The 57,671-nt window shown below is 49.4% G+C and carries 45 protein-coding genes (1 of these 45 running past the window's edge); 20 read left to right on the top strand and 25 right to left on the bottom strand.

Features of this window, described 5'->3' with window-relative positions; translation table 11 throughout:
* Together IE064_RS15175 and IE064_RS15170 are read left to right on the top strand one after the other, a co-directional pair.
* A protein-coding gene (locus IE064_RS15175; protein ID WP_189618591.1) for a xanthine dehydrogenase family protein molybdopterin-binding subunit crosses the window boundary here: on the top strand, positions 1 to 1,839 show its 3' portion. It extends 465 nt beyond the left edge of the window; 1,839 of the gene's 2,304 nt are visible here — the last part of the coding sequence; its start codon lies beyond the left edge, outside the window; it ends in the stop codon at positions 1,837 to 1,839.
* Positions 1,840 to 1,941: 102 nt separating this feature from the next.
* Positions 1,942 to 2,997 (top strand): XdhC family protein, encoded by a 1,056-nt coding sequence (locus tag IE064_RS15170; protein ID WP_189618590.1) that lies wholly within the window; start codon positions 1,942 to 1,944, stop codon positions 2,995 to 2,997.
* A gap of 12 nt (positions 2,998 to 3,009) precedes the next feature.
* Here the strand turns inward: IE064_RS15170 and IE064_RS15165 are convergent, their stop codons facing one another.
* Positions 3,010 to 3,594 (bottom strand): nucleotidyltransferase family protein, encoded by a 585-nt coding sequence (locus IE064_RS15165; RefSeq protein ID WP_189618589.1) that lies wholly within the window; start codon positions 3,592 to 3,594, stop codon positions 3,010 to 3,012.
* A gap of 688 nt (positions 3,595 to 4,282) precedes the next feature.
* On the opposite strand from IE064_RS15165, the gene IE064_RS15160 reads away from it, so the two are divergent.
* The gene (locus tag IE064_RS15160) at positions 4,283 to 4,543 is read left to right on the top strand and encodes a hypothetical protein (RefSeq protein WP_189618610.1); all 261 of its coding nucleotides are present in this window, start codon (positions 4,283 to 4,285) and stop codon (positions 4,541 to 4,543) included.
* Between the two features lie 35 nt (positions 4,544 to 4,578).
* Here the strand turns inward: IE064_RS15160 and IE064_RS15155 are convergent, their stop codons facing one another.
* Positions 4,579 to 5,793 carry a M24 family metallopeptidase gene (locus IE064_RS15155; protein WP_189618588.1) on the bottom strand — a complete coding sequence of 405 codons (1,215 nt, stop codon included), beginning with the start codon at positions 5,791 to 5,793 and terminating at the stop codon, positions 4,579 to 4,581.
* A 70-nt stretch (positions 5,794 to 5,863) separates the two neighbouring features.
* Positions 5,864 to 8,212 (bottom strand): glycoside hydrolase family 127 protein, encoded by a 2,349-nt coding sequence (locus IE064_RS15150; RefSeq protein WP_189618587.1) that lies wholly within the window; start codon positions 8,210 to 8,212, stop codon positions 5,864 to 5,866.
* A 157-nt stretch (positions 8,213 to 8,369) separates the two neighbouring features.
* Between IE064_RS15150 and IE064_RS15145 the strand changes: the two genes are divergently transcribed.
* From IE064_RS15145 to IE064_RS15135, 3 genes are all read left to right on the top strand, one after another.
* Positions 8,370 to 10,127, top strand: a complete 1,758-nt coding sequence (locus tag IE064_RS15145; RefSeq protein ID WP_229800088.1) for a DUF885 domain-containing protein — start codon at positions 8,370 to 8,372, stop codon at positions 10,125 to 10,127.
* A 402-nt stretch (positions 10,128 to 10,529) separates the two neighbouring features.
* Positions 10,530 to 10,874, top strand: coding sequence for a hypothetical protein (locus IE064_RS15140; RefSeq protein ID WP_189618585.1), 345 nt, complete (start codon positions 10,530 to 10,532; stop codon positions 10,872 to 10,874).
* 357 nt (positions 10,875 to 11,231) lie between these two features.
* Complete coding sequence (locus IE064_RS15135; protein ID WP_189618584.1) at positions 11,232 to 13,553, top strand: NB-ARC domain-containing protein; 2,322 nt, start codon at positions 11,232 to 11,234, stop codon at positions 13,551 to 13,553.
* 190 nt (positions 13,554 to 13,743) lie between these two features.
* On the opposite strand, the gene IE064_RS15130 is transcribed toward IE064_RS15135, so the two are convergent.
* On the bottom strand, positions 13,744 to 15,027 hold the full coding sequence (locus IE064_RS15130; RefSeq protein WP_189618583.1) for a hypothetical protein: 1,284 nt from the start codon (positions 15,025 to 15,027) through the stop codon (positions 13,744 to 13,746).
* 591 nt (positions 15,028 to 15,618) lie between these two features.
* Between IE064_RS15130 and IE064_RS15125 the strand changes: the two genes are divergently transcribed.
* Positions 15,619 to 18,570 (top strand): TonB-dependent receptor domain-containing protein, encoded by a 2,952-nt coding sequence (locus IE064_RS15125; protein WP_189618582.1) that lies wholly within the window; start codon positions 15,619 to 15,621, stop codon positions 18,568 to 18,570.
* A gap of 80 nt (positions 18,571 to 18,650) precedes the next feature.
* Here the strand turns inward: IE064_RS15125 and fumC are convergent, their stop codons facing one another.
* Both fumC and IE064_RS15115 read right to left on the bottom strand, forming a co-directional pair.
* A complete protein-coding gene (fumC, locus tag IE064_RS15120; RefSeq protein WP_189618581.1) occupies positions 18,651 to 20,081 on the bottom strand; it encodes a class II fumarate hydratase in 1,431 nt (476 codons plus the stop codon).
* 140 nt (positions 20,082 to 20,221) lie between these two features.
* Positions 20,222 to 21,331, bottom strand: a complete 1,110-nt coding sequence (locus IE064_RS15115) for a glycerol dehydrogenase (protein ID WP_189618580.1) — start codon at positions 21,329 to 21,331, stop codon at positions 20,222 to 20,224.
* A gap of 194 nt (positions 21,332 to 21,525) precedes the next feature.
* Here IE064_RS15115 and IE064_RS15110 point away from each other — a divergent pair, with 194 nt between their 5' ends.
* Positions 21,526 to 22,353 (top strand): SDR family NAD(P)-dependent oxidoreductase, encoded by an 828-nt coding sequence (locus tag IE064_RS15110; RefSeq protein WP_229800084.1) that lies wholly within the window; start codon positions 21,526 to 21,528, stop codon positions 22,351 to 22,353.
* Here the strand turns inward: IE064_RS15110 and IE064_RS15105 are convergent.
* Complete coding sequence (locus IE064_RS15105; protein ID WP_133037434.1) at positions 22,350 to 22,994, bottom strand: MarC family protein; 645 nt, start codon at positions 22,992 to 22,994, stop codon at positions 22,350 to 22,352. The two genes, IE064_RS15110 and IE064_RS15105, sit on opposite strands and share 4 nt — an antisense overlap.
* 235 nt (positions 22,995 to 23,229) lie before the next feature.
* Between IE064_RS15105 and IE064_RS15100 the strand changes: the two genes are divergently transcribed.
* Positions 23,230 to 24,882: a LytS/YhcK type 5TM receptor domain-containing protein gene (locus IE064_RS15100; RefSeq protein WP_308427329.1), complete on the top strand. Its 1,653-nt coding sequence runs from the start codon at positions 23,230 to 23,232 to the stop codon at positions 24,880 to 24,882.
* A 7-nt stretch (positions 24,883 to 24,889) separates the two neighbouring features.
* Entirely contained in the window at positions 24,890 to 25,624 is a 735-nt protein-coding gene (locus IE064_RS15095) for a LytR/AlgR family response regulator transcription factor (protein ID WP_189618579.1), read from the top strand.
* Between the two features lie 66 nt (positions 25,625 to 25,690).
* On the opposite strand, the gene IE064_RS15090 is transcribed toward IE064_RS15095, so the two are convergent.
* Together IE064_RS15090 and IE064_RS15085 are read right to left on the bottom strand one after the other, a co-directional pair.
* Positions 25,691 to 26,869: an MFS transporter gene (locus IE064_RS15090; RefSeq protein ID WP_189618607.1), complete on the bottom strand. Its 1,179-nt coding sequence runs from the start codon at positions 26,867 to 26,869 to the stop codon at positions 25,691 to 25,693.
* Positions 26,870 to 27,189: 320 nt separating this feature from the next.
* Positions 27,190 to 27,633, bottom strand: a complete 444-nt coding sequence (locus IE064_RS15085; RefSeq protein ID WP_189618578.1) for an energy transducer TonB — start codon at positions 27,631 to 27,633, stop codon at positions 27,190 to 27,192.
* 212 nt (positions 27,634 to 27,845) lie between these two features.
* On the opposite strand from IE064_RS15085, the gene rstA reads away from it, so the two are divergent.
* Genes rstA through IE064_RS15070 form a run of 3 tightly spaced genes read left to right on the top strand, consistent with a single transcriptional unit; the run spans position 27,846 to position 30,194 of the window.
* A complete protein-coding gene (rstA, locus tag IE064_RS15080) occupies positions 27,846 to 28,550 on the top strand; it encodes a two-component system response regulator RstA (protein ID WP_189618577.1) in 705 nt (234 codons plus the stop codon).
* 3 nt (positions 28,551 to 28,553) lie between these two features.
* Positions 28,554 to 29,882, top strand: a complete 1,329-nt coding sequence (rstB, locus tag IE064_RS15075) for a two-component system sensor histidine kinase RstB (RefSeq protein ID WP_189618576.1) — start codon at positions 28,554 to 28,556, stop codon at positions 29,880 to 29,882.
* A 51-nt stretch (positions 29,883 to 29,933) separates the two neighbouring features.
* Positions 29,934 to 30,194, top strand: coding sequence for an acid-shock protein (locus IE064_RS15070; RefSeq protein ID WP_133037440.1), 261 nt, complete (start codon positions 29,934 to 29,936; stop codon positions 30,192 to 30,194).
* 43 nt (positions 30,195 to 30,237) lie between these two features.
* On the opposite strand, the gene IE064_RS15065 is transcribed toward IE064_RS15070, so the two are convergent.
* From IE064_RS15065 to nhaC, 8 genes are all read right to left on the bottom strand, one after another.
* The gene (locus tag IE064_RS15065) at positions 30,238 to 31,071 is read right to left on the bottom strand and encodes a transporter substrate-binding domain-containing protein (protein ID WP_189618575.1); all 834 of its coding nucleotides are present in this window, start codon (positions 31,069 to 31,071) and stop codon (positions 30,238 to 30,240) included.
* 339 nt (positions 31,072 to 31,410) lie between these two features.
* On the bottom strand, positions 31,411 to 34,557 hold the full coding sequence (gene lacZ, locus IE064_RS15060) for a beta-galactosidase, LacZ type (RefSeq protein WP_189618574.1): 3,147 nt from the start codon (positions 34,555 to 34,557) through the stop codon (positions 31,411 to 31,413).
* Between the two features lie 66 nt (positions 34,558 to 34,623).
* A complete protein-coding gene (locus tag IE064_RS15055) occupies positions 34,624 to 36,060 on the bottom strand; it encodes an aldehyde dehydrogenase family protein (protein ID WP_189618573.1) in 1,437 nt (478 codons plus the stop codon).
* Positions 36,061 to 36,086: 26 nt separating this feature from the next.
* Entirely contained in the window at positions 36,087 to 37,085 is a 999-nt protein-coding gene (locus IE064_RS15050) for a 4-hydroxyproline epimerase (RefSeq protein ID WP_189618572.1), read from the bottom strand.
* A 17-nt stretch (positions 37,086 to 37,102) separates the two neighbouring features.
* Positions 37,103 to 38,008, bottom strand: a complete 906-nt coding sequence (locus tag IE064_RS15045; RefSeq protein ID WP_207904236.1) for a dihydrodipicolinate synthase family protein — start codon at positions 38,006 to 38,008, stop codon at positions 37,103 to 37,105.
* A gap of 120 nt (positions 38,009 to 38,128) precedes the next feature.
* A complete protein-coding gene (locus IE064_RS15040) occupies positions 38,129 to 39,379 on the bottom strand; it encodes an NAD(P)/FAD-dependent oxidoreductase (protein ID WP_189618571.1) in 1,251 nt (416 codons plus the stop codon).
* A 246-nt stretch (positions 39,380 to 39,625) separates the two neighbouring features.
* The gene (locus tag IE064_RS15035) at positions 39,626 to 40,267 is read right to left on the bottom strand and encodes a GntR family transcriptional regulator (protein ID WP_133037446.1); all 642 of its coding nucleotides are present in this window, start codon (positions 40,265 to 40,267) and stop codon (positions 39,626 to 39,628) included.
* 264 nt (positions 40,268 to 40,531) lie between these two features.
* Complete coding sequence (gene nhaC, locus IE064_RS15030; RefSeq protein WP_189618570.1) at positions 40,532 to 41,983, bottom strand: Na+/H+ antiporter NhaC; 1,452 nt, start codon at positions 41,981 to 41,983, stop codon at positions 40,532 to 40,534.
* Between the two features lie 582 nt (positions 41,984 to 42,565).
* On the opposite strand from nhaC, the gene ric reads away from it, so the two are divergent.
* Positions 42,566 to 43,267: an iron-sulfur cluster repair di-iron protein gene (gene ric, locus IE064_RS15025; RefSeq protein ID WP_189618569.1), complete on the top strand. Its 702-nt coding sequence runs from the start codon at positions 42,566 to 42,568 to the stop codon at positions 43,265 to 43,267.
* Positions 43,268 to 43,281: 14 nt separating this feature from the next.
* On the opposite strand, the gene IE064_RS15020 is transcribed toward ric, so the two are convergent.
* The 7 genes from IE064_RS15020 to lptM form a co-directional block, all read right to left on the bottom strand.
* Positions 43,282 to 43,881, bottom strand: a complete 600-nt coding sequence (locus IE064_RS15020) for a HupE/UreJ family protein (RefSeq protein ID WP_189618568.1) — start codon at positions 43,879 to 43,881, stop codon at positions 43,282 to 43,284.
* A gap of 143 nt (positions 43,882 to 44,024) precedes the next feature.
* Entirely contained in the window at positions 44,025 to 44,741 is a 717-nt protein-coding gene (locus IE064_RS15015; RefSeq protein ID WP_189618567.1) for an HAD-IA family hydrolase, read from the bottom strand.
* Positions 44,742 to 44,753: 12 nt separating this feature from the next.
* The gene (xerC, locus tag IE064_RS15010; RefSeq protein ID WP_278250743.1) at positions 44,754 to 45,653 is read right to left on the bottom strand and encodes a tyrosine recombinase XerC; all 900 of its coding nucleotides are present in this window, start codon (positions 45,651 to 45,653) and stop codon (positions 44,754 to 44,756) included.
* Positions 45,653 to 46,309 (bottom strand): DUF484 family protein, encoded by a 657-nt coding sequence (locus tag IE064_RS15005; protein ID WP_133037451.1) that lies wholly within the window; start codon positions 46,307 to 46,309, stop codon positions 45,653 to 45,655. Before IE064_RS15005 ends, xerC begins: the two co-directional genes overlap by 1 nt.
* Positions 46,306 to 47,133, bottom strand: coding sequence for a diaminopimelate epimerase (gene dapF / locus IE064_RS15000; protein ID WP_133037452.1), 828 nt, complete (start codon positions 47,131 to 47,133; stop codon positions 46,306 to 46,308). The genes IE064_RS15005 and dapF overlap by 4 nt, the downstream gene beginning before the upstream one ends.
* Positions 47,134 to 47,181: 48 nt before the next feature.
* Positions 47,182 to 48,426, bottom strand: coding sequence for a diaminopimelate decarboxylase (lysA, locus tag IE064_RS14995; RefSeq protein ID WP_189618566.1), 1,245 nt, complete (start codon positions 48,424 to 48,426; stop codon positions 47,182 to 47,184).
* Positions 48,427 to 48,432: 6 nt separating this feature from the next.
* Positions 48,433 to 48,573: an LPS translocon maturation chaperone LptM gene (lptM, locus tag IE064_RS14990; RefSeq protein WP_133037454.1), complete on the bottom strand. Its 141-nt coding sequence runs from the start codon at positions 48,571 to 48,573 to the stop codon at positions 48,433 to 48,435.
* Between the two features lie 80 nt (positions 48,574 to 48,653).
* On the opposite strand from lptM, the gene cyaY reads away from it, so the two are divergent.
* Positions 48,654 to 48,983 carry an iron donor protein CyaY gene (gene cyaY / locus IE064_RS14985; protein WP_133037455.1) on the top strand — a complete coding sequence of 110 codons (330 nt, stop codon included), beginning with the start codon at positions 48,654 to 48,656 and terminating at the stop codon, positions 48,981 to 48,983.
* 23 nt (positions 48,984 to 49,006) lie between these two features.
* Here the strand turns inward: cyaY and IE064_RS14980 are convergent, their stop codons facing one another.
* Entirely contained in the window at positions 49,007 to 51,436 is a 2,430-nt protein-coding gene (locus IE064_RS14980) for a class I adenylate cyclase (RefSeq protein ID WP_189618605.1), read from the bottom strand.
* 201 nt (positions 51,437 to 51,637) lie between these two features.
* On the opposite strand from IE064_RS14980, the gene hemC reads away from it, so the two are divergent.
* From hemC to IE064_RS14955, 5 genes are all read left to right on the top strand, one after another.
* On the top strand, positions 51,638 to 52,570 hold the full coding sequence (hemC, locus tag IE064_RS14975) for a hydroxymethylbilane synthase (RefSeq protein WP_189618565.1): 933 nt from the start codon (positions 51,638 to 51,640) through the stop codon (positions 52,568 to 52,570).
* 8 nt (positions 52,571 to 52,578) lie between these two features.
* The gene (locus IE064_RS14970) at positions 52,579 to 53,301 is read left to right on the top strand and encodes a uroporphyrinogen-III synthase (protein ID WP_133037457.1); all 723 of its coding nucleotides are present in this window, start codon (positions 52,579 to 52,581) and stop codon (positions 53,299 to 53,301) included.
* Positions 53,302 to 53,340: 39 nt separating this feature from the next.
* Positions 53,341 to 54,480 (top strand): uroporphyrinogen-III C-methyltransferase, encoded by a 1,140-nt coding sequence (locus IE064_RS14965; protein ID WP_189618564.1) that lies wholly within the window; start codon positions 53,341 to 53,343, stop codon positions 54,478 to 54,480.
* On the top strand, positions 54,477 to 55,646 hold the full coding sequence (locus IE064_RS14960; protein WP_189618563.1) for a heme biosynthesis HemY N-terminal domain-containing protein: 1,170 nt from the start codon (positions 54,477 to 54,479) through the stop codon (positions 55,644 to 55,646). The genes IE064_RS14965 and IE064_RS14960 overlap by 4 nt, the downstream gene beginning before the upstream one ends.
* Before the next feature lie 377 nt (positions 55,647 to 56,023).
* The coding region (locus IE064_RS14955) for a retention module-containing protein (protein ID WP_189618562.1) at positions 56,024 to 57,671 on the top strand (1,648 nt) is incomplete at its 3' end.

Here is a 57,671-nt window from a genome sequence, read left to right as displayed (position 1 = left end):
GCTTGTGAGGCGCACGCCGGTAAGGTGATCTCCGGTAATCGTGAAATCAGCTATGGCGAATTAGTCGCTATGGGGCTGACCCGCCAGTTTACTGAAAATGAACTAAAAGCACTGCCGCTGAAACCTAATGATGATCTGCAGTTGGTGGGGAAAGCGGTGACGTCGCTAGACATTGCCAACAAAACTAACGGTAAAGCCATTTTTGGTATTGATGCCAAAGTCGATGGGATGGTCTACGCCGCCCCGCTGCTGCCACCCACCCGTTATGGCGCCAAAGTCACCCAGATGGATGACAGCGCCGCCAAAAGCGTGAAAGGTTACCAGCAAACGTTGGTGCTGGACGATCCTAGCGGTACGGTTCCTGGTTGGGTGATGGTGATTGCTGACAGCTTCACGGCAGCACAGAAAGCCGCGGCAAAAGTGAAAGTCAGTTGGCAGGCCGGTGCCGCAGCTAAGGTATCAGAAGCCGATATTATCAATCATGGCCGTGAGCTGCTAAAAGACAGCAGCAAGGGTGCCATTCTCGATACCGGTGATACCAATACCGATGCTGTGTTTGCCAAGGCCGGCGACACTATCGAACACGAATATCTGACGGCCACTGTGCTGCATGCGCAGATGGAACCGCTGAACGCACTGGTATTTCGTAATCAAGATGGCATTTGGGAAATCCATTCCGGTTGTCAGTGGCAATCACTGACAACGCCGGTGTTGGCTAAAGCCCTTGGGGTCAGTGAAGATGAAATTACCATTCGGGCTTATCTGCTAGGTGGCGGTTTTGGCCGCCGTCTGAACGGCGATTACACAGTGCCAGCAGCGTTAGCATCCAAAGCGCTGGGCGGTAAGCCAGTCAAGATGCTGATGATGCGCCCGCAGGATCTGGCGTTTGACAGCCCACGCTCGGCCTCGGTACAGCAACTGAAAATGGCCTTTGATGAAAACAAAGGTGTAGTTGCCATGGAGCACCACGCCACTGCTGGCTGGCCAACAGAGGTGATGATCCCGGTATTTATGCCTAAAGGCATCAATGGGCAGCCGTATGACCCCTTCTCTATTGCGGGAGCCGATCACTGGTACAGCGTAGGAGCCCAAAAGGTTCGTGCCGTATCTAACGACCTGGCGAATGATTCCTTCCGTCCCGGTTGGTTACGTTCCGTTAGCCCGGGCTGGACCGGTTGGGCAGTAGAAAGCTTTATGGATGAAGCGGCACATCATGCAGGCAAAGATCCGCTGGAGTTCCGTCTGCAATTGTTGACCGCCGAAGGCCGTAACGCCGGGGCAGGTCCAATTGCCGCTGGGGGCGCCAGCCGTCAGGCCGCAGTATTGAAAAAAGCCGCGGCCATGATCGGTTGGGGCTCACCACAACCAGAAGGCACGGGGCTGGGGATTGCATCCACCTTTGGTCAGGAACGCGATATGCCGACTTGGGTCGCCGTTGCTGCACAAGTGCATGTAGATAAAGCCACCGGGCTGGTGGATGTGCAGAAGCTCTATGTCGCGGTGGATGCGGGGATTATTGTTGATCCTAATGGTGCGGAAGCTCAATGTCAGGGCGCGGCACTGTGGGGTTTGTCAATGGCGTTATATGAAGGAACCGAGTTGGTAAACGGTAAGTTCAAAGACGGCAACTTCGACACCTACACCCCGCTGCGTATTGGCCAAACGCCTGAGGTTAAAATTGAGTTTATGCCCAGCAAGATGGCACCTTCTGGCTTAGGGGAACCAGCGGTAACGCCAGTTGCCCCAGCGATCGCCAATGCTATCTATAACGCGGTAGGGGTGCGACTCAGAAAAATCCCGATGACACCGGATGATGTCAAAAACGCGCTGAAGGCATAAGTCTTAGACAGCAAAGCCCGATGCTGGTATCGGGCTTTATTTATTTCATCAATCGTTATGGTAAGCGGTTATTGTCGCTTATCCGCTGACAGGAACCGATGTATGTCGCAAACTTCCCAACCACTCGACGCTAAAGTCCTACAACAGGCCGTAGATTGGGCCAGAGATGAAGCCATCTGGTTATGCACTGTGTTGCACACTTGGGGTTCATCGCCACGGTCACCCGGTTCGTTGCTGGTCGCCCGCCATGATGGTCGGCATTGTGGCTCGTTGTCTGGCGGTTGTGTTGAAGAGCATTTTCTGAAACAGATCGCCGCTGGCCGCTGGCGCGAAGCCAGTCAGGTGGTACGTTATGGTGACGGTGAACTGGCCCCGGAAGTACGGCTGCCCTGCGGAGGTATTTTGGAGGTACTGGTCGAATACTTACCTGCCGGAACCACAACCGTCGACTATCTGCAGCAACAACTGCAAGCGGTCCAAGGCTATCAGTCCAGTGCCAAAAAACTCACGTTGCCCCACGCCTGTCACAGTATTGAACCGAGTAATTATGCCGGTAATACCGCTATCAGTTGCCAGTATCCAGATATTGACATTCGTATAGCGGCGGCCCCGTGTCTGCTGCTGGCAGGTTATTCACCTGTAGCTCATTACTGCGCTGAATTTGGGTATGCACTGGGTTTTGAAGTGTTATTGTGTGAGCCTCGCGCTGAACAGTTGCAAACGCTGGCAACCGAGTTGCCAAAAGGCACGCGACTAGTACCGACATTTCCGGCGAAATATCTGGAACAAAACGGCTGTCACGTTAACACCGCCATTGTGGCACTGACCCACGACCCACGCTTGGATGATCTGACTATGATGGAAGCGGTGAATACGCCAGCATTTTATATTGGTGCTATGGGTTCGGCCCGCAATTCCGGTAAACGCCGAGAGCGGCTAGTGCGCATCGGCGAACTGAGTGAAACAGAACTGGCACGCATCCATGCGCCCATTGGGCTGGCACTCGGCAGTAAAACACCCGCCGAAATTGCCCTGGCGATTATGGCCGATATTGTGCGGGTAAAAAATCTTGGTCAGCAAACATCAGCGCCCGTCGTACAAGGGACGCTGGATACACTGGAGAGCATCAGCGAAGATGCCGCTAGTTGCGCCATTTAATTTCTGCAGCGTTTAAGGATGTGGTAAATCCGCGTCCTTAATCACTCCTGCATGCCCCGGCAAGCGTTGCAACTGTTGCGGCGACAGTAATTGCCGTGCGCCCTGATCTCCATTTAGTGCCGATAATCCATCAAAATAGGCACGGCCAAATCCCACCGGATGACCGGGGATCTCCTGCCACATCAGACGCGCCTGAGCCGCGTCATCCACCAGCGCATTGGCAACTTTCAAGTAGTCAGCAGTGGTTAGCCACGCCATATCACCCGGCACAATTAGCCAACCACGCCAGTTGGCAGTGGCCCGCACGCCTGCCGCGATAGAATCACCACTACCATCACTGTCCAGCAGCGTTACAGTGGCCCCGTAGGTTTGCGCAAGGTCGATAATTGCCGACTCCTGTGGCCGGGTGACCAGATGCAGCGGTAACCCAGTGGCAGTTGCTGCTGCCAGAGTCAACGCCAATAAAGGCCTGTATTGTCCATTAGCGTCGGCATAGGGTGCCAGCAATTTATTGCCTTGGCCCCCGGCCGCTTGGAATCGTTGCCCTTTACCGGCCGCTAGCAGCAAAATGCCTGCGGTGTGTCGCTTATCTGTCATCTTGATGTCTCTTGGCGAGTCGCAAATCGTTGGATAGCGCCCGGCTATTTTTCTTCTGTCTCGGGGATAATACTAACGCTAACAGCTTTAGCTTGCAGCGATGGCGTGCGCCGTTTCAGTAAACGGGACACCAGTTGCCCACAGCTTGACAGCAACTCGGGGCTTGCGGGTAAGTCATATTCTTAGGTTTGTATCTTGGGCGCTTACGCCAGATGACGGTTATCTTCCGCAGCAATGTCATACATCAACAGCCCAATAATACGGGACTAAAATATCATCTGGGTGATTTTGCCTAGCGCTAGTCTGCGTATCAACGGGGTACGCCCCAACAAATCGGTCAATAATTATGCGATACCAGCACTTTAGAGCACTCAAAAGCACTCTATAGCACTTTGAATAGAGATTATTGTAGTGCACATCCAAAGCGTAACCCGCCGCTAACAGCTGCTGTCAAAGGGTTTCAGCGTTATTAAGGCAACATGTGCAGCCGTTTACCGTATCCATAGTGGCAGCTGCAATAAACTGCACCATCAAGCAGCTGATTACAGTGCGTTCGCCCAATTACCACACTGGTGCCATCTCGAAGAAAATGTTTCGCATCACAAAACCAAAGAAATTGGCAGCGCAAAAAGTCAAAAGTTATTGCATAATTGATAATAGTTATCATTTGCATAATAAGGAAGCCAACATGTCTAGAACCATCAACGTTGCCATCAGTGAGGCCAAGTTGGCAGAACTGATGTTAGCCGGGCATCTGTGTGCGGCTGAATTACAGTGTCTGGATCGGCAATCCAAACAGGCGTTGTGGCAGTTATGTCTGTGGAGTTGTGGCAAGCGCAGTCAGTGCGCGCAATGCCATAAAAATTGCGGGATGGCGGCAAAACTGCCGGATTTTGCCAATGAACTGGCAACGGCCATCGTTGCGCCAATAGCTAACAAAGGAAAATAACAGGCCAGCGTCCAGCCAGCCTGTCATGCGTTGACTTAACGGATACCGAACGGATCGTCGATGCTAACACTCGGCTGCGTAAACCACTCGGGGCCTTGCTCGCTCATATAAAAGTGATCTTCCAGACGTACACCAAATTCCCCAGGCACCACTATCATAGGTTCGTTAGAAAACACCATACCAGGTTCCAGCGGGATTGGATTGCCGCGCACCAGATAAGGTTGTTCATGAATATCCAGCCCCAGTCCGTGACCAGTACGATGGGGCAGCCCTGGCAGACAATAATCTGGCCCTAAACCATCCTGTTGCAGCGACGCCCGTGCCGCGTCATCGACGGCACCACATGGCAATCCCAGCTTGGCGGCAGCAAATGCGGCCAATTGTGCATTCTGCTCTGCCTGCCAAATCTGCCGTTGCCGCGCAGTTGCTTCGCCAAACACATAACTGCGGGTAATATCGGAATGGTAACCCTGTAACCGACAGCCGGTATCGATCAACACCATATCGCCAGTTTTGAGGATCTGCGGGTCTTTGACGCCATGGGGGAATGACGTCGCTTTGCCAAACAGCACAATGCAGAAATAGGAACCGGAAGCGCCTACTTTGCGATGCGCGGCCTCAATAAACTGCTCCACCTCAGTGGTGCTAATGCCTTCATGCAAAATACTGGCGGCGGCTTTGTGTACTTCCAGCGTCATTGCCATTGCCTGTTTGATCAAGGCGATCTCTGCCGCAGATTTGTGCATACGGCAGTGCGCAGTCACCACGCCACCGTTGACCAAACTCAGACCACCGGCAACTTTAGCAATGCCATCTGCCATAAAGAACGCGGTGGACTCATCCAAGGCCAGCTTACCAGAAACAATCCCCTGTTTTGCCAACACTCGCACCAGCAATTCATAAGGACTTTCATGCTCTTCCCAGCCATAAATGTCCCCCGCAAAAACCTGACGCTCACGGATGGTATCGATTTCAAAGGCGGGTGCCAGATAAATTAAGTCACCATTGGCGGGCAAAATTGCCCCCATCAGCCGTTCACTGGTGCCCCACTCCAGCGCAGTAAAATAGCGCAGGTTAGTACCAGCATTAAGATATAAGGCTTCAATCCCATGCTGCTGCATATATAGCTGCGCTTTATGCATCCGCGTTTGATACTCATCACGGCTGATCGCCACTGCCTCGGTGGTCATATTGTTGAGCGCTGCCAATGCCTGTTCGCGGGTCTTGCCGCCAATGCCATTGTCTGACATGAATTCTCCTTGCCTGAACACAGGCCTTAATAGCAAAGGCGGTCGCCGGAATTGCCGGGCAACCGCCAACTTATATTTCACTGGATTTAGGTTTCAACAACAGTACACCAAATACTGGACCAGCGGTATTCCCCGGCGCTGGTTCGAAACGTACGGTGATCTGCGATTTTCCCTGCGTTAGTCTTTGCGGAATAGCGTATTCCACCTCAAAAAACTCACCGGGTTTATCAAAGTTCAACTGCTGATTGGCAATGCGTTCGCCGTCCACCAAGATGTAAAACAAGCGTTTACGCTCTTCACCCCAATAACGGGCCTGCAGTTTCAGTGGGCCTTTGGCGGTTTTCATTTGAAATGAGAAAAAACCGCCAGTGCGGGCATCACGGCCATTACGACCGCGATAGACCACTGGATAACTGATCTCTGCGTCCAACTGATGATCACGCTCCGCCTGCATTTCACCAAGGTGCATAACATCCACGGAACGCTCAGCCAAGTCTTTGAGACGCGTCTGTTCCGCCGCATACGCCACTTCTTCCGCCGTCCACTGTGCATCGGTAAAGCGCTTGAAGTACACGGCGCTGCGACGATGATGATTGGCGTAAAAAGCTGAAAAGCTCATATCAGTTGGTTTGCCAATACCTTGGGTCTTATAGGTTGCCGGAGCACCAGGCAGCGGCACAAATCCCGCCAACAGATCATTGCCTGCTAATGCCGGAGCACTGCCGTCAAATAGCACCTCACTGGCGCCCAGGTCCGCCGCCAGCACCATCGGGCCACGCAATACTGCCACCACTTGTTCATTACCGGGCGTAGCTTCCAGTCGCAACGTCATTGGCAGCAGCAGTTGTAATTTATCGCCCGCTTGCCAACGGCGTGATAGGTAGGCATAGCCCTTGTCTTGCTCGGCGCTAACCGATTTACCATTGAGCAGGAGTTGCCAATCATCCCCGGCCCAACCAGGAATACGCAGTGCCAGGGTAAACGCACTTTCGGCCCGGTCGATGTTGATGCTAATGGCGCCGTCATAGGGATACTGCGTATCCAGCGTCAAAGCCGCTTGCTGTTGCTGCCAGTTGGCCGTTGAGGGAATATAAAGGTTAACAAACAAGGTGTCTTCGCTGTGCCACCAGATAGAATCGCCGTGTTTGGCATGACTCTCCATGCCGGAACCGTTACAACACCAGAAACTGTCAAACGGAGTCGAATACTCACGGGCGGCACCCGACATCAAGGGTGTCATATAAGTGACCATGCCAGATTCGGGGTCAAGCTGCGCCAGAATATGATTCAAATGCGCCCGCTCATAATAGTCAAAATACGCCGCATTGACGCCCCAACTGTATAAATGACGGGTCAATTTCAGCATGTTGTAGGTATTACAGGCTTCGCAGGTTTGCTCGGTAATATGGTTGGCGATGGCATCGGCATCGAAGAAATATTCACGGTCGGCATTGCCCCCAATCACATAAGAATGATGTTGAGTTACCGTTTCCCAGAAAAAACTTGCAGCGGTCTGGTCGCTAGCATTTCCCGTCAGTTCGTGCAGTCGTGCTAGGCCAATCAGTTTGGGGATCTGGGTATTGGCGTGGATATTCGGTAAATCGTCCTGGCGCTGGCTCAGCGGTGTCAGCACTTTTTTGTGGTACAGACGCTGAGCCAGTTTCAGCCAGCGCGGATCCTGAGTACGCGCATATAACTCGGCAAAACTCTCGTTAATGCCCCCATGTTCGCAATCTAATACTCGCTGCACTTGCTGCTCATCTAGGGCCGCAAATACGTCCTCAATATAACCACCCAGCTTCACGGCTATGGTCAATGCTTGGTCAATGCCGCAATATTGTTGCGCATCAAACAAACCGGCATACAGCTTGTGCCAGTTGTAAAAAGGCACCCAGCAACCGTTCAAATCAAATCCCGCTGACCGAATATCTCCGGCTTTGATTTCGGCAAAAATCTCTTTACCATCAACGATGGTTCTGTCTTTACGTTTACGGGAAAAACCTGCAACGTAGCCATCACCTTCGGCATTCTGCACTTCGGTCAACTCAGCCACAATATATTGCAGTCGCTGCTTAGCTTCAGGATTGCCAGTCTGCGCGTGCAATAATGCCAGTGCTGACATGTAGTGCCCTAATGTATGACCGGCTATGGTGTCACTTTCCCAGCCGCCGTATATTTCACCTTTGGGTTTGAGGCCGGCAAACAAACGGAAGTTATGTAGCAGACGATCAGGCTCCAATAACATGAGATAGCGGGTATTAGCCTCTAGCGCACGGTTGAAATCAGAAGGCAGCAATCGCACTGCCTGTAAAGGCAAAGGCTGTGCGGTAAGGGGCAGTGGGCGCTCAGGCAATGTCGTTTTTTGCGAGCTGGCGCAACCAGTTAGCGGAATGGCAGATAACGCAGCCAACGCTGACATACCTTGTAAAACCCGGCGTCTACTGGCTGATAAACACAGGTGGCACATATTGTTCTCCTGGATAGCAAATTCGCCCACAATGAACAAAGGCTTTTAATTTTCTTTTTTATAATGTATACGATATATGTATTTTTTAATCAACCCAAGGAGAAGGAACGTGGCAAAATTTGCAGTGGGCTCCCGTGCAGTGCTGCTGGCAGCCTGTGCATTGTTGCAGCCGGCATACAGCGCCGTGGCCGCCGATAGCAATCAACAATTTGAAAAAATCTATTCCAGCGAATGGCAATGGCGGCAAAGCCAAAACAGTGTTGATGAAGACAGCGATCTGGATGCCGTACCTTCTTCTTTGCCAGATGTCAGCCTTAAAACACAACAAGCACAACTCAAATACTGGCAAGATGTTGAGCAACAGCTTGATAAACTGGATAGCAAGCAGTTATCTGCCGCCAACAAAATCAATCTGGCAGTGTATAAGGAACAGATTGGCTCCTTGATGTCTGACATCATTAATAAAGTGTATGAACGGCCGCTATCTGGTGACACCTCGTTCTGGGGCGATCTCACCTATATGCCAGATCAGACCTTTCACACCGAGCAGGACTATCGTCACTATTTGCAGTGGCTGGCAGAGATGCCGCGCTACTTTCAGCAAAATATCGACAACATGCGTGCCGGCTTAAAACGTGGTTTTACCCTGCCGCAGATCACCCTGCAAGGGCGTGATGCTACGGCGGCATCAGTGGCCAATGCCGCCCCTGCGGACAATGTGTTCTTCAAACCCTTTACGAAAATGCCGGACACCATTCCGGCATCCGTCCAGGCTGAACTAAAGGCCGCTGGCCTCAAGGCCATGAGTGACTATGTTATCCCGGCGCATCAGCAGGTGCTGACCTTCCTGCGGCAAGAATATATTCCCGGTGCCGTCAAATCGCTTGCCGCCTATGACTTACCTAACGGCAAAGCTTTTTATAAGTCACAGATTGAGAAGTACACCACGCTGGATCTGAGCGCCGAGCAAATCCACCAAATTGGGCTCGATGAAGTTGCTAAAATTCGTGAGCGGATGCATCAGATCATGCAGCAAGTGGGCTTTAAAGGTGACTTAAAAGCTTTTCTGGATTTCCTGCGCACCGATCCGCAGTTCTACGTGAAAACCCCGCAAGCACTACTGGACCGCGCCGCTTGGATCGCCAAAGAGTTTGATGCGGTGGCTGGCGACTGGTTTGGCCGCCTGCCGCGTCGCCGCTTTGCCATTGTGCCAGTGCCTGATGACCTAGCTCCCTTCTACACTGGTGGCCGTGGCGGCCCAGGCATCTATTTGGTCAATACCTACAATCTGCCATCGCGGCCTTTGTACTCATTACCCGCGCTGACACTGCACGAATCTGCACCTGGGCACGCCTTCCAGATGCCGTTGGCCGCCGAGAACAAAGAGCTGCCAGAATTTCGCCGTAACTATTACATCTCCGCCTACGGCGAAGGCTGGGCGCTTTACTGCGAAAAACTTGGTGAAGATATGGGCATCTACCACACCCCTTACGAAATCTTCGGCATGTTGAGCTACCAGATGTGGCGCGCGGCAAGGTTGGTAGTAGACACCGGCATCCACGCCAAAGGCTGGAGCCGCAAACAAGCGCAGGACTTTATGCTGGATAACACCGCGCTGTCGGTGCATGAAGTGACCACAGAAGTAGACCGCTATATCGCTTGGCCGGGTCAGGCACTGTCCTACTATCTGGGCGAAATGGATATTGAGAAAAATCGCGCCAAAGCAGAAAAGGCCCTCGGTAGCAAGTTTGATATCCGCAATTTCCACGACACGGTACTGCAACTTGGTTCTGTGCCAATGAAAGTGCTGGATGCGCGTATCGAGCAATTCATCAAAGATGGTGGCCCGTCACCTTATCAGGACTAGGTAGCCAGCCGTTGACGGGTAACTCAATGCGGTAGGACATGGATGTCTCACCCTAGTTTTCCACGATTTACATTGCTTAATGCATAGTGTTAACGGTCTTCACAAATAATGTCACTCAGCGGTGCAGCTCGTGCGCTATCTCGCTGTTGTGAGCATTCATTTCCATATCAAGCCGTGAATGAGTGTACTCAAGTGGGCAAAGGAGGTGTTCGCCCATGGCGTCAGAATACCCCACCGCGCTATAAAATGTCGCAACCGGAAGCTGCACATTTGGCTAGACGCACCAACAAACCTTTTATAAAACAGATAAGCTCGCCAACACTTGAACGCAACAATTGACCCAATTTGGGTATTGAGACAAAGTACCTACACAGCACTGGAACCTTATCAACGGATAAATTCATGTCGATTGCAGCATGTGAATGTATGCAGCCAACTCTGTGGGATTGTGAACGTAAAGGCGTCTTTTTAGGTGTCGATATGACAAATAGTCGTTACGGCGATGTCTGGTTTTATCAATGCCCCATCTGCGCCAAAAACTGGCTGTTTTACCGAGTTGAATATCCTTCCTTTACGGGGTCTGGTCGTTGGTTTAGAACCATTATCCCCACTGAAAATAGTGAGCATATAAAGCCAGAGCAAGCGGAAGCACTCATGAATGCATCCTATTATCGCGTTGTAGGCGGCAGTTTTTACCAATCACCGGGAATAATCATCACAGCAAAAACAGAGTTACCCTTTGACTGAGTTTTGCCCCATTACGATTCAGCAGTGTGATTTTGGGTTAACTCTGAAACACAATGATTGACCATACTTTGGTAATGGAGCAAAGTTTATGCAAAATGAGTATGTTGCTTTCAGGCACACCTGAAATGTTAGCGTCGCTAGTGAAGCGAGCTTGCACGCAGCCACCGTAAGCCAACTGCAAGTGATGAACAAATTGGCGGAATACGGAGAGTTCAGATACAAGGAAGTCAAGTAGCCCATCATCATGCGCACCTTCTATGTAATCTGTCACTCACAAAACAAGCCAATACAACGGACACGGAAAATTGCGCAGTTGCGTTATGATCGTTAGCTGTGGCAAGGAATAGAGAGAGTAGAATGGCATTTAATCTTACAAGAATGACAATTTATGCACTTATTGCAGCGTTAGAAGAAGATCTACGCTTATTGGTGAAAGAGCATATAGACGATGAAGATCTCATAGATTCTGCTTTGATTTCTAGGGCTAAAAGTCGAATTGAAAAGGATATAGGTAGTCTATTTGGTGATTTAGATCTAAATGAAATTATTGACTATTTTGATCTTGGGGATACTTTTCAAACTATTAACACCAATAGGACCCACTTCCCTGAGCATATTTCAAGACTAATTAAAACATTAACCAAGAGTTTTGAAGATATAGTTTCTATTAGAAATAGAGTTATGCACATTCGCCCTCTAAATTTTGACGACTTACCTATAGTAAGTGAATTCTGTAAAAGACTGTTAGATTCCGAAACATCAGTCTCATGGGGTAGAGTTAGAGAAACTATTAATAAGCTTGATAATGACCCAAGCTTTGTGCTTTCTCTAGATATCGTTAATTACGACGACATCCAATCAATTAATCACAATCTACCAATACCTGATTTCGATGAAACTGGACTAATTGGTCGTGATAAGGAAGTAGAACACGTTAAACAGCTATGTTTAGGTGGATTTCCAGTTATATCTATTCTAGGTGAAGGTGGGGTTGGAAAATCGGCTCTGGCACTAAAAGTTGCGTATGAATTAATTGATAGTGACTCTCCCTTCGATGCTGTTGTTTGGGTTACATCGAAAACGACACAAATAACATTAAACGAAATAAAGGAAATTAAAGGAGCCATAGATAATTCTATTGGTGTAATTCAAGAAATTGGAAAGAATGTTGTTGGGAATAATTTTGACAGTAACAATCTTGAGGAAGTAATAGAATACTTATCAACGTTCAAAATAGCTCTATTCATTGATAATCTCGAAACCATTTTGGATGAGAACATTCGTCAATTCGTGGGGGCCCTGCCACAAGGTAGCAAAATTATAATCACATCTAGAATCGGGCTTGGAGCTTACGAATACCCTATAAAGCTGCATGGTATTGAAGAATCATATGCTTCTCAACTATTACGAACGGTTGCAAAAATTCGAGGTGTTAATACTCTGTCAAAGCTGCAGGAAAATGTTCTTCGTGGTTTTGTTAATCGAATGCACAGAAATCCAAGCTATATCAAATGGTTTGTAAGTTCAGTCCATACTGGTTTAAGCCCTGAAGCAGTGCTTCAAAATTCTGATGATTTCCTTGATTTTTGTATGTCCAACGTTTATGAGTATCTATCTTCTGATGCGCAAAAACTAACCCGTTCAATGCAGTGTGCACAAGGGTTAAAAGATATTCCAGAACTATCATATTTAAATGACTTTGAAGCTTTACAGACGCAAAAAGCTATTCAAGAGCTTATGGCTACAAATATGTTATCGCAATCATCCGTAGTAAAAGGGGCTAGTGTCAAAACAACATACCAATTGTCTGAGCTTGCTCGTGCTTATCTAGGAAAGCACCATAAACCATCACAAGCTTTTCAGAAGGAAATTAGAGAAAAAAGGAATAAGCTTAACTCTATTTTTGAAGATCAGATGAGTCGAAGAGCGGCCAATAAATACTCAACAAAAAATATTAAATTTAGAGATAAGTCTGACAGGGTTATTGCTAGAAAACTCTATGATGCTCAAAATCATATTATGAATTCCGAGCACCATCAAGCCTTTGAGGTTTTACAAGAGGCTCAGCGCTTGGCTCCTGATTATTTTGAAGTGGCTAGATTTATGGCATATTTTTATCAAATAAGTGGGAATTTTTCAGAGGCTAGAGAGCAATATGAGCTTGCGATTCTTCTCGCACCAAACACTTCTCAGCTGCATTATTGGTTCGGTAAATTCCTTCTTCACTCCGAAGAAAACGTCGAAGAGGCTGTTGAGCAATTCGAAAAAGCCCACAAGTTGGACGTGAATTCTACTGAGGTCTCACTAGCATTGGCTAGGGGATACTTATTTCAGCATGAATTTGATAAAACTCAAGAAATTCTAACGGAGATTTCTGAGGTTATTGGTGCAGCAGATGATCATCTTATTAAAATGTACGTTGATACTGAGGTTCAAGTTCTATATAGGCGGGCTGATGATTTCTCGAGGTCTGGTGACTTTGTGCATTCGATAGGTTTCCTGGAAAAAATGCAGTCAAAGTTCCAAAGCTTAGATGATAAGCATAAAGATAGGCACTTACGGAAGAAACTGACTAAGTGTAATTATACGCTTAGTAAAATACTAAAATCAGATAACGATGATTTAAAATCAAGAGCTTTTAAAGTACAGAGCTGGATTGATGAGGAATGCCTCAGCTAATCGGGTAGCTGGATGTATCTAGCCTCCCCACACACACCACCCTGTATGCGGCTCCGCACAGGGTGGTTCATCTAGAACTGCAGTGGTCAAGTAAAACTGGCCACAGGTTTCGAGCTTTTCCATACTTTTGGTAATCAGAAATGCTTTCATTAGTGCGAAACTCCTAACGCGAAAATGTCCCAATTGCAACTCAGCCAAATAACAGTGCGTTGACGCCACCAGCGGCGAGCCACATGGCTAACATATAGCGCCAGTTTTGCCGCAAAATAGTGCGGCTACTGGCGTTATAGCGACTCACCATCGACAAACCAACGCCTGACAATGGACTTACTGCGGTGGCGGTACCCCATACGGAGAGATACAAAAATGCCAGTTGGTTCATGTTACTCACTAACGGCATCAGTAAAGGCGCCACCAGCGACACGCTGACCACCGGATGCACCCCTATGAGTCCAGCGAGGATCATGATGGCGCTGATCCCCCAAAATAGTGTTGGTGTCAGATGCGTTGCTGAGAAACTAAATAGGGATGGATAACAGGCAATCATGGCTGCTACCCCGGTCGAAAATACACCCGCCGCCAAGAAGAGTGAAAACTGGCTGGCAACACCTGCCAGACGCTGCTCGACATAGTTCACCAGCACTTTGCGCCTGGGTCTGCCACGTAAAAATAGTAATGCTCCCAACGGCGCAATAACGCTAATAATGGTTAGAATATTGGTCTGTTCATACATGCTGTGCAGCGTCAGCACCACGATTGCCAGCAACCCGGGAATAACCAGACTATCGCGTTTCAGCGGGTAACCGCGAAACGCCTGCAGGTTGCCACGGCTAGCTTCGAAGTAAGTCAGCGCAAACATCAGCCCTGCCATTATCAGACCCGGCAGAAATGTGGACGTCCACTGTGCGCCGGGGGCATAGGTCATTGCTACCCCAAAAGCCACAAAGAAAGGCGACCAATAAGCTCCGGCACAAAAACCGCGCATCAGCACTCGAATTTGCTCATCGGTCAGCGGATTTTTGCGCGTCAAGCGATCTCCCACCACGAAGATAATCGACAGGTTAATCGCAGCACCTAAAAGATGGCATGAAAGAATGGTTGACCAGAAGCCCTTACGGCCCGTTGGTTGTGACTGATCTTCCTGTTCTGGATTGGTCAACGCCAAAAACGATACTGCTACAAACATGGATAACAGCGGCAGGTTACGGGTCGCGGCATTATAGAAATCCAGCCCAACGCCATGCAGCACGCCCCACGCCAACATCAACACGCCCAAGCCAAACAAAATAGCGGATTGCTTACGGGCTGAACGGCTGAGCGCACTCCAGCAATAACCGATTGCCAACCAGGATGCCAACGCAGGCAGATAAGGCGGCCAACCCAATGCCAACACCAACAGATACAAGCCCCAGGTGGCTAGTACCAACCACCCAGCCAATTGGCTATGGGACAAATGAGACGATAGCGCTGACATAGACCTTCCCGAACCCGGACAACTCTGGTCTGGTCACGCTACCAGCCAGGTACAAAACTGCTGCATTGTAACAGGTTTAATCCGCTGAATAACCGACGGAGATACAACAAATATGACGAATACACGCTTGATTGGCAGCAACATGTACTGTGGGAGAACAACATCAGTCAACACTGCTGTTTTGTTAAAAAACCTCATTTATTGCAGCGCAATTACTTCCACCATTCGCTAACGCTACTGAATAGTATTTTTTAATACGATAAAAATGTAACCGTCGACTCACGCCAAGCCTAATCAACTTACCCAGCGACATCGGATGACAACCGCCAGTCACAATCAAAAACACAAAAATAAACAAATACAATTAGTTACATTTAAAAATTTCAATAAGTCATCGCACTTTACTACCAAAAATATAGGTCATTACAACATCGCCCTTATCTCCGCATTTACAAAATTATATATCGAATATCGTATAATATATTTGACATACCATTTTGATTGTGTGTTTATTATACATGTTAGTAAAACGTGAATTAACTAACACCACAGAACAACAAGACCCATACAGATGAAGTGAAGAGGAAAGCCATGAAGAGCGATGCAGCAATTGGACGGAGGGCTCTGGCAGTGTGTTTACTGCTGACCACCACACCGCCATTTCTGAGCTATGCCGATGAAGCTGACGATGCCAACGGCGACAGCACTCAGAAAGAGAAAAAAATGGAAACCGTGACGGTGACGGGCACCCGTATTCAGCGGGCAGAATTTGCCACTAACAGTCCTATTTCTACGGTGGATGAGAAAGATATCAAGTTCCAAGGGGCGACGACTGTGGAAGGTGTCCTCAATAAGATGCCGCAGTTTACTCCCGACGCTAACGAGAACGTCTCCAACGGTGCTGATGGTACAGCGCAGATCAACTTGCGTAATCTAGGTTCAAACCGTGTGCTGACGCTAGTCAATGGACAACGTATATTGCCCACCATGGCCATGGACATGAACTTCATCCCCTCGGCGCTGGTAAAACGCATTGATGTGGTCACTGGCGGTGCTTCTGCCGTTTATGGTTCCGATGCTATTTCCGGGGTGGTTAACTTTATTCTGCAGGATGACCTTAACGGCATCGTATTTGACACTCAAGCCAGTACCTATCAGCACAATAACAATGATGATGGTTTACGAGACTTGGTGAGTAGCTATGGCTATGAAACGGCACCAAGTTCAGTCACTGATGGTGAAAAATATGACTTCAACTTAGCCGCAGGTACTGACTTTGCTGACGACAAAGGCAATATAACGTTTTATGCCGGTTACCGCCGTACTGAACCAGTAGTACAAAGTGAACGTGACTACTCTGCCTGCTCTATCAGTGCCAACAGTACGCTTAATGGCTATGCTTGCGGCGGCTCCGGCAACAACCCTTGGGGGCGTTTCACCGTGCTGAGTGGCCCCAATACTGGTGGTTCTTATAACAACACCAAAGATGGTCAGAAAGTCTGGGATCAATACAGTGATGACTATCTGTATAACTTCAGTCCGCTCAACTACATCCAGCGTATGGACCGCCGTTACACTGCCGGGATGATGACTCACTATAATGTTTCCGACACCACGCAGGTGTACGGCAGCTTTATGTTTATGGATGATCACAGCTTCTCCCAAGTCGCTCCTTCAGCGTTATGGTTTGGTAGCGATTTCGCCATCAACTGCGATAACCCACTGATGAGCGATCAACAACGTTCAGCGTTGTGCGGCTCTGCGGCGGGAACCAGTGAAGTGATTGACACTTATGTGGGCTATCGGCTCGACGGTACCAATGCCCGTCCGCGCCGCGATGATCTGCGCCATACCGACTATCGCTTTAACTTTGGTCTGAAAGGTGACATTACCGATGGTATCAGTTATGACGTGAGTTACCTGCGTACGGTGGCGCTATACCAAGAACGTTACATGAACGATGTTGATCAGTTCAAAGCGGCCAACGCGCTACTGGCGGTTACAGATGATGCCGGGAATGTGGTGTGCCAATCCGTCGTAAGCGGTACAGACAGTGACTGTGTGCCGATTGATGTGTTTGCCTACAGTGGTATTTCAGATGCGGGGCTGGACTATATTCTCACCACCAGCTCCACTGACAGCACTCAGACCTTGGACGTACTCAGTGGCTTTAGTCAGATTGATCTCGATTATTACGGCATTAAGCTACCTTGGGCAGATATGGGGCCAGCATTGGTGATTGGTGGCGAACATCGTCGCGAAGTCTATGAATTCAATGCGGATGCCATCGCCAAAGCCAATGGTTCTGATGATGCCTACGGCGAAATTAAAGTGAGTGAAGGCTATACCGAGCTGGATCTGCCCATTATTGAAAATGCGCCAGGGGCAAAATATCTTGGTGTTACTGGCGGTTATCGTTACTCAAAATACGATAATAACGACGACCAAGGTAATGACACCAGCTACAGTGCTAATACCTATAAAGTAGAGCTCACTTACTCTCCGAACGATGACCTGCGTTTGCGTGGCAGTTACAACCATGCGATCCGCGCACCGAATGTCAACGAACTGTTCTCTTCGCAGGGCCTATCCAACTACTCAGGCAGCGATCCTTGTGCTGGCAGCAACCCATCGGCTACCTTCGAAGATTGCGCTCGTACTGGCGTAACAGAAGCACAATATGGTCATATTGTGGAATGCCCCGCAGATCAGTGCGTCTATCAGTTTGGCGGTAATCCCTACCTAAAACCGGAACAAGCCGATACCTACACTTACGGAATCGTGCTCACCCCTACAGCAATACCGGATCTGTCGGTATCTCTGGATTATTACACCATCAAGGTCAAAGACTATATCGGCACTATCGATCCAACTTTGATTATCAACCAGTGTCTCAGCACCGGTAACAGTTACTATTGTGACCTGTTCCACCGCAGCGGTGCGGGTTCGCTGTTTGGGACCGAAGGTTATGTAGTCTCCACCACACTCAACACCGGCTATTTGCAAACCTCCGGTATCGATATCAATGCCGCTTACCAGTATGAACTGGGCAAATGGGGGGCGTTGAACTTCCAATTGGTGGGAACTTGGTTAAAAGAGATGGTGACTGAACCACAACCTGGTCTTGGCACCTACGATTGTAAAGGTCTGTTTGGCCCAACATGTGGTCAGCCAGCCCCGACTTGGCGCCATAATGCCCGCATGACTTGGGCAACACCTTGGTACGATGCCCAAGTATCATTGCTGTGGCGTTATCTGGGAAGCGTGGATCTTTCATCCAACACCGACAATGAATTCCTGGCAGGAAGTGATCATTACTACGTTAACGACCATATTGGTGCCTACAACTACTTTGATCTGTCCGGTAGCATGACCTTGACTGACAACATTCAGTTGCGGGCAGGGATCAATAACCTACTGGACAAGGATCCACCGGTGATTGTCTCTAACGTGTTGAGTTCCTTTGGCAACGGCAACACCTTCCCAGGCAGCTATGATCCGCTAGGACGTCAGTTATTCATTGGCCTCACCGCCAAATTCTGATCGATTCCGAGTTTTACAGGGTTACTCCCTTACCCTCCCTGTAAGCCAAGCCCCTGCAAAGGGGCTTTTTTTGCGATAAATCAGTCATTAGGCGCTAACATCTGCTCTGGTCTAACCGTCTGATTAAACGCTTCTTTGTTTAAAAAACCTAATTGCTCTGCCGCCTGTTGCAAACTGATATTGTCTTTCAGCGCCTTCTTCGCGACCTGAGCGGCCTTATCGTAGCCAATTACCGGATTCAAGGCAGTCACCAGCATCAGGCTATGCTCAAGGTTATGTGTTAATTGCTGATGATTGGCCATCAAGCCCTGCAGACAATGTTCGTTAAAACTCGCGAGTGCATCACTAAGTAACTGAACACTTTGCAAGACATTGTGAATGATCAAGGGCTTAAACACATTGAGTTGCAGCTGACCCTGCATGCCGCCAGCAGTCACTGCCGCGTCATTGCCAATGACCTGGCAGCACACCATGGATAACGCTTCACACTGCGTTGGATTGACTTTGCCCGGCATAATGCTGGAGCCAGGCTCGTTGGCGGGTAACAACAACTCATTTAAGCCACAGCGCGGGCCACTGCCCAGTAACCGAATATCATTAGCCAACTTCATCGCGGCAACGGCGGTGGTTTTCAAGGCACCTGATAGCTGCACCAGTGGCTCATGGGCGGCTACCCCAAAAAACTTGTTATCCATTTCGCGGAATGGTTGTGCCAATTCATCGGAGGCATATTTCACCACTAATGCCGGAAAGTCCTTGTGGCTGTTAAGACCGGTACCGACTGCTGTGCCCCCGATAGGCAATGCCAATACACCGTTAAGTGATTGTTTTAGTCCGGTTCTGACAAACTGAAACTGTGTGGCAAAGGCGCTAAATTCCTGCCCTAAGGTCAAAGGTGTCGCATCTTGCAGATGTGTTCGACCAATTTTGATCAGCGCCTGCCACTCTACTGCCTTGTGCTGCAACGCAGCAATGATGTTGTCCAGCACAGGTAGCAACTGCCGCACTAGGGCATCACTGGCGGCCAGATGCATCGCGGTAGGGAAAGTATCGTTACTGCTTTGGCCTTTATTGACATGATCGTTGGGATGCACCGGTGTCTTACCACCGCGTTTGCCCGTCAGTAGTTCATTGGCACGGCCCGCCAGCACCTCGTTGAGATTCATATTGGTCTGAGTGCCGCTGCCCGTCTGCCACACAACTAACGGAAAATTGTCTTGGAGTTGTCCAGCAATCACTTCATCGGCAGCTGCCACAATCGCCTGCGCCACGCTACGATCTAGTAGCCCGAGTTGCAAGTTAGCAAGCGCCGCACTTTTTTTCAGAATGGCATAAGCCCGGATAAACGTTGGTGAAAAGTTGAAGCGTTGAGCGCCGCCGATGCGAAAATTTTCACTACTGCGTTGCGTCTGTGCGCCCCAGTAACGGTCTGCGGGTACCTGGATTGAACCCATGCTGTCCTCTTCACTACGGTACGCGATGGTGCCGTGTTGAACTGTGTTATTTGCCATAACAAGGTCCTTTTCTGATTGCAGGTATGCTTAACTCTATGCCTATGCCAGCTAGCTGGCTACACCAAACTGTCGGTTAGGTATAACAACAAAAATCCCCGTATTAAACGGGGATTTTTTAAGCGGTCACTGCGTAAAAACTACGCTTGTGCTTTATAACGTTCGGCCATGGCGTTGGCGGCAATCATCGCTTGATAGACATCATCTTCGGTCAGTTCCATGGTCATATTGCCCATGGTGTCACCTTCCGCACAGGCGATTTTGGCCACATTGCGCCACTCCGCTTCGACAAAGGTTTTCAGTCCCATATCGGCCAGAGTGAGCGGCAAGCCGACAACTTTGATGATACGGATAACTTCATCAATTTCAGACTTAGGCGCATTTTCCAGCACCAGTTGGGTCAACAGCCCAAATACCACTTTTTCACCGTGTTGCGCCCGATGTAGATCAGCTACTGCAGACATGCCGTTATTGACCGCATGCGCACACGCCAAGCCACCCGCTTCGGCACCCACACCGCTCAGATAAATAGTGGCTTCGATGGTCTGCTCCAATGCTGAGGTCACAATTTTGTTTTTGACTGCATCCATGGCGGCTTCGACGTTTTCACTCAGTAATTCAAAGCACAGTTTTGCCAAACCCAAGCCAGTACGTGAAGGCTTTTTCAGTACCAGATTCACGCCATCAGCGGCATAACAGGTACGCGCCTCAAAGTAAGTTGCCAACGCATCGCCCACACCGGCGGCGAAGAAGCGCGCTGGTGCCGCACATAGAATGGAGGTATCGGCAATCACCGCATCAGGATTCTGTGGCAGGAACAGGTAACGTTCAAATTCGCCTGTTTCAGTGTAGATAACCGCCAGCGCGGTACAAGGCGCATCGGTGGACGCAATTGTCGGGTAAAGTACCACTGGTAACTTATGGTAGTAAGCAACCGCTTTAGCGGAGTCGAGGGTTTTACCGCCACCCACGCCCACAATCACGTTAGCGCGTTGCTGTTCGGCCAAAGCCCCGAGACGCTTGATCTCTGTCTCACTACATTCGTAATTAAATTTTTCGACAGCGGCTTTAATGCCTGCATCAGTCAAGCTACTAACGGCTTCATCCTTGACCCGATTCAGAATAAATTCATCGCTGATAATGAAAGCGTTATCACCAAAATCCTTAACATAGTCATGCATTTGACCCAGCAAGCCTTTGCCGATGATGAATTTTTTAGGTGAGGTTACAGTGCGTGGTGTGATAGTCATAACTCCTCCGAGTTTCATGTTGCGTCCCTTAATTCTGTGACACACATCATACTCCAATTAATTAACCACAGCTGAATTTCATGCTGCATACCCCTGAAAATAGTATGGCAATACAACTTGCCAAAGACGCGATCTATTAGCGTTAAACTGTTGTATCAGATAGCATCAATCACAGCTCAAATGGAATGGAGAAGATGATGACCGATCTCAGACAACGGACAGTACTGATCACCGGCGGTGCCTCAGGGATTGGGCTGCTTATGGCACAACATTTTGCTAAAGAAGGCGCAGCCAAGGTGGTGCTGTGGGATATTAATGCCGCCTTACTGCAACAAGCGGTCAGCTCACTGCAACACCATTTTGGTCTTGAACGGATCTGTGGCTGGCAGGTGGATATCTGTCAACTATCACAGATGCATGAAGCACTGCAGCAGATGCATGTCGCTGGCATTAACGTTGATATTCTGGTGAACAATGCTGGCATTATCGTGGGTAAGCAATTCAGCGAACATTCGGCCGAAGAAATTGACCGTACTATGGCCGTCAACGCCATTGCCCCGATGCAACTATGTCTGGCGTTACTCCCCAGTATGCGTGGCAATGGCCTAGGCCATATCGTCAATATTGCTTCCGCTGCGGCTTTGGTGGCTAATTCCAATATGTCTGTCTATTGCGCCAGTAAATGGGCGGCTGTGGGCTGGTCGGATTCACTCAGGTTGGAAATGATGCAGCAACGTACTGGGGTGAAAGTCACCACCGTGATGCCTTATTACATCAACACCGGGATGTTTGCTGGCGTGCAATCGCGGATATTGCCAATACTTAAGCCAGAAAAGGTTGCCAAGCGCATTGTAAACGCAGTGAAACAGGATGCGATCATCCTGAAAATGCCGCGTCTGCTATATCTGCTGCCGCTATTGCAAGGGCTGCTGCCGCAACGCTGGTTTGACAAAGTGGTGGGCGAGTGGCTGGGAATTTACCACACGATGGATACCTTCCACGGCCGTAATAATAAAGATTAACTGCCCCCCAACGCGAAGGCATTTTTAATGCCTTCAATCACCATACCGGTACCAATCACCGCCACAATCAACCCCATTAGCCGGGTAATTACGCCCATAGCCGCACGGCCGATATAACGGATGAAACGCTCGCCAAAAATAAATACCACATAAGTGATCACACATAACAACGCAAAGGCGAGAATGATAAAACTGATGTTGATCAAGCCACCGTCTGCAGACAGGTTCATTGCCGTAGTAATAGTGCCTGGGCCAGCCAACATCGGCATTGCCAGCGGAAAGGTTGCCGGATCATCATCGCTGCTGTCACTGGCAAGTGAATCATCCAAACTATGGGGGTGATGCATACGCGAATGTTTACCCTGTAACATGTTGATACCTATAAGGAATACCAAACATCCACCAGTTATTCTAAAGGCATCCATATTCAGGCCAAACAGTCCGAAAATCATTTTACCCGCCACCGCAAACGCCAGCACGATGATAAACGCTTGGATTACCGCCCGCCGGGCGATAGCCACCCGATGCTGTGAGCTCATGCCTTCGGTAAGTCCGAGAAAAACCGGGGTATTGGCAATCGGATTCATGATGGCGAAAAACGCCATAAATGCGGTGGCAAAGTGCAGAAATAATGCATCCATCAGTGGTCAGTATCCTTAGCGGCCGGAGTTGTTATGGTAGCAAGCTGTCCAAGGCATTTCAGCAGTTATTACCCTTAAAAATACTGATATCAGTCACTTCTTCTGCCATTACAGCAACGCCGTCCGCAACTGAAGCGGAATAGCGGGTTATTGCCATATTTTTGTATGTCGGCACATGCTAATCTAGTCCCTCATTACCGCCAGATATTGCCTGTATCGGCGCATGGGAGGAAAGGTGTATTCCGAGCAGTTGATGATGCTACTGGCCGTACTGGAACGGGCAGCGCTGATGCTGATGGCGCTGTTTTTGCTCACCAGAAGTCAGCGTTTTCAGCAGATTTTTCAGAAGAAAGATCGCCATCCTTGGGAACTGATATTGGTCTCCCTGCTGTTTGTCTGTTTTGCAGTGTTCAGTACCTACACTGGCATCCATGTAGAAGGCTCGCTAGTTAACGTGCGCATTATTGCGATCATGTCGGGTGGCTTGCTGTTTGGGCCAGCGGTAGGGATCCCGGCCGGAATTATCTCTGGTATTCACCGTTATCTGATTGATATTGACGGCCCGACCTCGATTCCCTGCCTGATCAGCAGCATCACAGCGGGCTTGTTGTCCACTTGGATGTATTTCCGCTGTAAACGTGAACAACTCTGGCTGTGGGGCATTATCGGCGGCATGTTGTGTGAAGGCTTAACCATGCTGCTGATTGTGACACTGGCACCACAACCGCAAGTAGGCTGGAATATTGTCAGCGTGATTGCTTTCCCGATGATCTGCGGCACTATTTGTATCGGACTAATCGTACAGTTAGTGCAAAATCTGGATGATGAGAAAGAGCGTATTGCCGGGCAACATGCCAAACTCGCGCTGGATATTGCTAATCGCACCCTACCCTATTTTCGTGAGAATAACCGCAGCGGCCTGCGTCAGGTTTGCAGCATTATCCGCGAACACATCAGTGCTGACGCGGTGGCCATGACCAATACTGACGATGTGCTGGCCTATGTGGGCCATGCCGAGGCCGATTATTGGCAGCATTACCACGGCATGAGCAGTGTTACCCGCAAGGCGCTGGATTCAGGCAAAGTGATTATTAACAACGGCATTGATTATGCCGATTTTCACTCGCTGATGATTGTGCCGTTAACCGAAAATAACCAAGTGACCGGCACGCTGAAAATCTACTATTGTCACGAAGGCCGCATCACTGACTCACTGAAAGAGATGGCAATTGGCTTGTCACATGTGATTTCCACACAAATTGAAGCCGCCCGCAGTGATCAACTGAAACAGATGGCGGCCAAGGCAGAGTTTTCAGCGCTACAAAACAAGATTAATCCCCACTTTCTGTTTAACAGCCTCAACGCCATCTCCTCATTGATCCGCCTGCGCCCAGAAGAAGCGAGGCAACTGATCTCCAATTTGGCAGATTTTCTGCGCTATAACCTCAAGCGCAATGAGGAACTGATCGATATTCAGGAAGAGCTGGAGCAGGTACGCGATTATGTTGCCATCGAAAAAGCCCGTTTTGGCAAGAAACTAACCGTTACTTTTGATGTGGACGACGTGCACCAGAAAGTCCCGGGGCTGTTACTGCAACCTTTGGTAGAAAACGCCATTTTGCACGGTATTCAGCCCGTACGCGGTAATGGCGAAGTTACCATTGCGGTAAAGCAGCATACAGATCAGTTGCTGGTCACCGTGCGCGATACCGGCAAAGGTATTGATGAAGCGATTATTGAGGGCCTGTATCATGGAAAAGTACCGAGTGACCATATCGGACTGATGAATGTGCATGAACGGGTGAAACTGCTGTACGGTCACGGATTGACGATTCGCCGCTGCGAACCCGGCACCGAAGTGTCTTTTAGCATTGCTCAACGAAAATGAAACCAATATGAAAGCGATTATTGTGGAAGACGAACCGCTAGCGATGGAAGAACTGCAGTACATCATCCAAAAACATAGTCAGCTAGAGGTGGTAGCGACCTTTGAAGACGGATTGGATGCTTTTAAATATCTGCAACAACAGCAAGTGGATGTTGCCTTCTTAGATATCAATGTGCCCTCAATTGACGGCATGTTACTGGCACGGAATATTCACCAGTTTGCCAAGAAGCCCTTCATCATATTTACCACCGCTCATAAGGATTTCGCCGCCGAAGCATTCGAGATAGAAGCCTTTGATTATATTCTTAAACCTTTTAACGAAAACCGCATTCAAGGCGTACTACAAAAACTGGAGGCCAGTGCTGAAGCGGCAACCGCCCCACCGTCGTTGATGACCGCCTCGCCATCACGCAGCAGTACGGTAAACCTTTATAAAGGCGAGCGTATCTGTGTCGCAGACGTCAGTAGCATCTTATATGTGGAAGCAGCCGAGAAGTTGACCAAAGTGTTCACGGCCAACGACGACTTTGTGGTACCGATAACCATCAGCGAATTCTTTGAGAAGTTACCGCCGGAGCAATTTTTCCGCTGCCACCGTTCATTCGGCATCAATCTGACCAAAGTGCAGGAAATCACCCCTTGGTATAACAGCACCTATCTGGTGAAACTCCAGGGGAGTGAACATCAGTTGCCGGTCAGTCGCAGCCACATCCGCGAGTTTCGCGAACTGATGGGGCTTTAGGTAAAAAAATGCCCCATATAAAATGGGGCCAAGAATGGTGCCTATCAAGCAATTAAACTACCGCAGTTACACTAACGAGGGCACGCGGTTAGGTGCCTTAACTAGCAATGACAGCAACAACGACAACGCCAATAACCCAAAAATCACGCTGAAAGTGGCGCTAAAACCGCCTAACAACGCCGCCACCATCGAGCCACATAAACTGCCTATACCAAAGCCCAGATAAATTGCGCCGTAATTCTTGGTGAGATTATTCAACCCGAAGAAATCACTGACCAGCGACGGGTACACAGTGATGGTGCCGCCGAAACTAAAAGCGATACATCCTAGGGCCAAATAGAAGTTCATTATTGTCATGTGACCAAATAACAGAATCGTCATCCCCAGCAGACTTGATGACAGTGCCAGTGATATTACCCGCATACGCGGCATCTTGTCGGATAGCACTCCCAATACCAAGCGCCCGCCAAGGTTCGCCATGGCAATCACTGCCACAGCGTTGGCAGCAATAGAGAAACTCAGCCCGGCATACTGTTCACCAATATCTTTGGCTACGCCAATCACATATAAACCACTCATACATACCGTCAAGAAAATCAACGCCAGCATCCAGAACTGTGGCCGCATCATCGCTTCTGCTAAGGTGAAATCATTGGTTTGTCGCTGACCGCCCGCGGCCTGTTTTGGTGCATCGCTCATCAACAGACCACCGATAACCACCATGACTGTAGCTATCGCCCCCCAATACAGGAAGGTGTTATTCAGTCCCACATGTTCCAACAACGCTAAATTGATGTACTTGAAGCCGAGGCTCCCTAAACCGTAAGCACCGATGGACAAGGCTGAAATAGCACCTTTGCGCTCTGGAAACCAGCGCACGCAGTTTGAGAGCGTCAGTAAGTATCCAGTACCGTCAGCAAATCCCAACAGCAAACCCGCGCAAAGATACAGCATGGCAACACTGCTGGCATGGGCCGTAAGCAGCAACCCGGCCCCCATCATTAAGCCAGCAGCAATAGTGACTTTTGTCACCCCAAAACGCTCCTGCATCTTGCCGGAAATAGACGATGCCAGCGCCAGCGACAAACCGAGAATACCGAAGGAAAAAGCCACGTTGTCCACCGGGACGTTAAGCTTTTCGGCCAATCCCGCATTAAACAGACTCCAGGTATATACCGAACCCAAGGCAAACTGGGCAATGATAGTACCGATGAGAGTCAGCACTCTGATGCGACTGACTGACATGACGCGTTGTTGCTGACCGGAATAGTTTTCCAGGGTAATCGTTTGATTGACGCTCATAACATACTCCTCGCAAGCGGGTTTATCCGCTGAAGTTCGCTGTTGATGAGGTCAATAAACGCCTTCTGCTATACCACCACAATAGCCGCGGCCAAAGATAAAATGAGTTGCCTCCAGGCCGGAATGAAATGCAAATTATCGGTATGAATTGCAGTTCAGGAATTGCTTAAATTTACAACGCACTATCTGTAGGACAGAAAGAGAAGAAACTAAACTGGCAACAAACGGCTAGAATAGGCAGTCATTGACTGCCCTGGCATCCGTTAACTGGCAGTACCACAATGTTGCTGCCATTGCTTAAGATTGCGCGAACCGCTGGTCTTGAATGATAAGTCAACGATAGTCAACACTGGCTGGTGTTGCGGATTGCTACTGGCAGCCGTCCAACGCCACTTACCTACAGCTTCGGCTGAAGCAAAATCAAATACGTCTTGTGGATAAGATTGCAAGAGTTTGACGTAATCAACTTTTCCATCGGCGTTAATTGCCAGCAGCAGTTTTACACATCCTGCTTCGAAATTTTTCGCCATTTCAACCGGATATCGTGGTTCCTCACGATGCTTAAGCACCCAATAGCTCGCCATCTCTTGGGATGATGCCTGGGTTAAGTCAACATACTGAGTGGCCGCGGCATTGGTTTGCGGTGAGGTAGATTGGCAACCGCTAATAGCAAACGCAAATGCACACAATATCAACGCTAATTTCATGAAAACTCCTTGGCTATGCCCGAAAAACTTACGAGGAAAGCAACCATGCCCCCTGATAATCGCCGACAAAATCTACTACAAATCCCTTTTAATCGACAGAGTTAATTAAGGCAGCAACGTTTATCCAGCATGGCGTGGCTGGAAATATTTACAGTGCCCCATTTTCTTCCCCAACCGCTGCGTTATGCTGATGCTACTTAGCAGGAGAGTATATGCACCGTATTTTACTCGTAGAAGACGAACCAGAAATTGGTCAGTTGATTAGCGACTGGCTGGCAAAACATGATATGCAGGTAGTGGTGGAAAATCGTGGCGACCTTGCATTACAGCGGGTACAGGAAGAAAAGCCCGAGCTCATTCTGCTGGATATCATGTTACCGGGTATGGATGGTCTGTCGCTGTGCCGCAAACTGCGCCAGAGTTTTCACGGACCGATTGTGATGTTGACGTCGCTCGACAGCGATATGAATCAAGTGCTGGCACTGGAACTCGGCGCGAATGATTACATTCTGAAGACCACACCGCCTAACGTGTTGGTTGCGCGGTTGCGGGTACAACTGCGGCAGCTTGCCAGTATCACCCCGCAGCAACCGCCAAAAATGTCTGGCCGCCTGCAGTTGGGGACATTAATCATCGACTATAACAGCCGCGACGTCAGGTTACAGGGACAAGCGGTAGCACTGTCCACCAGTGATTTTGAACTGCTGTGGCAATTGGCGAGTCATAGCGGCCAGATCCTCAGCCGTGAAACGCTGTTCAAACAACTCAAGGGTCGCGAATATGATGGGATAGATCGCAGCATGGATGTGGCGATATCCAGGCTCAGGCAGAAACTGGGAGATAACGCTGAACTGCCCACTCGGATCAAAACTATTCGTAACAAGGGCTATCTGTTAGTTGCGGATGAGTGGTCATAAACGATGCGTCATCTATTTACCCAATTCTACCTGCTGGTATTTGGTTGTTTTCTGGTGGCGGCATTGCTGATGGGAGGCATCTACCAATTTACCGAAGAGCGCACCGGCAACCGCTATCTGGAAGGCTTGGTACAGGATTTTCTGGACCGCCTTACGCAGGAATTAGCTACCGTGCCACAGCCGCAGTGGCCTGCCAAAGTCGATGATTTCAGCCAACGGCTGCATCTGGCATTACACACGGCACCACTGGATACCCAACCGCTGGCCCGAGAAGATATCGCTTTTCTACAAGCTGGCAATATCGTGATAGTTGAGGACGACGCCACGTTTCGCCAGCGCATCCCCAATAGTAATATGGTACTGATTATCGGTCCGGTGCCTTATTTGTCGTTCCGACACGAACAGCACTGGCTGGTATTGGGTTTTATTGTGTTGCTAGGGCTATCGCTGGCAATCCCTATTCTGTTGTGGATGCGACCACATTGGCGCGATATGCAGCAGTTAGAAGCCGCCGCCAAGCGCTTAGGTAACGGTGAACTCAACGCCAGAGCCGCACTGGACAATAGCAGTAGTCTGGCAACCTTAGGTCATACTTTTGACCAGATGGCACAACGGTTACAGGAACTTATCAGTGGCCGTAAACAGCTTACCGATGCCATTGCCCATGAACTGCGTACGCCCTTGGTACGTTTGCGTTACCGCCTGGCGTTACTGGAACCGGCACCAAGTCAGGCTGACAGTGCGGCATTGGAACATGACATTGAGGCCTTGGAGTTTCTGATCGAAGAGATGTTGACCTACAGCCGACTCAATCAACCAGAACTACCGTTACAGTTGAGTGATATGGAGTTGGGACAATGGGCCAGAGAACGCTTGGCCGACTGGCAGGCACAAGGCGCGGCACACCGGGTGACGCTCAGTTGTCCTATGGCACCGATATATTGGCGCGGTGATGTGCGCTTGTTAGCGCGGGCGATGGATAATCTAGTGGGCAATGCAGTGCGTCATGGTCACAGTGAGGTGCAGATCCGGCTGACACAGGACACCCCCCAATGGATTTGCCTGTCAGTGCAGGATGATGGCCCAGGAGTCGCAACAAAAGAAGCCCAGCGCATCTTTGAGCCTTTTGTCAGGCTTGATGAAAGCCGCGACCGACGCACCGGTGGCATTGGCTTAGGCTTGGCAATTGTCCGCAGTATTGCCCAGTTACATGGCGGAGAAATCAGCTTACAACCCAGCAACCAAGGGGCGCTTTTTTGCTTAAAGTTGCCTGTACATTTGGATACAAACGGTTACCAGAGCAGCACAGACCCGCAGCATCCAGCTGCCTAATATAACTAGCAAAGGAGCACCGGGCTCCCGAGTCTATCCGAGGTCTGAATTATGAAAAAAATGCTGCCACTGGCCATTGCCGCTGTTTTTGCCCTGAATACCGCCGCTGTTATGGCTGCTGAACCTACTACTAGCACTGAAACTGCACCACAGGTTGCTACCCAACACAGCACTAATCCTCAAGTTAAACAGGTGAAAAAACAGCATCACAAGAAAGCTGAAAAGAAAGTTGTGAAAAAACAGGCTAAGAAAGCAGAGAAAAAAGCCCCAGCAACTGAAGCTCAGCCTCAAGCTGCCAAAACTGCAGAATAATCTCATTGCAGTACAGTCGAAGCCTCGCAATAGCGGGGCTTTGTTATTTGTTGATTGGCGCTAGAGGGGATGGCTGCAAATTGATGTTGTAGCGCTGATATTGTGGATCCAATGTTTTAATAAAGGGATTGTCTAACCGAATAATCCGCCGCTGCTGTAATCGATTAATGGACGGTTCAAAATAACGGTTCCATAAACGGATAAAACTGCCATCTTCATAAGCCCGCACCAGCCCAAGATAAACACGTTGTGCATTTTGTGCGTTATTTTTATCGGTAACGAAAAAACGTGGCAATGGGTAATACAGCGCCAGACAAGGTTCCACCTGCAACATGCCGTAATCATGAACGGCGTTTTGTCGCTCAATATCAATCTCATTCACTGCGCGGAAAAACAGGTCGGCACGGCTTGCTCGCAACATATTAAACATATTCTCATACTGGTTGACCTGTTGCACTTTGAAGCCATTGGCCAGCAGTATCTTGCTATCCAGCCAACCGATCCCTTGAACAATACTCAGCTGTTGCAGTGCTGCTTTATCGAGCTGACAAAAACGCTGCAGCTCAGTTCCTTCAGCCCGGATGAATGCCACCCGATAGCCGTCCATACCACGAGCCAACGGGAATGCCACCACCGCAAAGTCGGTAAGCATCTCATCGGTTACCGACGCCCGAACAAACATATTGTCAAAGTGACCCTGCTGTAATTCGCGCAGTAACCTGGCTTTATTCAGATAGTTTCCGGCCTCCTGCATAACAAACGGGCCATATTCATCCTGCGTTTTTTCCAATGCCAGCTGCAATGCCTCCTTGACGAAAGCTTTACGTCCATCCAAGTTGCCTTCTGCAGCCTGATAACGAAACACCGTGGGTGTCACATCAGCAGACCTCCCTGCACAACAAATCAACATCAATAACAACGCCAGCAGGCATTGCCAAGCTCGGAGGCTCCGCAGAGTTTGCGCAGTGAAGGGCATAACCGTTTTTACCAAGAGGACAAAACACCGCCTTAGTGTAAGACTTACATACTGTTTTCAATAGCATTATTCATAAAAACTGCGGCACATAGACAGCCGTAGTACTGACTACCATTCACCCTAGTGCTGTCGCTCTCCGACAGCGACCTGAGTTTGAATGTATCAGTATGCTAAGCGCTGTGATTGCGCAGGACACTGTGTGGCGGGCAGCGATTAACAGCCCGCGATTAACCAGAAAAATTACCTTGTTGTCAGTGGCTGTAACAGCAACTGCAACCGATAATGCTGCTGTTTGGCTGGCAACAGACGGTAAGCGTCATAAGGCAATGCGCCCCAGCTGGTATCACCCCCAACGCCCCGTTGCCGTAGATCCAGACACAGTTCCGTCATGGGTCTGGGGACTATGTCTGTGGTGTGACGGTTTGGACCATCTTTCGGGTAATCCAAATCGGCAATGGTGTTGTGGTGTGCAGTAAAATCAAACTGCGGAGCACCACTGATGCGCAGTCCAATGCCCTGCTGATTACGGATCTCCAACCAGCGGGTATCACTGCGGTTACCATTTTCCTGTGGACGGATATATGGCGTATAGAGTTCACTGACATCCGCATGGTAGATGCCGAGATAAGCGCTCTCTTTACGATCCTGATAGTTCTCCCAAGGACCACGGCCATACCAGGCGACACTATCGAAACCCTCCGGTAACTGCATTTTCAGTCCAAATCGCGGCATTTCCGGTAAGTCCTTTGCCAGATTGGCCTGATAATCCACCGCTACCGCACCATCTCGGCCGATGCGGTAAACAATGCTGCCATCGCTGTGCAGTGTTGGGAAATGTAAGGTGAACTGCACTTGTGCAAATCCTGCTTGCTGACGCAGTCGCACTGCAGTTACCTGCGCCGCAGTGTCAGCCTGTTTGTAAAATTCCGCCGTCTCGTTAGCGAATTTATTGCCATAATCGTTATCGGTCAGCGCTCGCCAGAAATTGGGGAACAGCCCTTGTTTTACCAATTCCACCCCAGCGACGCGATAGCTCACTAGACGAGCACTGTGCTTATCAAACCGTAGCTGACTGCGTCCGGCACGAACAGTGACTTTATCGCTGTCTTCTGCAATCTGTAGATCTTTAGCCGCTGTCAGTTTAAGTGTGTTAGCTGCCTGTGGCTGCAGCAGGAGCTGCTCACTGGCAACCTCATGCCCGGCAGGCAGCAACCCCGCCGCTTCACGGGTGACAAAACGGAAATTGAGCGCATATTCTTTATCGGTGGCAAACGGAAAATGCTGCAATGCGGCAATCGTGATATCGGATGTCTGTTGTGCCGCCGTGGTTAGTCGCGGGAGTTCGCCTTGCGCAACCAGTTTGCCATCTGCTAGCAACTGCCACGCTCCGTTAATATCACTCAGATTTTTAAAGAAATTACGGTTAGTTATGCGGTACTGGCTGTTACTCAAGCGCGTTACTGCCAACGGCTGGTAGATCTTTTTCACTTCGTGCAATGCTGGATGCGGCGTGCGATCTGCTGCCACCAAGCCATTAGCACAAAAGTTACCGTCATTCGTGGTGCCTGCTGGCTCGAAGTCGCCACCGTAGGCGAAGTAGCTGCGACCATCCGCGCTATGTTTCAGCAAACCTTGATCGACCCAATCCCAGATGCTGCCGCCCTGCACTTGCGGATGGGCATACACAAAGTCCCATAACTCCTTGAGGTTGCCACTACTGTTACCCATCGCATGGGCATACTCTACCCAGATAAACGGCTGCTCTGGATATTTCCCCAAATACTTGCTGGTAATTTCCTCACGATTGGCATACATCCAGCCAATCACATCGGTCATTTTCTCTTTGAACCAAGTAGTACGGCTTTCAAATTGCACCACACGGCTGTCATCCATAGCTTTTGCCAACTGGTAAGATGCTGACAGATTCGGCCCCGGGCCGGTTTCATTACCCAATGACCAAGAAATAATCGACGGATGGTTTTTATCACGGGCAATCATGCCGTGCATCCGATCCAAAATGGCGGCTTTGAACTGCAGATCGTTACCGATACCGTGTTCATCGAAGCCATAACCGTGAGACTCCATATTGGCTTCATCAATCACGTATAAGCCGTATTGATCGCACAACTGATACCAGTAAGGATCATTGGGGTAATGTGAGGTACGCACCGTATTGATATTATTCAATTTCATCAATCGGATATCGTTCAGCATGCTGGCCTGAGAGATTGTCTGACCCGTCACGGGATCATGCTCATGCCGATTAACCCCTTTGATGATAATCGGCTGACCGTTTACCAGCAATTGCCCATGCTGCAGCTCGACACTGCGAAAACCGATGGGCTGGTAGATCACCTGATCTTCCGCACCCTGCTGTTTTACGGCGATCAGTAATCGATAGAGTTTCGGCACTTCCGCCGACCACGGCTGAACCTGTGGAAAACGATGTTGCAACGTCAGCGGCGCAGTTTTACCGGCGGCCACCTCAAGCGAACTTTGTTGCTGCCACAAGGACTTATCACCATCATACACCGCCGTAACAACGCTGAGTTGTGCCTGCTGCTTGCTGCTGTTCAGCAACTGCAACGCCAAGGTTAATTGACCATCTTGATAAGCATTTTGCAGTACAGCTTTGGCGCTGAAATCCCACAACTGCGCTTTGGGTGATACTTGGATAAACACATCCCGCTGAATGCCGCTCATGCGCCAGAAATCCTGGTCTTCCAGATAACTGCCATCGCTCCAGCGATAAACTTCTACCGCCAAACTATTGTTGCCAGGCTTAACATAGTCAGTGATATCAAATTCCGCCGGCAGTTTGCTGTCCTGGCTGTAGCCCAGTTTCTTACCGTTGATCCACACATAAAAAGCCGATTTTACCGCGCCAAAATGCAACACCAAACGTTGCTGTAACCAGTCAGTTGGCACCGTAAAATCCCGCCGATAAGAGCCCACCGGATTGTATGAGGGATCAATGTACGGCTTATTCATCGGAAACGGATAGCCAGCAGAGGTGTAGATCGGATAATCATAGCCCTGCATCTGCCAGTTTGATGGCACGGTAATTAATGGCCAGTTTGAAACATCAAAATCGTTTTTATAAAAAGCTTCTGGGCGTTCAGCTGGTCGTTTAGCAAAATGGAAATGCCATTGACCATTGAGGGAATAGTACTGGCTGGAACGTTCTGGCTGCTGCGCTAGCGCCAGCTGCGCTGAGGGATAAGAGATAAAATAAGCACGATCCGGTAGTTTATTGATGTCGAAGACGGCCGGGTCTTCCCAGTCATGATGAGTGGTGATTTGGTTTTGCTGGCAGGCACTGAGTAACAATAACCCCAGTGCTAGCCAGTATGTCTGTGCCAATTTTTCCCTTGCCTGTCGCCACATAAGCGCTTCCTCCCAGATAAAAAAAGGCTACACAGGACAGAGTAACTGTGCAGCCTTAGATGACACCTAAGCTTTCAGATAAGTGGTTTTTGCCACCGTATAGAAGGCTTTCGCCGCACGGCCCTGCTCACGGGCACCATAACTGGAAGCGCCCACGCCGCCAAATGGCACATGGTAATCAATCCCAGCGGTAGGCAAGTTGATCATTATCATCCCAGATTTAGCGTAACGTTTGAAATGCTCGGCATATTTCAACGAGTTAGTGCATAAACCCGCCGACAAACCAAAACGGCTGTTATTCACCATTGCCAACCCTTCTGCATAATCCTTGACCCGGAACACCGCAGCAACTGGGCCGAAGATCTCTTCCAACGCGATCGGATCATCGGCTTTGGCATGATCAAACAGGGTCGGGGCAAAGAAACATGCGGGCATCTCCACCGCAGTGCCACCACAGACAAGTTGCGCGCCAGGATATTGTTCCATCTTGGCAGTTTGGCCGCTGATCAGTGCTTTTTGATTAGGGGAAGCCAAGGGGCCAATTTGGGTTGCGGCATCCAGCGGGTCACCGAGTTTAAGTTGCTTGATCCGCGCCACCAGCTTGCTGACAAATTCATCGGCAATCGCCTGTTCTACCACAATACGGGAGGTGGCCGTACAACGTTCACCTGCAGCGAAAAACGCGCCATTTAAGGCATTTTCCACGGCGGCATCCACATCGGCATCCGCCAGCACCAACAGTGCATTAACGCCGCCCATTTCGGTTTGTACCGGGATTGCACGTTCCATGGCCGCCAACCGCACTTTCTTGCCGGTAGCTTGAGAGCCAGTGAAACTCAGTGCATCGATGCCTGCATTAGCGCAGATAGCCGCGCCGGTTTCGCCACCGCCAAGGACCATGTTAACGGCACCAGGCAGCACGCCAGCTTCGTGAATGAGTGCCATCAAGCGCGCCGCAGTGGCCGAAGAGATTTCAGAGGGTTTCCACACCACGGTATTACCAAATGCCAAGGCTGGGGCAATCTTCCAAGCGGGGATGGCAATGGGAAAATTCCAAGGAGTGATCTGCCCGATAACGCCGACAGGCGCATATTCCACTTCCACCATGGCACCGTTGCGGGTGGATTCCAGTCGCTCGCCGACAATGCGCAGCGCTTCACCGGCAAAAAAGCCGAAAATACGGGCAGCGCGGCCCACTTCACCTTTGGAGTCAGCAAACGTCTTACCGGTTTCACGGGTGATCAACTGCGATAACTCATCGCTATGTTGCACAATCAACTGCTGCACTTTTGCTAAGGCATCTGCACGCTTTTCAATGCCTTGATCGCGAAATACCGCAAACGCCGCTTTAGCGGCAGTCACGGCTTGCTCGACGACATTGGCATCTGCCGCCGGAATTGTAATTTGTAAATCGTCAGCCTTGGCAGGATTCTGCTGCTGCAATACGGCGGTGCCGCTGACGTCGGTGCCACCGATGTGATGGCTCAGATGAATAATCTGCATCTAGTGTTTTCTCCTGTCACCGGTTGTCAAACAACCTGAAAACCCTCCGCAAAAGGCTCGTCATCATCAATCCAGATCTGATTGAAACCTGTGGTGTAAGCTGTGCCCTGAATGGACGGAATGATAGCAGGATGGCCCGCCAGCTCAGTGGCGGCTTCGACCCTGCCGATAAAACGGCTTTTGATATAACTTTCATGAACAAAGGTGTCGCCTACCGCGAGTCGGCCTTTTGCCACTAGGTGTGCCATGCGCGCAGAAGTACCAGTACCACAGGGGCTGCGATCGATAGCTTTATCGCCATAAAACACCGCATTACGCCCGTGAGCATCGGCTGATGCTGGCTTATCCGCCCACAACACATGGCTAACCCCTTTAATGGCTGGGTTTAGCGGATGTACCGGCTGAAACTGTTCGCGTACTGCGGCGCGCACCAACGGGCTGAGGCGCAAAATATCGGCGGCGCTGAAGCTGTCTAGCCCAGCGTAACTGGCCTGAGGCTCCACAATCGCATAATAGTTACCGCCATAGGACACATCGACCGTTAACAGCCCGCAACCGGGAATATCGATATGAATATCCTCTGCCGCCAAGTAGGAAGGCACGTTGGTCAACTTCACCCATTCAACCTTCTGCCCTTGTTGCTGGTAGCTGACTTCTATTAGCCCCGCGGGTGCTTCCATCACCAGTTTACCCGGTGTTTTTGGCTGGATCAGACCATGTTCCAGCCCAAAGGTGATAATGCCAATCGAGCCATGGCCACACATGGGCAGACAGCCGCTGGTTTCAATAAATACCACGCCAAAATCTGCTCGCGGATCTTTGGGCGGATAGATAAAACCACCAGACATCATGTCATGCCCGCGCGGTTCAAACATCAGCCCTTTGCGGATCCAGTCAAACTGCTCCATAAAACACACCCGCATATCACTTAGACTGTTGCCAGCAAGCTGCGGATGTCCCCCAACCACTAACCGCACCGGGTTGCCCGCGGTGTGCCCATCAATGCAGAAAAATGTATGTCTCATGGCGGCCTCTCGTACCGTTAAGCCTGAGTAGGTCTGGTAGCAGCGGCTTTCTCAACCATCGCTGTCACTTCATCACGGCGCGCGCCACTCAACGGCAAGCGCGGCATACGCACTCGTTCAGTCCCTCGGCCCATAATCTGTTCCGCTAACTTGATGGACTGCACCAGATCGTGCCCAGCGTCCAAATGCAGCAATGGCATAAACCAGCGATAGATTTCCAGCGCTCGCGCCATATCGCCCGCTTTAAATGCCCGCACCAGTTCCACCGATTCCTGTGGAAAAGCCGAGGTCAGCCCTGATATCCAAGCACAAGCCCCCAAGGTCAAGCCTTCCAGGGCGACATCATCCAGCCCCGCTAGGATATGGAACCGGTCACCGTAAGCGTTATACAGATCGGTGTAACGACGCGTGTCGGCTGAGCTTTCTTTGATGGCGACAATATTTTTTACGTCCACCAGCTTGGCCAATGATTCTAAACTGACGTTAACGCGATAAGCCGTAGGATTGTTATACAACATGATAGGTAATGAGGTGGCTGCCGCTACCGCTTTAAAATGGGCAATCAGCTCATCTTCTGTGGGTACGTACACCATGGCGGGAAGTAGCATCAATGCATCGGCGCCAAGTGCTTCGGCGTCCTGGACAAACTTGATGGCACGTTCGGTAGTGAGCTCACTTACCCCGGCAATAATCGGATGACTGCCTTTGACCTCAGCCGCCGCTGCAATAATCTGTCGCTTCTCTTCTGGTTCCAGCGAGTTATTTTCACCACAGGTACCAATCACCACCAGTCCATCGACACCATCTTCCAGCAATTTAGCAAAACCTTGCTGAGTGGCAGCCAAGTCCACCGCTAACTGTTCATCAAACTGGGTGGTGGCTGCCGGAAATACCCCGGACCATTTCATCGTACTTGTACTCATCTTTCTGTAATCCTGTTTCTGACATCAACTTGATGTATATGTTATATCGTATACTAAATTACGGCAAGCATTAACTTCTTCGCTTTTAAGTTATAGTCATAACACATTAATTTTTAAAACTTATCTTTGAAATCTAGCAAGAGAAAATGCTTGTAATGCTGAAGGAGTACGTTGATTATGTACCATCTCCGCCACCAGCATTGCCGTCTTGGCTGCGAGGGTCAGCCCCAGGTGTTGATGGCCAAAGGCATAGTACAGATTGTTGGCCCGGTCACTCTTACCAATCGCAGGTAGATAGTCCGGTAAGGTTGGCCGCGCGCCCATCCACTCACTCACGTTACCGGAAAATGGCAGACCCAGCTCATCACAATGGCGTCGTAGTTGTTGCCATTTGCGCGGATCGGCTTTGGCATCTAAGGCGTTAAATTCGACAAAACTACACGCCCGTAAGGTGTTGGCAAAGCGGGTCACTATCATTGAACGGTCTTCAAAAACCAGCGGCGGCAGATGTTCAGGCCAAGTGCTGTCATCACACTTCACTTCGAGGTGATAGCCACGTTCGGCAATCAACGGCACATGGGGATGAATGGTGGCCAGCAACTTGCCAGACGCGGCCCCGGCACACACTAACACTTGGTCAAATTGACAGTGTTCGCCATTCGCCAGCACCACTTCGGCACGGCCACTTTGCAACTGCAGTGACGCCACATCGGCATTTAGCCATTCGCCCCCCGCTGCCAAAAATTGCGCTTTCAGCAAGGAAGCCAATGCAGGCATATCATAGATTTGGCCGGAACCACTGAAACTGATGCCACCACAGAAGGGCACTTTGAGTGCTGGCAATGTTGCCAACAGTGCTTTGGGCAACTCAGCAAAAGAAACGCTGCCAGTATCCGTATGTTGCCAGTTAGCCATACCTTTGCGGACAGAACTGTCTGACTCCCATAGCACCCAGTGCCCTTGATCTCGGTAAAGGTCAGCCGCATCTAACTGCTGCAACAACTGTTGCCAGGCCGTTTCGGCACCATTAACAAGTGTTTTGAGCGCTTGTTTCCCATGACGGAAAGGACTTGGCATGGAGGCTTGCAGATAACGCCAAACCCAGCTCATTACGCCGGGCGCTGTCAGTGCAAAATCCAGTGCGCCCCCCACCATAAACAGCCGTTTCGGAGCCGTTGCCATGGCCGCTAACGACGCCAATGGTGTAACCTGTTCTACGGCGATATGGCCAGCATTATTCCATGATGACGCAGTCAAAGCTTCTTCCCGCTCTAAGATGCGGGTAGCAATTCCCTGCTTTTGTAACATCAATGCGCAACAACGTCCGACAATACCACCACCGATTACCGCAACTGTTCCATCAGCACTCATAGCAACAACCAACATCAAATATTTTGGAATAATTCGTATACTATATAACAAATACAGAACTAACAATCACCTGCTGTTAATTTTTTGTTGCTGCTAGCCGATATTAGTGGTCGAACGGTTGCGTCAGGCAACTAGAACTCTGTATCAGTTTGTTTCGCAGACGATTGGGGCACTACAGTCAAAGAAAGGGAACGGCGAGTTGATATTATAAAAAAGCCCGGGATATGACCCGGGCCTCGATGAAAATTATGCCTGCAGCTGTTGTCGCAGATCGTCCAGCACACCTTTGGTATGTTCTTTAATCAGTTTTTTCACAGTCTTGGCATCACGCGCCATCCAGGCATCGAAAATCTGTTGATGCTCACTGAGCGCATTCACTTCCCGATGAGGTGGTTCCAGGTGTTTGCGCACATAGCGTTCTGACAATAGGTGCAGTTTTTCCAGAATATCTTGGGTAACCCCACGCTGTGGTGACGCCGTGAGTGCCAGATGAAAATCGCGATTTACCGAGACCCCAGCTGACGCACCACCACTCATCCCCTCAAACTTACGAAACGTAGATTCCACCATGGCGCGAAGCTCATCATCCGCTTCTTTACAGGCTTCAGCTGCGGCATCAGGTTCTATCAAGATACGCAAACGGAACACATCCTCCGCTTCAGCCACCGTCAGCGGTCGCACTAAGAAACCACGGTTTGGGTGGGAGATGAGTAAACCATCATGTTCCAGACGAGTTAAGGCTTCACGCAACGGGATTTTGCTAACGCCTAACCCCTTAGATAAGGCATCCTGCCTGAGCGGTTTTGAAGGAAGCATGTCATTGGCCAGGATACGATCTCTGATAATCTCGTATGCCTGTTCTGACAGGGTCTTGACCACAATCGACATAAATTAACTCCAAAGCCCGGAATTCCATTCAACTGAACAACCTTATTCTGCTGAACAAAGATGACCGGTAAAAGTGGTGGGGAAATACTGATTTAGGCAAACATTATACTATTTAAGTTGCTGAATGCCTACTTTGATTGTGATCCACTGTACGCCCGACAATTTATCCTCACAAAGCTGCCGAGTGTGAGGACGCTAAATACCATAAAAAAATGCCTGCAAACATCTTGCTGCAGGCATTATCAGATCATCGAGAAATAACGGCTAATCCGCTTCCAGAATAGAGGAAGATGCCGAGCTTTCCGCTGATGATGGAGCCGATGTTTTCATCACGCCCTGACGCTGAAAACAAAACCAACCGGTGTAACAGTACAGGGCTGAAATCAGCAGCACTAACATGTGATACCAAAGAAACGGCAGATAAGCGGCAGTTGATACTCCCAAGGTTGTAGCCATAAACACGCCACCGTCAGTCCAGGGGATCATCGGCGTGGTAATGGTACCTCCAGCCTCGGTGTTACGTGACAAAACGCGCCGATCAACACCAAGCTCGTCATAATTTTTCCCAGTAATCGTGCTGGCGGTAATCAAGGAAACATAAGCCGCCCCACCGAGGAAATTCCCCAAAAAACCCGCAAACAAAGTGGATAGCCCCAAACGACCTAATGAGTGCGCCCAACGCTGCAATCCGTTAGAGATAGTAGTCAACACCCCGGTAACTTCCATCAAGCCACCCAGACCTAGCGCCAGCATGACGAGCAGAATCACTTCTAACATTGATGCGATGCCACCACGATTGAGCAGAATATTCAAAAAATTCAAATCCGACTGTACGTGATTTCCTTGATACAAGGTCGCAAATGCTGCTATTGGTGACATCTGTTCAAACACACAGGCCCAGATTACTCCGAGTAAAGCACCGAAACTGATCACCGGAACGGAAGGCAAGCGCAGTAACAACAATGCAATCACTGCTGCAGCTGGTAGCAACATATACCAAGCAATCACATAGTGCTGCGACAGCGCATGCATCACATCCTGCGCACGGCTAACATTACCACTTTGACCGTAACTCAGCCCTACGACCAAGAACAACAATCCCGCAATAGTAATAGCCGGGACGCTGACATACAGCATAGACTTGATATGGTCGATAATGTTGACCTTGCACAGCGACGCCGTCATCACAGTAGTGTCCGATAGCGGTGACAGTTTATCGCCGACATAAGCGCCAGAGATCACCGCGCCTGCCACCAAGGGCGCTGGCAGATCAAAGCCCGCCCCAATGCCCATCATGGCGATGCCCGCAGTGCCAGCGGTACCAAAGGAAGTGCCCGTTGCCAGTGAGGTCACCATGCAGACAAAAAAGGCTGCCAGTAAAAATATGTGCGGACTCATCACTGATAAGCCGAGATAAATAATATTGGGTACCACGCCCCCCGCCATCCAGCTACCGATCAGCGCCCCCACCGCAATCAACACCAGAATGGCGTCCATCCCCTGACTAATGCCATGGGTCAATCCCTGTTGCATAGTGTGGTAATCGAGCTTGAGAATTTTTCCTAGCCCCATCACCAGAAACCAGCTCACCAGCAACGCCAATTGGATTGCTAGGCCAAGTATGTGCACGAACATAAAGATGACACCGATGATCATCAGCGCCAGTAATAATATCTGTGGAACAGTGGGTAAACGGGAAGGATGTAGCGGAGTCATGTTGGTTATCCTAAGGCTTTTACTTTGCCATATGGCAAGAGAATAAAAATGCCCAGTCTTACTGGACTGTTGTTATAAGTAGTTTTTGTACGGTAAACACTTGCAACTCACGCGCTGCCATACGGCTTAACGTTTCCGATGATCCCCACCACTTCATCTGAGTCCCCACAACCGATGCCCCAATCGGTAAGTCTGCCGACTATTTACCCAAAACTGACGAAGGTACTACGGAGATATCACTAATGTTGCTGAGTTGATTGCACTCATATTTATCGAATAAAAAATAACGTATACCATTTTAACTATAAGTACAAGCTGAATAAGTAACCGTATTTCGAGGTATTGTTCAATGCGCTACAGCTTATGACGGTACAGACTCCCGGAATATCTCAATCATCTTGCACCTGCAACAGAGGATGGTTAATTATGATGTTTTTCAATAAGTTAAATATATTAATAGCCACTACCATGTCGTCTAGCAACCATTAAAAATGTGCTTAACCTAGCAAATTACTCAACTTTATAATGCAAATATAAAAGACGTATTTATAATACAGCTTATATTTCCAGCAGGAGTTTGCTATGTCCAAAGAAATTGAGCTCGACCGCCGTGTAGGGGATTTAGTTGCTGAAGATTTCCGTAACGCCCATATCTTCAGCCAGTTCGGTATTGACTTTTGTTGTGGGGGAGGAAGAACGTTAGCAGCCGCTTGTCAGCGGGCTAATGCGGAGCCTACCATCGTTATACAAGCACTGCAGCAACTACAACGCAGTGGCGATAAACAAGACCAACTGATACAACTACCATTGGCTGATTTAATCGACCATATTGAACGTAAGCATCATGAATATGTAAGACAGAAAGCGCCACTGCTGCTGGAATATGCCGATAAAATGGTGCGTGCCCATGGTGACAAGTATGAAGAAATCAAACCTGTCGCTGGCTGGATTAAAGCACTGGTTGCAGATCTACTACCGCATCTGCAAAAAGAGGAACAGGTGTTGTTCCCGGCCATTCGAGCACTGAGTAATGGTGACCGCATCAATAGCTGCTTTGGTACAATCGATAATCCGATACATGCGATGGAATACGAGCATGAGGAAGCCGGGCAGATCTTACAAAAACTACGGCAACTGACACAGAATTATCAACCGCCAGCCCACGCCTGCACCACCTGGAGAGTGTGCTACGCGACTTTAGCGGAGTTTGAACAGGACTTATTCACCCATATACATTTAGAAAACAACGTGTTATTTCCAAAAGCATTACAGCTGGAAGTCTAAGTTATTGATGACACCTATGGGATAGGCCATAACAACGCCAGCACTAAATAACCACCGGCGACGGCAATAACGCCGCCGGTAATGCGCAGCAGTCGACTATTATTATCCAGATGTCTCAGAATCTTACCAATTAAGACACCCATTAACTGCAATAAGACAGTACCTGCCAGCAGGCCTGACAGATACGCCAGTGGTGAGGCCCCTGCTGGCATTAACGCCCCATGTTCATAGCCATGAAATACCGCAAATATCCCGACAAATGCCATAGCAAACGACACGGGCATGCTGCGGTTTAGGGCAATGATACCGCCAAGCGCCACGACCCCTAACGCCAAAAATGAATCTGCGATTGGCATTGGCACCGCCAATATGCCCGCAATACTGCCAAGACACATAAAAAACAAAAACGCCAAAGGGATCATACACACTAGGCCGCGCTCCAACATGGTGCAAAGCATTCCAACACTGAGTGCTGCGAGAATATGGTCCATGCCCTGAAAAGGATGCGACAAGCCGTAGATAAAACCGTAGTTAACCGCGCCAACCTGGGCGGCTACAGGGAGACTGATACTCAGCAAAAACAAAGTGGTTAAACGGTACCATGAAAGAGACAAGCTTTACCTCGGACAAAAAATAACATCGCAACGTATGTAACGTAATAATAAGCTATATGTTACACAAATGATAATAACAAAAGTGTGACTGTTTGAAGAAATTTAAACGTGAATAATTGTGTATGGACGTCGCCTTTATTCGGCTAAAGCAGCTGTTTTAATTGCGCTAACTCAGACACTTGTAACTGCGGTAATAACGGTCCAGAAGACTTTACCACTACCTGCCCAAACCCTGGATTAAGCCAGATGGCCTGACATCCGGCGCGGCGGGCACCGGCAACATCGGTCATTGGGTGATCGCCCACATGTAATAACTGCGAAGGTAACAATGCCAGCCTTTCGGCCGCCTTGACAAACATATCGGCAAATGGCTTCATGCGCACCCCGTTGCCCGGATGTAGCACAAAAGACATGACACCACCCAGACCAATGGCTTGTTCATTCACATTACCGTTAGTAATGCCGACGATGGGCCAACGCTGTGACAACTGAGTTAGCAGCGAAATCACCTCCGCCGACACCCGAAAATTACTGCGTCTGTCATAAAAATAACTCAGCCCGTCATCCGCGCCTTTAACTGCAATGGCATCTTGATAGCCTAACGTCTTTAACCCAAGATATAACACCGCACGGCGGGTGGCCGAGGTATCGTGAACCAATTGCGGCTGTGCGGCTAATACTCGCATTTTCAGTTGTCGCCAATCATCTTGGCTGTATTGAGTTGTCGCTGGGAAATGTTGTGCCAGCCACTGCAATAACTCAACCTCAGCGGCAGCAATTATCGGCTTATTGTTATAAAGGGTATCGTCCAGATCGAAACTGAGCGCCCGAAATGGCGTAAGACGGAGAAAACTGCGCATCACATCTCCCTCTCACTTTCCTTTTTTGGCATGAGGATGGGCACTGTCATATACCTTAGCCAGATGTTGAAAGTCCAAACTGGTATAGATTTGGGTCGTCGCCAGATTAGCATGCCCCAGCAGCTCCTGCACTGCCCGCAGGTCACCACTTGACTCCAGCATATGGGTGGCAAATGAGTGCCGCAGTTTATGGGGATGGACGCGTCCAGCAATGACTTGCTGTTGTCCCCAAAACGCCAACCGTGCCTGAATACTGCGGTGCGCTAACCTTTGCCCTTTACTGGTAACAAACAGCGCCCGATCCGCGCAAGGCAGCAATTGCCGATAACCCAGCCAGACCTTAATTGCCGCTACGGCAATCGAGCCAACCGGTAACAATCGCTCCTTACTGCCCTTCCCCATAACCCGCACCTGTGCTTGCGGCAAATCCACATCATCCACGTCCAATGCTGCCAATTCCGCCAGTCGCAAGCCACTGGAATAAAACAGTTCCATTATCGCTTTATCGCGAGCCGAGATAGGGTCAGTGACTTCAATATCCAGCAGATGGCTGACACTGTCAGTATCCATATTCTTGGGTAGCGGCTTTGCTTGTTTGGGGGCCGACAACGACTTAGCAGGATTACTGCGGATCGCACCTTCGCGCAGCAAAAAGGTAAAAAACTGTTTTTGCGCAGAGAGGCTTAATGCCAAACTCCGAGGACTCAAACCTTGCCGATGCAACTTTGCCAGCACGCTTTGGAGTTGTTGAAATTCGATAGTTTCCCAACGACTGACATCTGGCAGTAGTGCCGCAACCCGCAATAATTCACTCATATAGTTGCGGACAGTGTATGGAGATAATTGACGTTCCGTACGCAGAAATCGCTCAAATTGCGCTATCCAGTGGGACTCGGCAAGTGCTGTCATCATCAGAGTTTAGGTAACAGATGATCCAGTAACTGCCGCACCTGTTCCAGCAACATACTGTCCATCTCAGGGTGAAAATGGGTCACATCCTCACTGGCAATGGCAAATATTACCTGCCCATTGTCTTCGGATAAGCGCGCCAGTGACACTGATCCCACTTCAGTACCAAATAATCGATGGGATTCCTGACGAGTAAGACGGCCAAAATAGTAGCCTTGCTTTAACCGTTTATGCCAGATTGTCGACAGTTCAGAATCAATATCGTGCACGGTAATCAGCCGTACATGACTGAATTGGAATTCACCTTTCAATTCCGCTGTCAGCACTTGCCGTAATTCGCCAATGTCTTCACAATCCAGCAGTTTGCGGCACAACTGAGTATTAAATCGATAAATTCGTTCGTTGCGGGTTGCCATGGACATCAGCGTGGTGATCTCTTCTTCAAGCTGATTGACGCGGCTGCGCAACATCTCCTGGCGTTTTTCGACCAGTGACACAGTTCCCCGTTCACCATGTGGCAACACCATCGCCAACAGCAGTTCCGGGAAACGACTGAAAAAATCTGGGTTGTCGAGCAGATACTCACGGATAATCTGCTCATCAAATGGCGCATCCATACGCGCTTTTACTTCGGTTTCGGTTGCCACAGTTTCGGTCATAATTGTATTTGTCCGTCGTACACGTGTTCCGCCGGGCCTGTCATCCATAATGGTTTGCCTTCGCCTTCCCAGTTAATGGTCAGACTGCCACCGGGAAGGTCAACCCGCACTATCTTGGCTAATTTGCCTTGTAATTGCCCAACTGCTGCCGCGGCACAAGCGCCACTGCCGCAAGCCAGCGTCTCAGCAGCGCCGCGCTCATAAACGCGCAATTTGATATGTCCTTCATTGACTATCTGCATAAAACCAACATTGACGCCTTTCGGAAAACGTTCATGGTTGGTCAGCAGCGCGCCAATTTGCGCCACATCCGTTGTCGCTACATCCGCCACCTCAATCACACAGTGAGGGTTCCCCATGGAGACAGCACCACACAGAAAGGTCTGGGCTTCCGTCTGCAACAAATAGGTTTTTTCTGCTTTTTTGGCCTTAAAAGGGATTTTACCAGGGTCGGTAATGGGCACCCCCATATTCACCGTCACAGTGCCATCTCGCTCTAACCTCAGCGTCATCTTGCCAGCCGAGGTGCTGACACGGATCTTCTGCTTAATAGTCAAGCCTTTATTACGTACAAAGCGGGCGAAACAGCGAGCCCCATTACCACATTGTTCCACTTCGGTGCCATCGGCGTTAAAGATACGATAATGAAAATCGAGGTCGGGATCGTAGGGTGGCTCAACCAGCAACAACTGATCAAACCCCACACCAAAGTTACGATCTGCGAGACGGCGGATCTGTTCCGGCGAAAAAAACACGTTCTGGGTGACGCCGTCAACGACCATAAAGTCGTTACCCAAGCCGTGCATTTTGGTGAACTGAATCAATCTTGCTCCTTTGTCGCCACTTGGCGCAAAAAGGTCACTGGGAGTAGTTTACGGCAGCAGGTGTTCACCTTGCCAGAGTTGTGGCAGTTTTTCGCGTTCACGCACCACATAATGGCTACCGGCATCTACCATCACCTCAGCTGCACGCGGTCGAGTGTTGTAGTTAGACGACATCACAAAGCCATAAGCGCCGCTGGAGCGCACCGCTAACAAGTCCCCTTTGCGGATAGACAACTCTCGAGATTTACCTAAAAAGTCTCCGGTTTCACACACAGGTCCCACGACATCATATACCTTGGGAGCACTGCGATACTGCCGCACTGGAATAATCTTTTGCCAAGCACCATATAAGGCGGGGCGGATGAGATCATTCATGGCACCATCGACAATAGCAAAATTTTTCCCAGCATTTTCTTTTAGATACAACACTTGCGTGACAAAAATGCCAGCATTGGCGGCGATCGCTCGACCCGGTTCGAAGATCAGCTGCAAATCACGCCCTTGCAGTTTCTCCATCAAAGCGCTGGCATAGACATTAGGCATTGGGGGCGTTTCTTCGTCATAGGTCACCCCTAAACCACCGCCAACATCCAAATGGTGAATGTCGATGCCTTTGTCACTGAGCCGATCAATCAATGCCAAAACCCGATCCATGGCATCCAAAAATGGTCGCAATTCTGTCAGCTGTGAGCCAATATGACAGTCCACACCTTTGACCTGTAAATAAGGCAGTTCCATCGCCCGGGTAAATGCAGCTTCCGCATCATTCATGGCAATGCCGAACTTATTTTCCTTGAGACCGGTAGAAATATAAGGGTGCGTGCCAGCGTCTACATCGGGATTAATCCGCAGCGACACCGGTGCCATAGTGCTAAGTCCGGCAGCGACATCGTTCAACTGCTCCAACTCGGCCAATGACTCTACGTTGAAACAATAGATCCCCAGCTCCAGCGCCATTTTCATCTCGGCGGCAGTTTTACCAACACCAGAGAACACCACTTTCGCAGGATCGCCACCGGCAGCGACCACTCGCGCCAGTTCCCCACCCGAAACAATATCAAAACCGCTGCCCATACGCGCCAATAAGTTGAGCACAGCTAAGTTTGCATTGGCCTTGACCGCATAGCAGATAAGATGCGGATGTTCAGCCACAGCCGAATCAAAAGCATGCCAGTGTCGTTCCAGTGTGGCGCGAGAGTAGATATATAATGGTGTGCCATATTGTTTAGCTAATTCGGCCACACTGCAGTCTTCAGCAAACAGATGTTTCTCGCGAAAATTAAAGTAATCCATAATCCCTCACTTTGACTGTTGCGGGGTTGCTGGCTGCACCGGCTGCGCCTGATTGGTTTCTTGTGCCGGACTCTTATAAAGAGGACCTTTCTGACCGCAGCCCGTCAATAATAGGCCAATGATGGTTAACGCGATAAACAGTCTCATTTCAATCAACATCTGTGCAGAGGATTTACAATAGTCTTATAATCGCATTCATCTTAATGAAAGCAAAGGACAGAAATTGCATGGCTATGACAGATAGTGAATATCATCAGCTTGCCGACAAAATGTTCGATTTAATTGAAACCGCGGTAGAGCACGCCATCGACAACGACGACGCCGATGTGGATGTCGATAACAGCGGCAATGTACTGCAACTGGAATTTCCTGATGGCTCCAAAATAGTGATTAACAAGCAAGAACCTTTGCATGAGCTTTGGGTTGCCACTCGTTTTGGGGGCTACCATTTCGGTTATGTTGAAGGTAAATGGCTGGACGGTCGCAACGGCGGGGAGTTTTTGCCTTTTGTACAGCAAGCCATTGCCAAGCAAGGCGGTTTGCAACTGCAATTTTAATGGCTGCTAACGGGGCTTGGCAGTCAGAACTCAGACTGCCCAGTGCCGGATGCCAGACCAAAGGGGACGGCAGTAATTTTGTGATCTTCAAGCACCAGCATAAAAAACTGCGGGAAGTTGAAACGATCGCGCATATTCTGAGTATCGCCAAAAGCATAATGACGGGTTAGCTGTGCCACAAGATCGCTAACATTAGCCCCCGCTTGCACGTAATGACTCAGTTGATTTCGCTCATCCAACACGTAAACATCTAGAGCATTATCACCCTGTTGTAAAAAATATTGCAGTATGCCTTTTACCGCAAAATCGCGGATCACTTGTGGTACATTTACACTGGCTTTACCATTCACCAGAGTGTCCGGTGGTTGCTGTAATTCGCCACGCACCATCTGTTCATACAGCGATTTCACATCTGAAAGATCGCGGTAACTCATCCCCTTCGCATCGAAAAATAGGCCATAACGCTTGTCACGTAGTTGTAGTGGTTGCACCAATGTCCGTGTTGCCTGAGCATCACGGATCAACCGATAAACCTGCTTCATCAAACGACACAAGCAGTGTTCCAGTTGCGGTTGCACTTTTTTAGACGCACTCACCACATCAAGTTCAACCTTATCGGTACCGCGTTTTAGTCCGGGTGCCACATAGCTTATCAACTGTAATAATGCCTGTTCCCCCTGAAAGCTATGACAATGCCATTCCCCCCAAGAATTGAGGCTAATAAGGTGAATACTGCCCAACAGACAAAATTGCTGCTGCCCCACAGATAACAGATTGCTGCCGAGCAGATCCAACATAATGCCTTGTCCCGACCAATCAGCCGTTGGGTCATAGTCAAGATTAAGCAGTAGCAACAGCTTTCGGTAATGCCATGGCTGGCACAGATCCATTTTGGAAACCCGCCAGTGACGATTAGCAAGGTGAGGTAACAATCGCCGAGCGGTCCTACGTAGTCGCCGTCCTCTAGCGCTGCTGCGGCCATATTCATGCCAGCGAGTGTGCGTATCACACACACCATTCAAGCACGCCCATGCCATTAACGAGGCAGTATTGGACGCTTTATAGACGGCAACCTCACCGAAAAACTGCCGAGGATCCGGGGGTAATCGATACAGATAACTTTTTTTGGGCGCCTGTCCACTGCGGACAACGGTCAGATGTTTTTCCGCTAAGTGCTGACTCCAAAGTGGGTTAAGCCGCAGGATCTGCTGTTCATTATCACTGAAATAGGTGTGTAATTTACGGGTCAATAATCCCAGATCTTCAATTTTGAAATGCTCGCTTAAGCTGTGGATGGAAGCAAAGCGTAGCAGCGTCTGATAGCTGACTAACATCAGTTCATTGAGCTGAGCATTGAACCACTGCAGCTCACCACTATGCCAGTTGTCGCAGTTATCCAATGTCACCACCAGACTGTAAGGCCACTCCCAGTCAAGCACCATTTTGCGCAGTTGTTGATAACGCCAGTCTTGAGATTGCCGCTGATCGCTAAGGCGGATGCCACATTTCAGATACAGGCAGCGGCGAGCAATTTCCAATCGGCGGTTATCGCCAACACGCACCAGATATTGTTCGATAAACTGATAGAGTAACAAGTAGGGATCATTATCAATGGTGAAATCACCTGCCAACGTTTTTTGCCAGATAGAGTCGGTGATTAATCGGCTACCCGGATAGTCACTGGCGTAAGCTTCAAGCAACAGCACTTTTAGCAATGCTTTGTGCGGCTTTTCTAAGCCTTTATATAGCTGCCATAAAGAGGCACCGAAATACTCATTCGCCGGTAAGCGGTGGACATCCCCGAAAAACAAATACTGAGCTTGCGCTTGCGCCCCTGGCCACCAAGCAACGGTTTTCCCCGCTAAACGAATGTGGCTGCGGTAAAACTCCTCCAACAACAGCCAGTGTTGTGCCGTGCCACTGTGCTCATGTCCCAGCACTTCCCATTCATTCTGGATGCGTTCTTGGTAGTCGCGGCTGAACTGGGTCGGATGCACTAAGTAGAAGTTCACCTCAAAATCAAAACCGCCAAACCAATTGGTCAGCATGCGGCTCTTCTGCTGCAAACGCTCTACTGCCGGCGACTCAAGATCACTGTTATAAACCAGCCATACGTCCACATCACTTTTAGGGTGCTGGCCGAAACTGGCGGTACTGCCCATGACGTACACCCCCTCCAACAAGGGCGTTTGTGGCACTTCGGCAGGTATCGGCTCCAGCTTGAATACATCCAGCGCGTCAAGCAGGCCGTGAGTCATCTGGAAATCAGTCACACCATAGGGCGTTGCTTCACCGTTGTAACCAGGCAACGACTGATGGTGGTGATGTAGCAGATAAGGGATTAGCGTAAACAAGTGCTTTTGCAACGGAGAAAACAACGCATGCGCCCGAGCCAGCCGCACGCGGTTAAGACGCTCGGCAATATCGGCTTGTTGCTGAGAGATGTCGATCATCCGGACCATTATTTTTCCCTAGGCGTAATGGGGAAACATGCTAACATTTTTCACATAATGCGCAAACAATGAGACAGAGATCACATATTACACCAATAAATAACCGGTTTGATTTCAAAGATTGAGCAATGACGCGTGCCATTATTTTTTTGGCAATGTTAGCATTGCCGCATTTAAACTCTGTGACGGAAATATTCGGGCATGTCTGAAAATTGTATTCGCATTGCAACACGCAAAAGTCCGCTGGCTATGTGGCAGGCTGAGTTTGTAAAAGCTGAGCTAGAAAGGATCCACCCAGGATTGGTGGTTGAATTGTTACCTATGAGCACTAAAGGTGACGTGATCCTTGATACCCCGCTGGCAAAAGTCGGTGGTAAAGGACTGTTTGTTAAAGAGCTGGAAGTTGCCATGCTTGAAGGACAGGCAGATATCGCAGTCCACTCGATGAAAGATGTGCCAGTAGAGTTCCCAGAAGGGTTAGGACTGGAAGTCATCTGCAAACGTGAAGATCCTCGCGATGCATTTGTTTCTAACAAATATCAACATATTGAAGAACTGCCGCAAGGCGCTGTCGTAGGCACTTCCAGTCTGCGCCGTCAATGTCAACTGCGTGAGCGTCGCCCAGATCTGATCATCAAAGATTTACGTGGTAACGTTGGCACCCGACTCAGCAAGCTGGATGCTGGTGATTATGATGCCATCATTCTTGCAGCGGCAGGACTTATCCGCCTTGAACTGAAAGAACGCATCGCCAGCTTTATCCCTGCTGAAGATTCATTACCTGCCAACGGACAAGGTGCCGTCGGTATTGAATGCCGCACGGATGATGAACGGGTAAAAGCCTTGCTGGCACCGTTGGAACATAAAGAAACCCGATATCGAGTACTGGCGGAGCGCGCCATGAATACCCGTCTAGAAGGCGGTTGCCAGGTTCCAATCGGTGCTTATGCTGAAATCGACGGTGACGATATGCTGTTGCGTGGACTGGTGGGTAATCCCGACGGTTCGCAGGTAATCCGTGGCGAAGTAAAAGGTCATAAACTGGACGCCGTTGCCTTAGGTAATAGCCTAGCTGAAGAGCTGCTCAGCAAAGGGGCCAAAACCATCCTTGATGCGGTATACGGCAATAACTGAGATCACGCATGAAAGTGCTGCTCACACGTCCACAAGGACGTAACCAGTCGATGGAAGATGCCCTGCGCCAGCGGGGTATCGCATTCATGACTACTCCACTGTTGGCGGTGGAGCCGCTCCACGATGCGCAAGGGCTAACCTACTTCCGCAACGCCGAGATTGTCATTTTTATCAGCACTAACGCCGTTGAATTTGCTAATCAGTTGGTAGGCGACTGGCCAGCAGCGAAGCATTATCTTGCGGTCGGAGATGCCACTTGCCAGGCACTCAATGATCTGGGTGTCGAGGTGCAGTCCGCCCCCGCTGAACTGCAGCAGACCGAAGGGCTGCTAACATTGCCATTGTTGCAGCCCGAACAGGTAAAGCAACGCAACATCTTGATCATCAGGGGGCAAGGAGGACGCGAGGATTTAGGCGATACTCTCAGCCAGCGTGGCGCCCAGCTAAGCTATTGGGAAGTCTACCGCCGCGTCTGCCCTGCTTATGATGTACAGCAACTGCTGCAAAGCTGGCAAAAATTCGGTATTGATACCATTCTGCTCACCAGCGGCGATATACTAAAGAATCTGTTGAAACTGCTGCCAAAAGAGTATTTTCCTTGGCTGCAGGCATGTCATATCATAGTTCCCAGTATCCGGGTAGAACGTCAGGCGCTGGCGGCAGGGTTATCCCATGTCACCAATGCTTGTGCTGCTAATAGTCAAGCCATGCTCAACGCATTGGCACTGTAACACAGCCTGCCTGCCCATTATTGTTCAAGGACTGTTTTTATGGACAACGAAAAGCCACAGGACGAGAAGAATTTGCCCGTCCCCTCAGATTTACCACAGCCCGAGACAGAAGAAACTACCAATATTCCGCCTAAGCTTGCTACCGCACCACAGCGGTCAGGGAGTTCGCTAACGCTACGCCTGCTGCTGTTATTTACGCTGTTATTGGCGCTGTTGGCCTGCACCGCTAGTGGTTATCTGTACTGGCAGTTGCAACGCCAGTCACAACTGCTGACTGATACCAGCGTTTCGATGCAACAAGCGTTGCAGACGCCGACACAAGAGATCCACAAACTGAGTGCGCAATTACAGCAAGCAGAGCAGAAGGATAGTACGCAGCAGGCCACTATTGAGCAGCTACAGCAAAACCAGGTACAGCTCCAGGACAAGATAGCAACATTGGCGCAGCGCCATCCCAACCATTGGCTAGCAGCAGAAGCAGAATATCTGGTACGCATCGCAGGACGTAAATTGTGGCTGGAAAAAGACCCACAAACTGCCGCGGGGTTACTGCAGGCAGCCGATGAGCGCATTGCGGCAATGCAAGAGCCTTCACTGATGCCGTTGCGTAAAGCGCTGGCGCAGGATATCGCCAAGGTACAAGAGATCAAGAATGTCGACATTGCCGGGACCATATTCACACTGGATGGCATTATCGGCAAGCTGGATAAAATGCCGCTACATCAGTTAGGTGAAGCGGAGCAGGCCCCCGTGGATGACAATCAGCCAATGTCTGCGTCAGTCGCAGATTGGAAAACGAATCTAGCTAAAACCTGGAAGGCGTTAACCGAAGACTTCTTTACAATCCGCAAAATCAATACTGATATTACCCCACTGTTATCGCCTAAACAGGAATGGTATCTGGAAGAGAATATCCGCAATAAATTGCTGCAGGCACAACTGGCGCTGTACCAATACAATGCGTTGAATTACCGTCAATCCATCACCATGGCACGCAAGTGGATCCAACAATATTATGATTTAGCGGATGAGCACACACAGGAAGTGTTACAAGCACTGGATGCTCTAGCGAACTTAACACTTGATCCTATTAACGTGCAGCAATTCCAAGCCAGCGCTCAGCTAAAGCAATTAGTCACCTATGGCCGATTGATACCAGCAACGGAGGCTGAACAATGATCAGAGCATTGGTTTACCTGCTGATTATTCTGGCAGGTTTATGCCTTAGCCCTTTTATTGTTGGTAAGAGTGGCTATGTGTATATCGCATTTCTCGACTGGCAATTAGAAACCACCGTTGCCTTTGCTGTCATTGCTATGGTGGTGTTTTACGGAGTATTGCAGTTATTAGAATGGCTCTTGGTTGGCCTGCTGCATATTATTCTCAGCAGCCGTTATCTGCCGCAGCGCTGGCGCCGTAATGCCGCTCGCAAACACACCTTGGTGGGCGCGCTGGCATTAGCAGAAGAAGACTGGCCAGCAGCGGAGCGTGCTATGCGTAAAGGCGCCGAGCAGGGAGAGATCCCTGCACTCAATTATTTAGCCGCAGCCCGAGCAGCACAATACCAGCAAAAGATAGAAGCCAGAGATGCTTACCTGGAGAAAGCTGCCACATTACCAATGGCCGCTACCGCAGTCACCACAACCCGTATCCGCTACTTTCTGCGCCAAGGAGAAGTCACCGCAGCGCGAGTGTTGCTGGATAAACTGCAACCCAACAGTAAGAGCAAAGTTCCAGTACTTAAACTTGCAACGGAACTGTACCGTCTGCAACAAGATTGGCAATCGCTGAAATTACTCCTTCCTGCACTGGCAAAACGTAAAGTGCTTAGCGATGATGAATGGCAGCAACTGAGCATTGCGGTGAATGTTGAGCTGTTACGCCAAGCCGCGAACATCAGTGAACAAGAGTTAGAAAAGTGTTGGCAGTGGCTTAGTCGGGCAGAAAGAAATGAGGATGCTAATCTTGCCGCCTATGCTAACGGACTCAATCAGCACGGTAAACATGACGAAGCGATCAAGTTGCTCAGCAAGCAGCTAAAAAAAGAGGCATCTGCTCCGGTCTTTGAGGCCACAGCAGATATCTGGCAAACCGAAGATGCAGACCTGATGACATTGCTACAAAAACTGCAGCCTAAACTGGAAAACCATGCAGACTACCAACTCTGTATGGCCAGAATATATGAAAGAGCCCGTGATTTTGCCGCAGCTAAAGAAGCTTGGCAGATGCTATGCAAGCTGTTACCTAAAGCGCAATACTGGCGCTCACTCGCGGCGTTGCAGGAACAGTTAGGCGACAATGGTGGTGCGTTAGCGAGTTACAAACAAGCCGTCAAAAATCTGTAACTAATCATTGTCTTAACCTTCAAAAAAAGCCGCTATTTTTATAGCGGCTTTTTCTTATGCCGAAACATTCGTATTCCTTTTTTCCTCTCTTGTAACAGACAATGTTAATGCCTGTTTTCATAACTATCTAATTTTGAAGATCTTTATAAGAAATAATACCATTCTTTGACATGTTCATAAAAAATACATAATAGATTATTTATCATCCTGTTTTACAATGATTTTTTTATGCGTCAATAAATTGACATCGGGTAATTAATAACCTAACATTTTCTTAAAACTGTGAAAGACGTCCTAAAATTTAAAGGCATCTCTAACAAATTATTATCAATTCAAGTAGGCCACCACGGACGGCCTGCAGCGGGGCAGTGGATAGTATGAATACCGTAATTACCCAACAAGACAGTCAAATCAAGAACTTGAATGGACAAATAGCTGTTGTGATTAACGGCGAACAACACCTAGTTAAAGAAGGTGAATTCATCCCCAAAGGCGCTGAATTGATCTTAAGTGATAATGCCAGTGCCAATCTGGTTCAGGCTGATGGTAACAATGTCACCGTTGGAGGGGACCAGCAGCAAGGAGAAACTGCTGCCACTGATGCCGAAATTCAGCAACTACAGAATTTAATTGCTGCCGGAGAAGATCCTACTGCCAATCTGCCAGAAACCGCTGCAGGCAATCAAATATCTGGGGGCGGTGATTCAGGCTACGTTGCCGTTACTCGCGATGGTAGTGAAGTACTGGCCAGTTCTGGCTACGATACCGCAACGTTTGTTGTTGCTGGTACTACCGAAGCAGACTCACCCGTCATTCCTTACTACGTAACCAGCGGTGCGACCAACGATCTAAATACCATCGATGAAGATTCAATTGCTTCTGGCAATGTATTGACCAACGACTTTATTTCCGATGGTTCGCTCAGTGTTACAAGCTATTTAGTTGAGGGAAGCAACTATTTAGCTGGAGATACCGCAGAGTTAGAAAGTGGTTCGCTCGTATTGAACAGTGATGGCAGCTATACCTTTACGCCAGGCGCTAACTGGAATGGAACAGTGCCTGTCATCACCTACACAACGAATACAGGTGACACCGCAACACTTACAATTACAGTGACTCCTGTCAACGATGCCCCCGAATTAATGCCTGATGTCGGAGTTGTAAATGAAGACGCTACCTTAGTGGTTGATGCCGCCAACGGTGTCCTGAGCAATGATACCGATGTGGATGGCGACACACTGAGTGTTACGGGGATTCTGAACGGCACAAGTGGCACCGCCACCGCCGTGACCAGTGGTACGTCCACCGTACTCACTAACGACTACGGCACATTGACCATCAACAGCGATGGCAGCTACAGCTTTGCCGCCACTGGTGCAGCTTCTCAAGCGCTAGGAGCTGGAGAAACGGCCAACACGGTATTTACCTACACCGCCACCGATGGCACTGAGTCACTGACCAGCACTTTAACTATCACCATAACAGGTACCGACAACGGCGTTAGCTTGCTTGGACTGTCGGGCACCGACCAAATTGTGAATGAGGCAAATCTGGCTTCAGGATCCAATCCCGATAGTAGCTTACTGACCCAAGAGGGTAACTTTAGCTTCACCAGTGCTGATGGTCTGCAAACATTAACCGTCGGGGGGGTGACATTCAACCTCGCGCAATTGCAAACATTTAATGCCACACCATTCAGTATCAATACAGCGCATGGCACATTGACTCTTAATGGATTTACGGGATCTGAAGCCGGTGGGCAAGTAAGTTACAGCTACACGCTAAATAGCCCCGTAGATAACGATAGTGAGGCTGGAGCCGACGGTAACGGATATAACGAAAGTTTAGCTGTAATAGTCACCGATGTAGACGGCAGTAATGAAACCGGCTCATTAGATATTAACATTGTCGATGATGTCCCAACTGCCGTCGCTGATACTGACAGCATTGCCGCGGCCGGCAACAGCGCCAGTGGTAACGTTATCACTGGGGTGGGCACCACCAACAACGGCGCCGATACCGTGG

The sequence above is a fragment of the Shewanella fodinae genome, from assembly GCF_014651955.1.
Classification (GTDB): Bacteria; Pseudomonadota; Gammaproteobacteria; order Enterobacterales; family Shewanellaceae; genus Shewanella; species Shewanella fodinae.
The sequence above is the reverse complement of the archived record's forward strand: the minus strand, read 5'-3'. Positions and strand labels throughout refer to the sequence as shown.

Bases quoted from the DNA above. Each gene is read 5' to 3' on its own strand.
- lacZ (WP_189618574.1), bottom strand. From the start codon at position 34,557: ATGTGGCGACAGGCAAGGGAAAAATTGGCACAGACATACTGGCTAGCA.
- fumC (WP_189618581.1), bottom strand. From the start codon at position 20,081: ATGGCAAATAACACAGTTCAACACGGCACCATCGCGTACCGTAGTGAA.
- rstA (WP_189618577.1), top strand. From the start codon at position 27,846: ATGCACCGTATTTTACTCGTAGAAGACGAACCAGAAATTGGTCAGTTG.
- lysA (WP_189618566.1), bottom strand. From the start codon at position 48,426: ATGGATTACTTTAATTTTCGCGAGAAACATCTGTTTGCTGAAGACTGC.
- IE064_RS15005 (WP_133037451.1), bottom strand. From the start codon at position 46,309: ATGACCGAAACTGTGGCAACCGAAACCGAAGTAAAAGCGCGTATGGAT.
- IE064_RS15130 (WP_189618583.1), bottom strand. From the start codon at position 15,027: ATGTCAGCGCTATCGTCTCATTTGTCCCATAGCCAATTGGCTGGGTGG.
- IE064_RS15035 (WP_133037446.1), bottom strand. From the start codon at position 40,267: ATGTCGATTGTGGTCAAGACCCTGTCAGAACAGGCATACGAGATTATC.
- IE064_RS15055 (WP_189618573.1), bottom strand. From the start codon at position 36,060: ATGCAGATTATTCATCTGAGCCATCACATCGGTGGCACCGACGTCAGC.
- IE064_RS15165 (WP_189618589.1), bottom strand. From the start codon at position 3,594: ATGACAGATAAGCGACACACCGCAGGCATTTTGCTGCTAGCGGCCGGT.
- IE064_RS15045 (WP_207904236.1), bottom strand. From the start codon at position 38,008: ATGAGTACAAGTACGATGAAATGGTCCGGGGTATTTCCGGCAGCCACC.
- IE064_RS15085 (WP_189618578.1), bottom strand. From the start codon at position 27,633: ATGAAATTAGCGTTGATATTGTGTGCATTTGCGTTTGCTATTAGCGGT.
- lptM (WP_133037454.1), bottom strand. From the start codon at position 48,573: ATGAGACTGTTTATCGCGTTAACCATCATTGGCCTATTATTGACGGGC.
- IE064_RS15160 (WP_189618610.1), top strand. From the start codon at position 4,283: ATGTCTAGAACCATCAACGTTGCCATCAGTGAGGCCAAGTTGGCAGAA.
- IE064_RS15150 (WP_189618587.1), bottom strand. From the start codon at position 8,212: ATGTCAGCGTTGGCTGCGTTATCTGCCATTCCGCTAACTGGTTGCGCC.
- IE064_RS15040 (WP_189618571.1), bottom strand. From the start codon at position 39,379: ATGAGTGCTGATGGAACAGTTGCGGTAATCGGTGGTGGTATTGTCGGA.
- cyaY (WP_133037455.1), top strand. From the start codon at position 48,654: ATGGCTATGACAGATAGTGAATATCATCAGCTTGCCGACAAAATGTTC.
- IE064_RS14980 (WP_189618605.1), bottom strand. From the start codon at position 51,436: ATGATCGACATCTCTCAGCAACAAGCCGATATTGCCGAGCGTCTTAAC.
- IE064_RS15110 (WP_229800084.1), top strand. From the start codon at position 21,526: ATGATGACCGATCTCAGACAACGGACAGTACTGATCACCGGCGGTGCC.
- rstB (WP_189618576.1), top strand. From the start codon at position 28,554: ATGCGTCATCTATTTACCCAATTCTACCTGCTGGTATTTGGTTGTTTT.
- IE064_RS14960 (WP_189618563.1), top strand. From the start codon at position 54,477: ATGATCAGAGCATTGGTTTACCTGCTGATTATTCTGGCAGGTTTATGC.
- IE064_RS15140 (WP_189618585.1), top strand. From the start codon at position 10,530: ATGTCGATTGCAGCATGTGAATGTATGCAGCCAACTCTGTGGGATTGT.
- xerC (WP_278250743.1), bottom strand. From the start codon at position 45,653: ATGATGACAGCACTTGCCGAGTCCCACTGGATAGCGCAATTTGAGCGA.
- IE064_RS15155 (WP_189618588.1), bottom strand. From the start codon at position 5,793: ATGTCAGACAATGGCATTGGCGGCAAGACCCGCGAACAGGCATTGGCA.
- IE064_RS15050 (WP_189618572.1), bottom strand. From the start codon at position 37,085: ATGAGACATACATTTTTCTGCATTGATGGGCACACCGCGGGCAACCCG.
- ric (WP_189618569.1), top strand. From the start codon at position 42,566: ATGTCCAAAGAAATTGAGCTCGACCGCCGTGTAGGGGATTTAGTTGCT.
- IE064_RS15135 (WP_189618584.1), top strand. From the start codon at position 11,232: ATGGCATTTAATCTTACAAGAATGACAATTTATGCACTTATTGCAGCG.
- IE064_RS15115 (WP_189618580.1), bottom strand. From the start codon at position 21,331: ATGACTATCACACCACGCACTGTAACCTCACCTAAAAAATTCATCATC.
- IE064_RS15125 (WP_189618582.1), top strand. From the start codon at position 15,619: ATGAAGAGCGATGCAGCAATTGGACGGAGGGCTCTGGCAGTGTGTTTA.
- IE064_RS15095 (WP_189618579.1), top strand. From the start codon at position 24,890: ATGAAAGCGATTATTGTGGAAGACGAACCGCTAGCGATGGAAGAACTG.
- IE064_RS14965 (WP_189618564.1), top strand. From the start codon at position 53,341: ATGGACAACGAAAAGCCACAGGACGAGAAGAATTTGCCCGTCCCCTCA.
- hemC (WP_189618565.1), top strand. From the start codon at position 51,638: ATGTCTGAAAATTGTATTCGCATTGCAACACGCAAAAGTCCGCTGGCT.
- IE064_RS15105 (WP_133037434.1), bottom strand. From the start codon at position 22,994: ATGGATGCATTATTTCTGCACTTTGCCACCGCATTTATGGCGTTTTTC.
- nhaC (WP_189618570.1), bottom strand. From the start codon at position 41,983: ATGACTCCGCTACATCCTTCCCGTTTACCCACTGTTCCACAGATATTA.
- IE064_RS14970 (WP_133037457.1), top strand. From the start codon at position 52,579: ATGAAAGTGCTGCTCACACGTCCACAAGGACGTAACCAGTCGATGGAA.
- IE064_RS15070 (WP_133037440.1), top strand. From the start codon at position 29,934: ATGAAAAAAATGCTGCCACTGGCCATTGCCGCTGTTTTTGCCCTGAAT.
- IE064_RS15090 (WP_189618607.1), bottom strand. From the start codon at position 26,869: ATGTCAGTCAGTCGCATCAGAGTGCTGACTCTCATCGGTACTATCATT.
- IE064_RS15170 (WP_189618590.1), top strand. From the start codon at position 1,942: ATGTCGCAAACTTCCCAACCACTCGACGCTAAAGTCCTACAACAGGCC.
- IE064_RS15015 (WP_189618567.1), bottom strand. From the start codon at position 44,741: ATGCGCAGTTTTCTCCGTCTTACGCCATTTCGGGCGCTCAGTTTCGAT.